Source organism: Thainema salinarum CENA647 (genome assembly GCF_057732415.1).
Window position 1 is genome coordinate 3,050,333 of sequence record NZ_JBYJZJ010000022.1, and the last position, 56,749, is coordinate 3,107,081.

At 50.9% G+C, this 56,749-nt stretch carries 59 protein-coding genes (2 of these 59 cut by a window edge); 30 read left to right on the top strand and 29 right to left on the bottom strand.

Features of this window, described 5'->3' with window-relative positions; genetic code table 11:
• The 4 genes in view from AC286M_RS20205 to AC286M_RS20220 are tightly spaced (at most 46 nt apart) and all read left to right on the top strand, a layout consistent with a single transcriptional unit that may run on beyond the window.
• A protein-coding gene (locus AC286M_RS20205) for a DUF305 domain-containing protein (protein ID WP_488206103.1) crosses the window boundary here: on the top strand, positions 1-340 show its 3' portion. 221 nt of this gene lie to the left of the window's left edge; the window shows 340 of its 561 coding nt (coding positions 222-561); the start codon falls outside the window, past its left edge; the stop codon is at positions 338-340.
• Between the two features lie 22 nt (positions 341-362).
• Complete coding sequence (locus AC286M_RS20210; RefSeq protein ID WP_488206104.1) at positions 363-1,268, top strand: TIGR02587 family membrane protein; 906 nt, start codon at positions 363-365, stop codon at positions 1,266-1,268.
• Entirely contained in the window at positions 1,265-1,705 is a 441-nt protein-coding gene (locus AC286M_RS20215) for a TIGR02588 family protein (RefSeq protein WP_488206105.1), read from the top strand. The genes AC286M_RS20210 and AC286M_RS20215 overlap by 4 nt, the downstream gene beginning before the upstream one ends.
• A gap of 46 nt (positions 1,706-1,751) precedes the next feature.
• On the top strand, positions 1,752-2,552 hold the full coding sequence (locus AC286M_RS20220) for an AI-2E family transporter (protein WP_488206106.1): 801 nt from the start codon (positions 1,752-1,754) through the stop codon (positions 2,550-2,552).
• 14 nt (positions 2,553-2,566) lie between these two features.
• Here the strand turns inward: AC286M_RS20220 and AC286M_RS20225 are convergent, their stop codons facing one another.
• Positions 2,567-4,606, bottom strand: coding sequence for a serine hydrolase domain-containing protein (locus AC286M_RS20225; protein ID WP_488206107.1), 2,040 nt, complete (start codon positions 4,604-4,606; stop codon positions 2,567-2,569).
• Between the two features lie 92 nt (positions 4,607-4,698).
• A complete protein-coding gene (locus AC286M_RS20230; RefSeq protein WP_488206108.1) occupies positions 4,699-5,640 on the bottom strand; it encodes an SDR family oxidoreductase in 942 nt (313 codons plus the stop codon).
• Positions 5,641-6,139: 499 nt separating this feature from the next.
• Here AC286M_RS20230 and AC286M_RS20235 point away from each other — a divergent pair, with 499 nt between their 5' ends.
• A complete protein-coding gene (locus tag AC286M_RS20235; RefSeq protein ID WP_488206109.1) occupies positions 6,140-6,805 on the top strand; it encodes a hypothetical protein in 666 nt (221 codons plus the stop codon).
• A 32-nt stretch (positions 6,806-6,837) separates the two neighbouring features.
• Here AC286M_RS20235 and topA read toward each other — a convergent pair whose 3' ends face one another.
• The 4 genes from topA to AC286M_RS20255 form a co-directional block, all read right to left on the bottom strand.
• Entirely contained in the window at positions 6,838-9,030 is a 2,193-nt protein-coding gene (gene topA / locus AC286M_RS20240) for a type I DNA topoisomerase (RefSeq protein ID WP_488206110.1), read from the bottom strand.
• Between the two features lie 76 nt (positions 9,031-9,106).
• Positions 9,107-9,751: a hypothetical protein gene (locus tag AC286M_RS20245; protein WP_488206111.1), complete on the bottom strand. Its 645-nt coding sequence runs from the start codon at positions 9,749-9,751 to the stop codon at positions 9,107-9,109.
• Positions 9,711-10,436, bottom strand: a complete 726-nt coding sequence (locus AC286M_RS20250) for a P-loop NTPase family protein (RefSeq protein ID WP_488206112.1) — start codon at positions 10,434-10,436, stop codon at positions 9,711-9,713. The genes AC286M_RS20245 and AC286M_RS20250 overlap by 41 nt, the downstream gene beginning before the upstream one ends.
• Positions 10,437-11,015 carry a hypothetical protein gene (locus AC286M_RS20255; protein WP_488206113.1) on the bottom strand — a complete coding sequence of 193 codons (579 nt, stop codon included), beginning with the start codon at positions 11,013-11,015 and terminating at the stop codon, positions 10,437-10,439. It abuts the gene before it with no gap.
• A gap of 580 nt (positions 11,016-11,595) precedes the next feature.
• Here AC286M_RS20255 and AC286M_RS20260 point away from each other — a divergent pair.
• From AC286M_RS20260 to AC286M_RS20275, 4 genes are all read left to right on the top strand, one after another.
• Positions 11,596-11,919, top strand: a complete 324-nt coding sequence (locus tag AC286M_RS20260) for a plasmid mobilization protein (protein WP_488206114.1) — start codon at positions 11,596-11,598, stop codon at positions 11,917-11,919.
• Positions 11,919-13,154, top strand: a complete 1,236-nt coding sequence (locus tag AC286M_RS20265; protein ID WP_488206115.1) for a relaxase/mobilization nuclease domain-containing protein — start codon at positions 11,919-11,921, stop codon at positions 13,152-13,154. The genes AC286M_RS20260 and AC286M_RS20265 overlap by 1 nt, the downstream gene beginning before the upstream one ends.
• A 184-nt stretch (positions 13,155-13,338) precedes the next feature.
• Complete coding sequence (locus AC286M_RS20270; protein ID WP_488206116.1) at positions 13,339-13,911, top strand: hypothetical protein; 573 nt, start codon at positions 13,339-13,341, stop codon at positions 13,909-13,911.
• Between the two features lie 54 nt (positions 13,912-13,965).
• Positions 13,966-14,385, top strand: coding sequence for a hypothetical protein (locus tag AC286M_RS20275; protein WP_488206117.1), 420 nt, complete (start codon positions 13,966-13,968; stop codon positions 14,383-14,385).
• Here AC286M_RS20275 and AC286M_RS20280 read toward each other — a convergent pair.
• Positions 14,382-14,942 (bottom strand): DUF421 domain-containing protein, encoded by a 561-nt coding sequence (locus tag AC286M_RS20280; protein WP_488206118.1) that lies wholly within the window; start codon positions 14,940-14,942, stop codon positions 14,382-14,384. The two genes, AC286M_RS20275 and AC286M_RS20280, sit on opposite strands and share 4 nt — an antisense overlap.
• 257 nt (positions 14,943-15,199) lie before the next feature.
• Here AC286M_RS20280 and AC286M_RS20285 point away from each other — a divergent pair, with 257 nt between their 5' ends.
• The 5 genes from AC286M_RS20285 (at position 15,200) to AC286M_RS20305 (ending at position 18,973) form a co-directional block, all read left to right on the top strand.
• On the top strand, positions 15,200-15,925 hold the full coding sequence (locus AC286M_RS20285; protein WP_488206119.1) for a cation:proton antiporter domain-containing protein: 726 nt from the start codon (positions 15,200-15,202) through the stop codon (positions 15,923-15,925).
• Positions 15,922-16,563 (top strand): cation:proton antiporter domain-containing protein, encoded by a 642-nt coding sequence (locus AC286M_RS20290; RefSeq protein ID WP_488206120.1) that lies wholly within the window; start codon positions 15,922-15,924, stop codon positions 16,561-16,563. The genes AC286M_RS20285 and AC286M_RS20290 overlap by 4 nt, the downstream gene beginning before the upstream one ends.
• Positions 16,523-17,104: a hypothetical protein gene (locus AC286M_RS20295; protein ID WP_488206121.1), complete on the top strand. Its 582-nt coding sequence runs from the start codon at positions 16,523-16,525 to the stop codon at positions 17,102-17,104. The genes AC286M_RS20290 and AC286M_RS20295 overlap by 41 nt, the downstream gene beginning before the upstream one ends.
• On the top strand, positions 17,104-17,277 hold the full coding sequence (locus AC286M_RS20300) for a hypothetical protein (RefSeq protein ID WP_488206122.1): 174 nt from the start codon (positions 17,104-17,106) through the stop codon (positions 17,275-17,277). The genes AC286M_RS20295 and AC286M_RS20300 overlap by 1 nt, the downstream gene beginning before the upstream one ends.
• A gap of 268 nt (positions 17,278-17,545) precedes the next feature.
• Positions 17,546-18,973: an MFS transporter gene (locus AC286M_RS20305; protein ID WP_488206123.1), complete on the top strand. Its 1,428-nt coding sequence runs from the start codon at positions 17,546-17,548 to the stop codon at positions 18,971-18,973.
• A gap of 333 nt (positions 18,974-19,306) precedes the next feature.
• Here the strand turns inward: AC286M_RS20305 and AC286M_RS20310 are convergent, their stop codons facing one another.
• Positions 19,307-20,092 carry a hypothetical protein gene (locus AC286M_RS20310; RefSeq protein WP_488206124.1) on the bottom strand — a complete coding sequence of 262 codons (786 nt, stop codon included), beginning with the start codon at positions 20,090-20,092 and terminating at the stop codon, positions 19,307-19,309.
• A 70-nt stretch (positions 20,093-20,162) separates the two neighbouring features.
• On the opposite strand from AC286M_RS20310, the gene AC286M_RS20315 reads away from it, so the two are divergent.
• Positions 20,163-20,549, top strand: a complete 387-nt coding sequence (locus AC286M_RS20315) for a YkvA family protein (RefSeq protein ID WP_488206125.1) — start codon at positions 20,163-20,165, stop codon at positions 20,547-20,549.
• A 111-nt stretch (positions 20,550-20,660) separates the two neighbouring features.
• Here the strand turns inward: AC286M_RS20315 and AC286M_RS20320 are convergent, their stop codons facing one another.
• Positions 20,661-21,221 (bottom strand): iron transporter, encoded by a 561-nt coding sequence (locus tag AC286M_RS20320; RefSeq protein WP_488206126.1) that lies wholly within the window; start codon positions 21,219-21,221, stop codon positions 20,661-20,663.
• A 274-nt stretch (positions 21,222-21,495) separates the two neighbouring features.
• Complete coding sequence (locus tag AC286M_RS20325) at positions 21,496-23,979, bottom strand: UPF0182 family protein (RefSeq protein ID WP_488206127.1); 2,484 nt, start codon at positions 23,977-23,979, stop codon at positions 21,496-21,498.
• 505 nt (positions 23,980-24,484) lie between these two features.
• Here AC286M_RS20325 and AC286M_RS20330 point away from each other — a divergent pair.
• Positions 24,485-25,060, top strand: coding sequence for a TMEM175 family protein (locus AC286M_RS20330; protein WP_488206128.1), 576 nt, complete (start codon positions 24,485-24,487; stop codon positions 25,058-25,060).
• Positions 25,061-25,068: 8 nt separating this feature from the next.
• Here the strand turns inward: AC286M_RS20330 and lepB are convergent, their stop codons facing one another.
• Positions 25,069-25,611 (bottom strand): signal peptidase I, encoded by a 543-nt coding sequence (gene lepB, locus AC286M_RS20335; protein WP_488206129.1) that lies wholly within the window; start codon positions 25,609-25,611, stop codon positions 25,069-25,071.
• 239 nt (positions 25,612-25,850) lie between these two features.
• On the opposite strand from lepB, the gene AC286M_RS20340 reads away from it, so the two are divergent.
• On the top strand, positions 25,851-26,360 hold the full coding sequence (locus AC286M_RS20340) for a hypothetical protein (protein ID WP_488206130.1): 510 nt from the start codon (positions 25,851-25,853) through the stop codon (positions 26,358-26,360).
• A gap of 289 nt (positions 26,361-26,649) precedes the next feature.
• On the opposite strand, the gene AC286M_RS20345 is transcribed toward AC286M_RS20340, so the two are convergent.
• Entirely contained in the window at positions 26,650-26,871 is a 222-nt protein-coding gene (locus AC286M_RS20345) for a hypothetical protein (protein ID WP_488206131.1), read from the bottom strand.
• A 265-nt stretch (positions 26,872-27,136) separates the two neighbouring features.
• Between AC286M_RS20345 and AC286M_RS20350 the strand changes: the two genes are divergently transcribed.
• Positions 27,137-28,438, top strand: coding sequence for an HhoA/HhoB/HtrA family serine endopeptidase (locus tag AC286M_RS20350; protein ID WP_488206132.1), 1,302 nt, complete (start codon positions 27,137-27,139; stop codon positions 28,436-28,438).
• 11 nt (positions 28,439-28,449) lie between these two features.
• A complete protein-coding gene (locus tag AC286M_RS20355; protein WP_488206133.1) occupies positions 28,450-28,704 on the top strand; it encodes a hypothetical protein in 255 nt (84 codons plus the stop codon).
• A gap of 93 nt (positions 28,705-28,797) precedes the next feature.
• Here the strand turns inward: AC286M_RS20355 and AC286M_RS20360 are convergent, their stop codons facing one another.
• From AC286M_RS20360 to AC286M_RS20405, 10 genes are all read right to left on the bottom strand, one after another.
• Positions 28,798-29,139, bottom strand: a complete 342-nt coding sequence (locus AC286M_RS20360; RefSeq protein ID WP_488206134.1) for a hypothetical protein — start codon at positions 29,137-29,139, stop codon at positions 28,798-28,800.
• Between the two features lie 83 nt (positions 29,140-29,222).
• Positions 29,223-32,204 (bottom strand): cation-translocating P-type ATPase, encoded by a 2,982-nt coding sequence (locus tag AC286M_RS20365; protein ID WP_488206135.1) that lies wholly within the window; start codon positions 32,202-32,204, stop codon positions 29,223-29,225.
• A gap of 117 nt (positions 32,205-32,321) precedes the next feature.
• On the bottom strand, positions 32,322-32,573 hold the full coding sequence (locus AC286M_RS20370; protein ID WP_488206136.1) for a hypothetical protein: 252 nt from the start codon (positions 32,571-32,573) through the stop codon (positions 32,322-32,324).
• A gap of 111 nt (positions 32,574-32,684) precedes the next feature.
• Positions 32,685-33,005, bottom strand: coding sequence for a hypothetical protein (locus AC286M_RS20375; protein ID WP_488206137.1), 321 nt, complete (start codon positions 33,003-33,005; stop codon positions 32,685-32,687).
• A gap of 261 nt (positions 33,006-33,266) precedes the next feature.
• Positions 33,267-33,746, bottom strand: a complete 480-nt coding sequence (locus tag AC286M_RS20380) for a hypothetical protein (protein WP_488206138.1) — start codon at positions 33,744-33,746, stop codon at positions 33,267-33,269.
• Between the two features lie 124 nt (positions 33,747-33,870).
• A complete protein-coding gene (locus AC286M_RS20385) occupies positions 33,871-34,635 on the bottom strand; it encodes a DUF5602 domain-containing protein (RefSeq protein ID WP_488206139.1) in 765 nt (254 codons plus the stop codon).
• A gap of 117 nt (positions 34,636-34,752) precedes the next feature.
• Positions 34,753-36,849 (bottom strand): hypothetical protein, encoded by a 2,097-nt coding sequence (locus AC286M_RS20390; protein WP_488206140.1) that lies wholly within the window; start codon positions 36,847-36,849, stop codon positions 34,753-34,755.
• 148 nt (positions 36,850-36,997) lie between these two features.
• Complete coding sequence (locus tag AC286M_RS20395) at positions 36,998-38,404, bottom strand: vanadium-dependent haloperoxidase (protein WP_488206141.1); 1,407 nt, start codon at positions 38,402-38,404, stop codon at positions 36,998-37,000.
• Positions 38,405-38,652: 248 nt separating this feature from the next.
• Positions 38,653-40,587: an APC family permease gene (locus tag AC286M_RS20400; protein WP_488206142.1), complete on the bottom strand. Its 1,935-nt coding sequence runs from the start codon at positions 40,585-40,587 to the stop codon at positions 38,653-38,655.
• Between the two features lie 140 nt (positions 40,588-40,727).
• Positions 40,728-41,114 carry a DUF5335 family protein gene (locus AC286M_RS20405; protein WP_488206143.1) on the bottom strand — a complete coding sequence of 129 codons (387 nt, stop codon included), beginning with the start codon at positions 41,112-41,114 and terminating at the stop codon, positions 40,728-40,730.
• A gap of 214 nt (positions 41,115-41,328) precedes the next feature.
• Between AC286M_RS20405 and AC286M_RS20410 the strand changes: the two genes are divergently transcribed.
• Both AC286M_RS20410 and AC286M_RS20415 read left to right on the top strand, forming a co-directional pair.
• Complete coding sequence (locus AC286M_RS20410) at positions 41,329-41,538, top strand: DUF2949 domain-containing protein (protein ID WP_488206144.1); 210 nt, start codon at positions 41,329-41,331, stop codon at positions 41,536-41,538.
• On the top strand, positions 41,519-42,340 hold the full coding sequence (locus AC286M_RS20415; protein ID WP_488206145.1) for an alpha/beta fold hydrolase: 822 nt from the start codon (positions 41,519-41,521) through the stop codon (positions 42,338-42,340). The genes AC286M_RS20410 and AC286M_RS20415 overlap by 20 nt, the downstream gene beginning before the upstream one ends.
• Positions 42,341-42,370: 30 nt before the next feature.
• Here the strand turns inward: AC286M_RS20415 and AC286M_RS20420 are convergent, their stop codons facing one another.
• A complete protein-coding gene (locus AC286M_RS20420) occupies positions 42,371-42,493 on the bottom strand; it encodes a hypothetical protein (RefSeq protein WP_488206146.1) in 123 nt (40 codons plus the stop codon).
• A 170-nt stretch (positions 42,494-42,663) separates the two neighbouring features.
• On the opposite strand from AC286M_RS20420, the gene tnpC reads away from it, so the two are divergent.
• The gene (gene tnpC / locus AC286M_RS20425; protein WP_488206147.1) at positions 42,664-44,031 is read left to right on the top strand and encodes an IS66 family transposase; all 1,368 of its coding nucleotides are present in this window, start codon (positions 42,664-42,666) and stop codon (positions 44,029-44,031) included.
• A 34-nt stretch (positions 44,032-44,065) separates the two neighbouring features.
• Here the strand turns inward: tnpC and AC286M_RS20430 are convergent, their stop codons facing one another.
• Together AC286M_RS20430 and AC286M_RS20435 are read right to left on the bottom strand one after the other, a co-directional pair.
• Positions 44,066-45,154, bottom strand: a complete 1,089-nt coding sequence (locus AC286M_RS20430; protein ID WP_488206148.1) for a sensor histidine kinase — start codon at positions 45,152-45,154, stop codon at positions 44,066-44,068.
• Positions 45,145-45,864 (bottom strand): response regulator, encoded by a 720-nt coding sequence (locus tag AC286M_RS20435; RefSeq protein ID WP_488206149.1) that lies wholly within the window; start codon positions 45,862-45,864, stop codon positions 45,145-45,147. The genes AC286M_RS20430 and AC286M_RS20435 overlap by 10 nt, the downstream gene beginning before the upstream one ends.
• Before the next feature lie 150 nt (positions 45,865-46,014).
• On the opposite strand from AC286M_RS20435, the gene AC286M_RS20440 reads away from it, so the two are divergent.
• On the top strand, positions 46,015-46,185 hold the full coding sequence (locus AC286M_RS20440) for a hypothetical protein (protein WP_488206150.1): 171 nt from the start codon (positions 46,015-46,017) through the stop codon (positions 46,183-46,185).
• Between the two features lie 26 nt (positions 46,186-46,211).
• On the opposite strand, the gene AC286M_RS20445 is transcribed toward AC286M_RS20440, so the two are convergent.
• Both AC286M_RS20445 and AC286M_RS20450 read right to left on the bottom strand, forming a co-directional pair.
• On the bottom strand, positions 46,212-46,388 hold the full coding sequence (locus tag AC286M_RS20445) for a hypothetical protein (RefSeq protein WP_488206151.1): 177 nt from the start codon (positions 46,386-46,388) through the stop codon (positions 46,212-46,214).
• 395 nt (positions 46,389-46,783) lie between these two features.
• Positions 46,784-47,188, bottom strand: a complete 405-nt coding sequence (locus tag AC286M_RS20450) for a hypothetical protein (protein ID WP_488206152.1) — start codon at positions 47,186-47,188, stop codon at positions 46,784-46,786.
• Positions 47,189-47,420: 232 nt separating this feature from the next.
• Between AC286M_RS20450 and AC286M_RS20455 the strand changes: the two genes are divergently transcribed.
• From AC286M_RS20455 to AC286M_RS20485, 7 genes are all read left to right on the top strand, one after another.
• Positions 47,421-48,098 (top strand): hypothetical protein, encoded by a 678-nt coding sequence (locus AC286M_RS20455; protein ID WP_488206153.1) that lies wholly within the window; start codon positions 47,421-47,423, stop codon positions 48,096-48,098.
• 215 nt (positions 48,099-48,313) lie between these two features.
• Positions 48,314-48,601 carry a PepSY domain-containing protein gene (locus AC286M_RS20460; protein WP_488206154.1) on the top strand — a complete coding sequence of 96 codons (288 nt, stop codon included), beginning with the start codon at positions 48,314-48,316 and terminating at the stop codon, positions 48,599-48,601.
• A 134-nt stretch (positions 48,602-48,735) separates the two neighbouring features.
• A complete protein-coding gene (locus tag AC286M_RS20465; RefSeq protein ID WP_488206155.1) occupies positions 48,736-49,821 on the top strand; it encodes an AI-2E family transporter in 1,086 nt (361 codons plus the stop codon).
• A 4-nt stretch (positions 49,822-49,825) separates the two neighbouring features.
• Positions 49,826-50,359: a DUF1003 domain-containing protein gene (locus AC286M_RS20470; RefSeq protein ID WP_488206156.1), complete on the top strand. Its 534-nt coding sequence runs from the start codon at positions 49,826-49,828 to the stop codon at positions 50,357-50,359.
• A 135-nt stretch (positions 50,360-50,494) separates the two neighbouring features.
• Complete coding sequence (locus AC286M_RS20475) at positions 50,495-51,400, top strand: alpha/beta hydrolase (RefSeq protein ID WP_488206157.1); 906 nt, start codon at positions 50,495-50,497, stop codon at positions 51,398-51,400.
• A 25-nt stretch (positions 51,401-51,425) separates the two neighbouring features.
• Entirely contained in the window at positions 51,426-52,100 is a 675-nt protein-coding gene (locus AC286M_RS20480; RefSeq protein ID WP_488206158.1) for a DUF6629 family protein, read from the top strand.
• Positions 52,101-52,201: 101 nt separating this feature from the next.
• Positions 52,202-54,838 (top strand): phosphatidylglycerol lysyltransferase domain-containing protein, encoded by a 2,637-nt coding sequence (locus tag AC286M_RS20485; RefSeq protein ID WP_488206159.1) that lies wholly within the window; start codon positions 52,202-52,204, stop codon positions 54,836-54,838.
• Here the strand turns inward: AC286M_RS20485 and AC286M_RS20490 are convergent.
• Both AC286M_RS20490 and AC286M_RS20495 read right to left on the bottom strand, forming a co-directional pair.
• On the bottom strand, positions 54,835-56,478 hold the full coding sequence (locus AC286M_RS20490) for a bifunctional DNA primase/polymerase (protein WP_488206160.1): 1,644 nt from the start codon (positions 56,476-56,478) through the stop codon (positions 54,835-54,837). The genes AC286M_RS20485 and AC286M_RS20490 overlap by 4 nt on opposite strands.
• A 15-nt stretch (positions 56,479-56,493) precedes the next feature.
• A protein-coding gene (locus AC286M_RS20495; RefSeq protein WP_488206161.1) for a strawberry notch C-terminal domain-containing protein crosses the window boundary here: on the bottom strand, positions 56,494-56,749 show its 3' end. 6,269 nt of this gene lie beyond the right edge of the window; only the last 256 of its 6,525 coding nucleotides appear in the window; the start codon falls outside the window, past its right edge; the stop codon is at positions 56,494-56,496.

Consider the following 56,749-nt stretch of genomic DNA (forward strand, 5'->3'; position numbering starts at 1 on the left):
CAAAATCGCAGTGCTCGGTTCAGCGATCGCCCTCAGCTTGATTCTGCTCTCCGTCAATAGAGCTCAGGCGGTGGTTGGAGATGTCACCTTTATGAAGTCGATGATTCCCCACCACTCCATCGCCATTAACAGTTCGCGGAAGGCCAGCATTAGCGACCCGCGCGTTCGCGAGCTGGCCGATGAAATTATTGAGGCGCAGGTCCGGGAAATCGCGATTATGCAGGCGCTCCTGAATGATATTGCGGAGAACGGAGAACGGGGAACGGCGGAGGATCTTCCCCCTCGTTCGACCGAAATCACCCCCGCAATGGAGCGTGAGATTAGAGAAGCAGTGCAGTAAATAGGCGTTTTGGTTTGAGGCCATGAGTAAGCCTCATCAGGTTCATCACCCGTGGGCCGATGAATTTGAGGATATTATCCGGGGGGTATCGGGAGGATTTCTGTTTGGCACTCCCCTACTCTACACCATGGAAGTTTGGTGGGTTGGCACCTACATTGCCATGGCGCGGGTGCTCCTGGCCATGGTTTTAACCTTTGCCCTGGTGTTCATGCTTAATCAAACCGCCGGTTTTCGCAAAACCAGCGTGGTTCACTGGCATGAGGCGGCTATGGATGCGGTGGAAGCGATGGCTATTGGGATTCTTTGCGTCGGGGTAATTCTATGGTTACTTCAGATCGTGACTCTGGAAACGCCGCTGAACGAAATGCTGGGCAAGCTGATCTATGAAAGTATGCCGTTTGCCCTGGGGGTTGCCCTGGGGAATCAATTTCTTAGCGAACAAAAAGGACGAGAAGAAAAGGCAACGAAGGACAATAATTCGCCCCAGAAAGATTCCCGTCAGAAAGGGTCACAAAAAAACAGCAATGAACTTCATGAGACCCTTTCCGATGTGGGCGGAACTCTGATCGGAGCCGCCATTATTGCTTTGAATATCGCCCCCACTATGGAAATACCAAGGCTGGCAGCTAATGTAAACATGCCGGGCATCCTCGGTACCCTGCTGCTGTCTTTGCTGATCTCTTACGCCATTGTGTTTATGGCAGGTTTTGCCAATCAACAAAAACGACAGCAGCAGAAAGGGATTTTTCAGCAGCCGTTGAGCGAAACCATGTTTGCTTATCTAGTTTCCCTGGCGGCGGCGTTAGCCATGCTGGTGTTCTTTGATCAGCTGGGGAACCTGGACCCCTGGCCAGTGTGGCTCAGCCATACGATTATTTTGGGCTTACCCGCTGCCATTGGCGGGGCGGCGGGGCGGTTAGCCGTATGAACCAGCAGCAGCAGAAACCCTCGGCTCAAGCCCCAGCTTCAGGTCAGGAAGAAAAACAACGCGATCGCAATTTGGCCCAGTGGGTGTCATTTGCGATCGCATCCCTGATTGTTAGCATTATTGCCGGACTGGTGATGTATCGCTGGGCAACAGGAAGCACCCAACCTCCTGTGATTGTGATTGAGCAATCCGGCCAGATGCGGCAAGAAAACGGGCAGTTTTACATTCCCTTTGAGGTTTCAAATACGGGTGGAAAAACCGCCGCCGCCGTTCGGGTGATCGCTGAGCTGGAGGAGCAGGGGATGCTCGAACAAACCCGAGAAGTGGAGATTGATTTTCTGGCGGGAGGGGATACGGAAAGGGGAGCGTTTGTCTTTACCGAAGATCCTCGGGAGGGGGACCTGGTTCTGCAGGTGGGCAGCTATAAAATGCCTTAGGAGTTGAGTTTCCTCTAAACCCCACTAGAAATAGACGGTCGTCATAATGATCAAGAGCTTAACCCCTGAAGCTTCAGATCGGTTACTCAGATGGCTATCACGATTGCAAAATTTTCTCCCTGATGAATTCTCTCAAATTCAAAACTTGAATGATTTAATCATAGGGATAGAAAACTTTTTGATAGATAGAATTGGCAATATCTATCGTGTATTTTCCAATATTTCCTCCGCTGTTTTATCTGCTTTGTTTGCCCTGGCATTGATTGTTATGATTTTAATCAACCCTGCCCCTTATCGTCGAGGATTTATCTGCCTTTTCCCCACCTTTTATCGTCAACGGGTAAATGAGATTCTGACCCAGTGTGAAACGGAGCTTGTGGGGTGGGTTACGGGCACATTAATCGATATGGCTGCCGTTGCAGTCGTCAGTTTTATCGGCCTGTGGGCTCTGGGAGTTCCCCTGGCGTTAGTCAACGCGCTGTTAGCGGGTCTGTTCGAGTTTATCCCCAATATTGGTCCCTTTCTGAGTGTGTTTCCACCCGCTGCCGTTGCCCTAGTCGATGCCCCCTGGAAAGCGATTGCTGTTATTATTTTATATTTCTTAATTCAGCAGTTGGAAGCCTATCTCCTGCTTCCCTTTGTTATGAAAAATAGAGCTTCCCTTCTGCCAGCCGTAACTTTATCTGCTGTAGTCATCTTTGGCACTTTTTTCGGGTTCTTAGGGGTATTTTTGGCTGTGCCGCTGATTATTATATCAAAAATTTGGATCAGGGAAATTGTTGTAAAGGATATTATGAATGATTGGAATCAGCAGGCTCACCCCAAAATTGAACGTCAAGCTGAATAATCAGCGATAGGAGCCTAAAACTGAAATCCCAGTACGCGCCAATAAACCAACACTGCCGCAAACGTTACTGCCGCCAGGGTCAGCAGCGTGTAATGCCAGCGACGGGCCGTTGACCAATCCCCCCTGATCCAGACCAAAAGAGTAACCACAACCATAATCAGGGTTAACAGGGTTGAGATAATGGGTAGCCCCAAAAAGCCGATGCCAAACCAGGGCATGCCATAGGCCAACCGCCAGACCCCATATAACCAGAGGGTCAGGGGAAAGCCGATCAAAAAGACCAGATTCAGCAGGCTGGCCCAGCCCGCGACCTTCCAGACTTGAGGGGTCTGCAGGGGAATGGCGAAGGGCTTACCCCGCATCTTCCGCAGGGCCGGGTGCAGGGGCCAGACCCACAGGCCGCTGAGAAACAGCAGGAACGTTACAGCCATAATCCCAGCGTGGAGCCAGATGTTTTCGTACCAGGCAATCCTGGCGTAGGTGGCCATTTTCGGAAAAATGGGGTTGTAGGCGTAGAGAATGTTGCCATCCTCATCGGCTTCGAAGGCTGTTAGAGTGGCTTCTTCGCTGCCCTGACCGGGTTGCACAAATAGCAGCGGCTCCAGCGGTTCCAGGGGTCTAGCAGAGCGATCGCGTCGAAAGAACAGGGATGGCTGAATTTCCAGACCGGTATCGGTGCGGCGAATGTGAATTTCCTGGTACGGGCCGGAGAGTTTGGCAACGGTGTGGCGGGGATATTCCAGATCGCGGTAAGTGCCGGTAAATCTACCTAAATCTAATTCCGCCGGATCGACCGTTGAGGGCACCGATTCTGCCTCAGGTCGTTCTGACCTGGGGGGAAAGTAGCGGTCGAAAAATTGCCGCAGCAGCTTGCCGTGAATGCCGCTATAGCTATTGGAGACGATAAAAATGCCAATGTTCTGCTTGGGCATCAGGGTCAGCGAGCTGGAGTAGCCCCGCAGGCTGCCCAAATGGCCGATGGTCTGAAACCCATTGATGCGCCGTTCGCGGAATCCGTAGCCCGTGCCCGGTAATTTGGGGTGGGGGCGAAACTGAATGCGGTGCATGGTTGCGATCGCATCCGGCGGCAAAATCGAGGCCCCTTCATACTGCCCCTCCTGCAGCTGAGCAATCATGAAATGGGCCATATCCATAGCGGTACTGCTCAGGGCAGCAGCCGGGCCGATGTTCAGAAACAAATAGGGCACCGGCTGAAAGTGATCCCCCTGGTTTTGGTAGCCGGTGGCCAAGTCTTCCTGGTAGGGCGGCGGTTGGGCAAAGCTGCTGCGGTTCATCTCCAGGGGGGCCAGAATATGGTCGTGAATGTAGTCGATAAAGGGTTCGCCCGAAATGCGCTGCACCAGATACCCCAGCAGCGCAATCGAGTGGCTGGAATAGCTGAACAACTCCCCCGGTGGATAGACAATGGGCGGCAGGTGGTCAGCCAGGTAGTCTTCTAGAGGCTGGAGTTTGGCTTCGGTGTCTGCCGCCAGGCCAATGCGGCGCTTGGTGGACCCGTCTGTATGGGTGAGCAGCTGGGCAAAGGTGACGGGTTCGAGGAAGGGGTTTTCCAGCTCTACAGCACTGCCCAGGTAAGGGGCAATGGGTTCCTTAAGATTAATCAGCCCCTCCTCCTGGAGCTGCATGATGGCGGTGATGGTGAATAGCTTCGAAATAGAAGCCACTCGAAACAGGGTTGTTTCAGCATCCACCGGAATTTTTCGGTCGATGTCAGCGTAGCCGTAGCCCCTGGCGAAGAAAATCTCTCCGTCTTTCACGACGGTGACGGCAGCGCCTGGAACATCCCCAGCCTTTGATGCTTCTGCAAAGACGTTATCCACCAGGGCTTCCAGATCTTGGGGATCGTCCAGGCCGGGGGCCACCGGAGACGGCTTTACCTGCGATGGCCCCAAAATCAGAGCGGGTTCCCCTTCTATCGCTAGGGGTACCGGCCCTGTTGTTTTTGCTATACCCGGCAATGTAAGCGTCAGAGACAGCAGCAAACCCAGGAGACCACAGCCAACTCGTTTTAATGCGGTCTTTAAAGGGTGCACAAGCGATTCTCCAGTCTCCTTCAGTACCTCTTTGACTATCAAAAAGTGGGGCAAGGAAAAATCTCTCGGCAGAAACAGGCGGAGGAGAGATTTTAGGGGTTGCCGCTACCTCCCGATGCCCCCAGCACCTGTCCGGTGGCGTAGCTCGATTCCTGGGAGGCCAGCAACACGTAAAGCGGGGCAATTTCTACCGGTTGACCAGGACGACCAATGGGGGCACTGCTGCCATAGTGTTCTATCTTATCCTGCGGCTGACCGCCGCTAACCTGGAGGGGCGTCCAGTAGGGGCCGGGTGCGATCGCATTAACCCGAATTCCCTTGTCCGCCACCTGCTTCGCCAGGGACTTGGTAAAGGCCACAATGGAAGCCTTGGTTTGAGAATAGTCGAGTAGGTTGGCGCTGGGATCGTAGGCCTGCACAGAAGTGGTATTAATGATGCTGGCACCGGGTTGCAGGTGAGGCAGGGCGGCTTTGGTAATCCAAAACATGGCGTAAACGTTGGTTTTGAAGGTGGCATCAAACTGCTCGGTGGTCAGATCTTGAATCGCATCCACCGACTGTTGCCGACCGGCATTATTGACCAGAATGTCGAGTCCTCCAAGCTGCTCCACCGCCTGCTCCACCAGCTGATGGCAGAAGGCTTCATCCCGAATATCGCCGGGGATAGCGGCGGCATTGCGGCCAGCGGATTGGATCAGTTCGATTACCTCACGGGCATCGGGGTCTTCCACAGGGAGATAATTGATGGCGACATCGGCTCCTTCCCGAGCAAAGGCGATTGCCGCTGCCCGACCAATGCCCGAATCGCCCCCTGTAATCAAGGCTTTTCGTCCCAATAGCCGTCCGGTGCCCTGGTAACTGGTTTCTCCATGGTCAGGGCGAGGGTCCATTTTGCTGGCCAGACCGGGAGGATCTTGGGGCTGTCGCGGAAACGGGGGATTGGGATACTGATTAACTGGATTACAGGGGGCAGCCTGATTGGGAATTTTCGAATTGAGGTTGGCTGGATTGGGAAGAGCCTGGGTAGGTGCCATAGGGGTTACCTGGAAAGTAGAGCGAGTCGGCAGGAAAGCAGCTTTATGCTGAGAGCCTGACCTTAAAAAACTTGCCCCTATCCTAAAAAGCCCGATCGGATACGACGTCTTTCCAATGAAGTATTCTCAATAGCCAGGATTTAAAGCAAATAATAAAAGCAATAGTCCGGACAATTTTCTGAATAAGCGCTGAAACCATTGATTTTTCGTTCACCTGATGGCTACAAAAGAAGGCTAAAATCCGCATTCTCTCGTTAAACCTCAAAAACTGTCCGGAGTGTTGTAAAAGGAGTTTTGCTTTACAGTCTTATCCTACTTTCGTTGATAAAGAATCATGATTTTGAAGTTTGATTTTAAGGTTTTTTGTCAGAAAGGAAAGATTCTGAGCAGATAATAGAGGCTGGTTTTATTGTGAAGCTAATTCGAACAGAACTTTTTAACATGGCTAAAGTAAAGCTTCTATGCAATCCGATTTAGAAGTTCTATATCTTCATGGGGATTGGAACAGTTGGGGGGATGTCTGGACTCGGCCAAGGATAAATTCATCGCCGAATTAGAAGAAAACATTTATAAAGATTTACCGATTCTCACAGTGCAAGAAACCTACCCTATGAAAGCTCAGACCCGTTTGTTTGATACAAAAGGTGGCAGCAGTCAACATGTTCCAAACCAGCTTTTGGTGCAGGTCCCTTTCCAGCCACAGATACAAACCAAAGGGAGAACGGCATCCAGGGGCTATGGCGATAGCACGACCTTTCTGTCTGTGGGGTTGTTCGTCTTTACGCTGGTGTTGTGTTCGATTCAATATTGGCGGGGGCGCAAAAAGAGCAAGCATCCTGAAGATGCTCATTCGTTCAGCCACTGTGCCCCCTGCTCAAAATGTCGATTCTTCAGCAGAAATCCGTATCTTGAATTCTGGCCTGTTGTATCCCATTCCTGCAAAGCGAGAAAACCCCTAACCAGTCTGCATAATCTGATCATCTATGCATTCCGAGCCCTACGGACAGGGCATGGTCATTACGGTACTGGAAGTACCGTAATGACCAGTTCAGAAAATCCATTCGCGATTGCTGTCAAAGCCTACAGCCACCCATACATGAACATAGTCATCTACACCAACGCAATTCCGAAAGGACTTCGAACAGATCACCGAAACCCTGTCTGAAAGCTAACTGTGCTGGATGTTGTTATTATCAGCTAAGTTTGAGGTTCCGGCAATTTCAAGATCCCGAACTTGGGTGACCAGAACTCCCCTCGGCTCTGGAAGTAGGCCACTTCCTTACACTTACTGCGCCGGTTGTCGAGAATCGAGCAGCGCAGCATCACTTTGTCCTGACCCTCTTTGGTGTAGCCATAGCGTTCCAGCAGTGCCCCACAGACCGGGCAGGGGTGATCTACAAACATCTCCGGGTTCAGAGCCTGCCCCTGAGCATGGGGCAGTTCATAGCGTTTGGCCTTGCTATTCCAAAACATCACCGTACTGCAACCCGCGCCTGAGCACTTGAGGAAGTGCTTGGCCTTCATTTTCTTAGAACGAGAAGGAACCTTGGTCATCGCCATGCCGCAGGTCGGGCATTGAGTTTGAGTCACTTGCCCCTTCGCGGGTTTTGTTTGAGAGCCAGGATTGTGCGCAGACGCCTTAGCCTGAGCGATCGCAATCGGCGACTGCTCAGCAAAGGTGGGCAGGGTCAGGAGTTGAGACTTGGCCTTAGAAATGGCAGGGGCAAAATAGTCCCGATTCCAGCCAATCAGGTACGATTGCCAGTCCTGCTCACCCGTTGCGATCGCATCCAGCGCCGTCTCCATCTGAGCCGTAAACTCGGGCTGGATCAAGTCCGGCAGCAGCTTTTCTAGCGCTCCATCCAGTTCTAGTCCTAGGATCGTCGGCTTCAGCTTGCCCTGCTCTAGCTCGACATACTCTCGCTGCCGCAGGGTTTTGATCGTCGGCGCATAGGTACTAGGCCGACCAATTCCCTTTTGCTCCATCAGCTTCACCAGCTTCGGTTCGCTGTAGCGCGGTGGCGGCTGAGTTTGCTTCTGATCGGCTTGGGCTTGGTCGAGCGTCAGGGCTTGCCCTTGAGTCAGAGCCGGCAACACCGAATCCGCGCTGATGTTATTCCAGTAGCGCGTGTATCCGGCAAACTCCAGCACCTGACCACGAGCTTCCCAGTAGGCTTCGCCGGACTGAGTGACGATCCGAGTTTTGCGTAACCGCGCCGGAGCACACTGGGAGGCTACCGCTCGATTCCAAATCAACTCGTAGAGCCGAGCCTCATCCGAAGATAACTCGCGCTGTAGCTGCTGAGGGAGATGGGCCACGTCCGTCGGACGAATCGCTTCGTGAGCTTCTTGAGAACCCTTTACCGCTCGATGCCGAGTGGTTTTGCGAGGCACATTGGTCGGGTCATGCTGCTGAAGATACTGACGCACTGACTCACAGAACGGCGCAGAGAGCACCACCGAATCGGTTCGCATGTAGGTGATGTGACCCTTTTCGTAGAGGGACTGAGCCACCTTCATCGTCTGCTCCGGGCTGAAGTGAAGCTTGGAGCCTGCCGATTGCTGCAACGTCGAGGTGACAAAGGGGGGCGGCGGTGACTGGCTGGTCTGCTTGCTTTCGATGTGCAGAACCTGATGGGGATGCGATTGTGCGATCGCAACTAGCTCATCGGCCCGTTCTTGAGTGGTGACCCGCTCCGATTCGGTGTCCGTGCTCTTATCCTCAGAATCCTTAGTCGATTTCCGCTGTGGCTTGGGGCTACTGCGATAAAAAGCTTTGAACCCCTCCCGGTACGTCACCCAAACGCTCCAATAATCCTGAGGGACAAACGCCTGAATCTCCCGCTCCCGCACACAGAGCAAATGGAGCGTTGCACTCTGCACCCGGCCCATCGACTTCGCCCCATTCTTCAAAGGCCAAACGACATGCCGACTGCCCGTGTAGCCCACCAGCTTATCGAGGCAATCGCGAGCCCGTCCGGCAGCCACGAGGTCTTGATTAAGGGTGCGGGGCTGTGCGATCGCATCTCTCACAGCTTGGGGCGTAATCTCGCTGTAGACCACCCGCTGTGGGTGCTTGAGCCGCAGCGCTTGTTGGAGGTGCCAACCAATGGTTTCGCCTTCCCGATCCGGGTCAGTGGCAATGTAGACGCAATCCGCCGTTTTAACTGCTTGCCGCAGGTCGGAGAGGACTTTCTGAGAGCGGGCATCGCGAGGCTGATAGCGACAGGTGATCGACGCGGCTCCCAAATCAAAGCCCAGAGCATCCTCGCCATCATTAGCTAACTCGCGCACATGTCCCATACTGGCCTTGATAATCCAGCCTGAGCCTAAAATCTGGCCCAGCTTTTTCAGCTTGCCCGGACTTTCAATCAGTAGCAGGTTTGGCATGGTTTCCTCAGTGTGCTCCTTGGATGATAGTACATCTGAATCTTTTGAGTAATGAAGTCGTTTCTCAAAGCGAAACCTATCCCTTTGAATCAATCCCCATGAGGTGTTCAATCCGCTGTAGCTTGATTTGCGACCAGGTCACCCGCTGCTTGATGAACTCTATCTCGCGGTATTGCCAGAGGCTAAGTCCCAGCAGGCTCACGGTCACGATACCGATAATAGTCGCCCTAAAGTTCCGCTTCAGGATGCTCTTTACTGGGTTTAGGCTTATCGACGGGAGCTTGGAATCCCCAGTCGATAAGCTCTTCAGCGTTATCCCCAAGGCTTGGGTAGTCTGCTGAATCCGCATCGTAGCCTGCTTGATCTGAATCAGCTCCGTCCCAATCGGGGTGTCGGGTGCCCATCTGCTCAAGGACGAGAGCGCTGTCTCGATTTGCTGCTGCAAGCCCAGCAGTTGCCCGTCGAATCCGTTCAAGTAGTAGATGAGCTTGCTGTAGTGCTGGGCTGAGCGCTGCTGCTCTTCCACCTGCTGGCTCAGTAGTTCCAGTAGTTGTAGATTTGTTTGAGTCCATTGCTCTACCTTTTCCTCTAAACGAGCATTGCCTCGGGCCACCAGTACAAGCGGATCGGATGGATCGATCCCCATCTGGGCGGCCAAGTTCATTAGGGCATCACTGGCCTCATCGAGTTTTGATTGGGGTAGGGCTGGAGATTGTGACATCGGTGATTCGTCCTGTGGATTCAAAGGCGGTGTACGCTTCTTTCAAAAAGCGCTTGACTTTAGTGCGGCTCATAGAAGGCAAATCAGCAGCGGCTCTGGCTTGAGCAAAGGTCCAGTTCTTTTTCTGTACCAGATTGGATTCCTGCCAAGGTAATCGGGGAAAATCAATGGTTTGTACCTTGTGGCGCTTCATGAGTTTGTTGAGATCAGTGAGAGATGTGAGTTCGCTCCAGTCATCACTAACGCCCCAATTTTTGACCAGGATGTGAGGAAAGTGCTCTCCGTGGCGCTCTAGAGCAATTTGAAACAGATTGAGCGATTCAAAGGTGCCGCTGGTGATAAACCAACGCACAAAACTCACACCTTCTTCGGCAGCATCAAACAGAGCCGCATCTAGCCAGGTATTTAAGGGTTGTCCAACCTGAGACGGCAGAGAAATAATGAGCGGTTTCTTGACAGCTAGGTCGCGCAATTGATCGGCTTGTGTTTGCCGTTCATCATCGCTGAAGATAGCGAACTGGAACGTCAAGTCACCATAGCGGTTGGCAACATCGGGGTTATAGCGATCGGCTTCGACGGGAATGAAATCAATGTTGTGGTCGAGGAAGTATTGGATGAGGGTGCTGCAGACAAAGCTTTTGCCCACACCACCCTTATCACCATCGATGAGATGAATACAGGCCATTTATTGTCTCCTTAAGTTGAATGACGACTGGATCTCAGATTGCGGTTTACGTCGAGGTTTTCCGGAAGTTTTCTGAGCATCGACCGAAGACGTATTATTGGAGTTTGCTGCGAGATCTAATGAACTTTTCTCAGAAGCTTTATTGACTGCTGAGGCTTCTTTAGCAGGTTCTTCTTGAATTTGATTTCTAGAATTTTCAAGAGTTACTAAAGGCTCTATCTCTGAGGTTGACTGCGGTCCTTCACGCTGATTTACGTTGGCTTTGGAAGTCTGCTTGTGCTGCTTTCGAGGCTTTGAATTCGATTGGTTGACTTTCTCATTTTTAGATGATTTTTCCATCAGCTCGAAATAGTATTGCCGAACGCTTGCAGCACTAATTTCAAGTTCTCCACCAGTAGCTTCTTGCAGCATGAGTGCAATCTTCTCCCAGCTCACCTTGTAGCGTCTAGCTTTGCTGATGGGCTTTAGCGATTTTTTGACAATTTCTTTCAAGGTGAAGTCTTCCTGCCAGCTCGCATCGACTGAACTCAGACGCTCATGGAAATCTTCGAGGGATTGCTTGTTGAACTTAAGAGCCACTGTACTAATCCATGCAGTGATTTTATCTTGCAGGATAGCTCTGATAATTTTGTAACTGTTATCAGCAAACTTTGTGACAATGTTGAGATAATTTGGGAAAGAGTAGTGACAAAATCTTCAGGATGCTTACACTGAAATTTGTAGAGTCTATTTGAAACAGTTGAGAGCCCTAGAGGATTTATTTGGTTGTTTTCTCATTGAAATAAATTCAAGTTCTTCTTTAAGAATCATCTTTTTCTCCCAGACTCATTACTCGACTTTCCTCATACTCCTTATTCGACAATCGCCTCAAATTAGACTGCTTCCTTAACGGTTTCCCTCCCGTGAACTTTCTCTGGAATTACTGATGATATTGACTTTGTCACTTTCTCTTAAGTGATGCCTAAATACTTCTCTAAGTAGTTCACGGATTCACTCTCAGAGTTGTCACTGGAGTGGCTCTAAACGTAGTTCTAAAAATTATCACTGGAATAGCCCGAAGAGTAGTTCATGGAGTTGTCGCTGGAGGAGACCCGGACGTTATCGGTGAGAGGAGGGCTGAGAGGACAGCAAGCCGTGGCCATTTCCTGGAGATTTAGCAATGCCAAAAACCACAAACCGCACTGAAACCATTGAAGTGCAATGCACTCTCGAACAAAAAGCTCAGATTCGCCAGTATGCGGCTGGAGCGGGAACCAGTATGAGCACCTATTTACTCGACTGTGGCCTGAGGCGACGACGGCAAGTAGAAGGCCCCTTGATTAACCTGCTGCTGTATAAGCGCCTGGGAGAACTGTCGGAAACTCTCGAAAGCCAGCCTCAAAGCTGCGAACTGCAAGCCATCCTCGATTTGATTTGGGAAGTACGCCGAGAGATTGCCCTCAGACGCATCGGTGAAGCCGCTGAGAAGGGGGTTCTACTGTGATGAATATCAATTTCTCTAAAGGCTCAGATCCCTACGGGTTGGTCAAATATGTCCTCTCACCCGCCAAACAAGAGTCAGAACAAGCCTCGCCCATACTAGCCACTAACATGGTGGGACTGAATGCTGAAGAGCTGGCAGAGGAATTTCGCTTTGCCCATGATTACAACCCGCGTGTGCGGAAGACAATGACTCACTACTCCGTTAGCCTGTTGCCGGGGGAGGATAAGAACCATAAGGAAATCGCGGCCATATCGAAGGCGGTTTTGGCCAAGACAGGGCATCAGGACTGCCAGTATTTGGTGGTGGAGCACCATGATCGCAAAGACCATCATCAAGTGCAGCACTGGCATATCGTGACCAGTTCGGTAAATATGAACGGGAAATGGGTCGATGATACCTTTATCAAGCTGCGGCTTCAGCACATTGAACGGGAATTGACGGAGACCTTTGGATTACAGCCCAAGCCAGAACGTGGCAAGAAAGATCGCTTCAATCTGACAACAGGTGAATATCGGCTCAAGGAACGCATCGGCAAAGAGTTGACCAAGGAGAAAGTGTGGCGATCGCTCCAGCAACACACCGCCGATCAACCTTCAATGCTGATGCTGGTCACGCGACTGAAGGCAGAGAACATATCAGTGCAGTTTTATACTCATCAGGAGCAAATCGACGGGATTAGCTATGGCCTGGACGGTATTGCGTTTCCGGGGTACAAGCTAGGGGCAGCCTATTCCTTTAAGGGATTGCAGCGACACTTGGGAGTTGACCATGTTCCGGAGCAGGATGAGCTATTGCGACGGGTGAATCTGCTGACAGCTCAGCAGTGTCGGCAACTGGTGCAGCAGTCCAAGGATCGCGATTCAGCTTTGATACCTCAAACGGAGGACAATTCCACAGTTGAGGTGAAACTGGCTCAGGATATTTTGGCGATCGCTCTCCAGGTCTTTACTATCCATCATCAGGTGGGGAGAACACAGGAAACTGCCACTGGAATTTGGCGACTATCAGGTAAGCGTTATGTCTCTGAGTATGACGCTGCCAATCATGAGTTTTCGTTGACCTCGTTAGAAAACGGAGGCTTAAGGATTCGGGGGAAGGTTGAGGAGGAATCTCTGGGGATAATCGAAGTGCGGAATATCCGCGAGAAGGACTGGGAGGCATTCCAAGAGGTGCGGCGGATTCTAGCTGCGATTGCAGTCTCCCAAACCACGCAGTCCCTAATGCAGGAACTGTAAAGCATCGGTTGCACTGAGGTGGAGTAGAATCAAATCGACAGATGCGCGACCTGATATAGCCATTGATATTCCATCCCTGTCTGCACCACCAGGTTATCGAACCCAGGCCGAGGACACTGGGGTCGAGACGGATGTATTGTGCTTCTATTTGCTGCGGTAGAAAACAGTTCCTGAGCGGTTACAGATGGGTGGCCAACTTACCCGCAGTGCCCGCCAATTCTCGTTGAGTTGCTTCCACCAACGCTTTGCTAATCTCAATGCACAGCAGTTCGCGCGTAAGATTGCCGAGGCTTGGCTCCAGGAGCATTGTCCGCCTGACTATATCCCAGGAGGTTCGGAGGTGACTTGGATTCAAGATTCGATTCAGTTGGCGCTTGATCTCCACCCAATCTTTGTGGCTGAGAACATTCCGTACTACGTTACGGGGGGAGTCGCCGCGATCGCATATGGGGAATCCCGCACGACTCAAGACCTGGCTATGGTTGTGTTTGTCTCCAGAGATGTCATTCCTGGTTTGGCACAGGCTTTGCAGCAGGCTGGCTTCTATGTGCCTGGTGTTGAAGATGTGATGACGGGGCGAATGCGAACGCTACAAGTAACGCAGATTACCACCATTTCTCGGGCTGATCTGATGATTGCCGGTGACGATGAGTACGAGCAACTCAAGTTGGCACGGCGACAGTCTTACGCTCTTTCCCAAGAAGCGTCCATTGATTTGGCTTCTCCTGAGGATTTGGTGGTGAATAAGCTGCGTTGAGGCCAGCAGAGTCAATCGCAGAAGCAGTGGCGCGATGTTTTGGGGGTTTTGAAAGTGCAGCAAGAGAGCCTGGACTATGAGTACATGCACCACTGGGCAGCGAAGTTTGATCTTTCTAGACAACTGGAGCAGGCGACTCTGGAGGCGGGGGTAAGAGCGATCGCAGATCAGCAATGGGCGGTTGCTAGTTATCCGACTCTCACCCGTGCCTTTGCTTTTGCTCAAAACCGCGATCGCACCACTCATCCTGATCCAAATGTAGAAGTAGCAGACGGCAATCGCTATGTTCTGACGCAGGATCGCTCCACCAACACCTTTACCGTTGTCGCCAAAATGGATGACCGCGAAATTGCTCGATACGATTTGCAAGGCAATGTTTTAGCTGCCAGTCCATCTCTACAAGACCGACGCCAGTGGCAGGACATTGCCCAACGGCTTCCGTCTGGCTCTGGCACTCAACCATCTTCGGATTAGAGTTGAGCTGGCGCAATTAAGCGCTCAATTCGCTCTAACCGTTCTAGCAGCTCAGCTTCAATCGGAGTGGGTAAGTCGGTGGCGCGCTCGATGGTGATACTACCGCTGGTTTCCAAAATGGCAGCCCTAATTTCATCCAGATTTTCGAACCCTTGGCGGCGCAGCACCGTTCGCAACTCACGTTCGGTAATCAGTTCCTTTTGCAGGTTGGCTGGAATCATTCGTCCATTGCGTAATAGCACTGTGGGGCTGCCTTCGATGAGTTGCTGTGCGCGGGGATGACGATAAACTAACCGCACAACTAGATAGTTCACAATCAGCAGCGTCGAGGCTCCGATAAAACCGCCTAAAACGGAGTTGTCGTTGCCAATGATGGCGTTTTGCACAGCGTTGGAAAGCATGAGCAAGACGACCAGATCAAATCCTGTCAGCTGCCCCAGCTCTCGCTTCCCGCCTAAACGCAGGGCAATCAGTAAAAAGCCATAGACCAGAATGGGCCGAACAATTTTTTCCAGAATTGAGATATCCGGTATCCACAGATCGCTCAGCATGTTCATAGAAGGGTAGCTCTCAAAATTATTACCTGAATACCACTATTTACATGAGAATCGCTGAAGTCTTTCCTTTTGAGAATAGGCTGTGTAATCCGCTGAGAATCCTTTTTGCTTTTCTCCAATTTATATGCACCAAAACCCGAAAAGGCTGTGTTGACGATGCAACGCATCGTCAACACAGCCTTTTCGGGTTCTAGATGTGCAAGGTGCAAGATGTGAGCCCAACCAATTTGTGATGCAGTACCTTATTAACATTATTAATGAACTGCAATGATTCAATGGATAGTCTACATAGCCCGCTCTTGACTGCCCAGATCGAAATTTTGATCTTACTCTTGGTGGCTTGCTTGGGAGCAGTTACCTCAAAGCGGCTCAACTTTCCGTATACGGTGGGGTTAGTGATTATTGGGCTGGGCTTGGGTCTACTCACGCAAATTGGGCTACCGCTACCGCTTGAAACCCTAAACGCCCTAACGCTTTCACCTAATCTGATTCTTTATATCTTTGTGCCGCCGTTGATTTTTGAGTCAGCGTTGAATCTAGATAATCGAGTCTTGCTGAAAACGTTGACTCCGGCTCTAATTTTGGCAGGGCCAGGGTTGCTCATTTCTGCGCTGATAGTTGGCGGTTTGCTGGCTTGGCTGACGCCGCTATCTTTGGGCGGAGCACTGCTATTTGGTGCGCTGATTTCGGCGACTGATCCGGTTGCCGTCATTGCTCTATTCAAAGACTTTGGTGTGCCCAAGCGGCTGACGATGCTGGTAGAAGGCGAGAGTATGCTGAACGACGCTACCGCTATTGTGATGTTCGATTTGGTATTGGCGGCAGTGGCGGCGCGTGAGTTTGGCGTTGATACCGTAGAGCAGGCGTCTGTCAATGTCTTTGTGGTGTTAGGTGGAGGATTGATTGTTGGCGCTGAGATCGCAACTATCATGGGCTACTCCATTGCTCAAGCTCTCCACAATCCGCTGATTCAACCACGGTGACGATTATCGTCGCTTATACTGCGTTCATTGCGGCGGATCACTTTTTCCACGTTTCGGGTGTAATCGCTGTGATGATGGCGGGTTTGATTGTGGGTCGCTATGTTGATCACCGTCTCAATCCTGAGGTACGTCGCTATCTGCACGAGTTTTGGGAGTATGCGGCCTTTATTGCCAATAGTCTGATTTTTCTCCTGGTTGGCATGACAATGGCTGGATTTATCTTTCGGCTACAGGCCAATACTGTTAGTCTTTGGCAGTCTGTTACTTGGGCTATTGTCATCGCCGTGCTGGCACGAGCGGTGGTGGTATTTGGTCTGACACCTGTTTCGAATTGGCTGCAGCAGAAAACAGAACCAATTGGCTGGCGCTACCAAGTGGTTGCCTTTTGGGGAGGGCTACGAGGTGCCGTAGCCTTAGCCCTGGCCTTAAGTTTACCGAGTGCGTTTCCCAATCGAGAGTTAATTATTGCTATGACGCTGGGCGTTGCGTTGTTTACGATTTTGGTCAGTGGCACCACGACGGGCAAAGTCATTCAACGGTTCAAACTGGATGAACCGCCCGTTTTAGAGTCTCTGGGCAAAACACAAGCGACCGGTTTTGCGGTATCTAGACAAGCTCGATGCCGTCGGCTTATTTGATGAAACGGTCATCTCTCAGCTACGGCAGGATTACCATCAAGCTTTAGTTAAGGCTGAGGATCAGGTGGCGGCAATTTGGGCTGAACTGAGAGCCAATCCGGGGTTAGGGCGGCAGGTATTTTGGCTCCAGGGTTTAGAAATTGAGCAGCAGGCGTATCGGGATCTCTATGATCAAGGGCTGCTATCTGAGGCAGTACTCCGCAAGCTCAACCTGCTGGTTGAAACCAAGCGGGATGATGTGTTGGCGAACAAAATTTTGTCCAAGATGCCGCCTATGTGGGCCACAGAAACCTCTTTAGAACGGTTTGCTGTCAAGTATTTTCAGCAATTTGCAGCGGGTCATAATTGGTGCCAGCGGCGGCGGCAACACCGATTACGAGTTCGCTATGAGTATCATGCGGCAACTGCTTATGTCTGTCGTAAGGTAGCGCAACGGATTCATCATCTTGAGTCAGAACAAGCTGTAGAATCCATCATTGCTGAGGGCTGCATTCAGTTCTATCACAGAAGAGTGAGCGGGCGTTCCGGCAGCTTTCGGTGATGGGAACCAATCGCCACGAACTTGCGATCGCACTCCAGACCCAAGTCGCCAATCACGCTGCCCATATCAGCGAAGAGGAAGTGTTTGAGAAGCTTGTTTCTGAAGGAATTATTCCAGAAAGTGCTCTGAGTGAAATTCGCACCCTCGTTGAAATGGAAAGTCGCCAAATTTAAACCGTCTTCAATCAGCAGCAGTGCTGCCTGCTTGCAAGATCAAGAGGATAAACAACAGCGCGACAGATAGGGTAAATCCTTCTAATGCAATGGTTTCAATGAGCCATTGAAGAAACTTGATCATAGTGTCCTCTGCATTTCTGCCAACATCAACCCTTTATCAGAGGTCAGAGCTTCAATATCGGGGTTGAATAGTTTTACTCTAGACAAAGCTTGTGCTATTGATGTGGCTCAATTGTGACTACTTTTAATACGATGAGGTGACTAGGTGAAGCGATCGCAATCCCCCGATGCCAAAAACACTCAGTCACAGACAAAATGGTGGGTAATGCTCGGCGTTGGGTTAGGCGTTTTGATGTTTACGCTAGACACCAGCATTGTCAATGTGGCCTTACCTACACTGGTTGGTGCCTTTGATACCCAGTTCAGTACTGTGCAGTGGGTCGTGCTGAGTTATTTACTGGTGATTAACGCACTGGTACTGGGAGCTGCCCGTTGGGGCGATATGATCGGTAAAAAGCCGCTCTACCTGGGCGGCTTAATCGTGTTTACAATCAGTTCTGCCCTCTGTGGCCTATCGCCATCGGTCGGTTGGCTGATTGCCTTTCGGGCCATGCAGGGAGCCGGAGCCGTAATGATTTCAGCTTTGGGGGCAGCCCTGATTACAGAAGTGTTTCCCCAATCTGAGCGGGGACGAGCCTTAGGAATTATCGGCGCTGTTGTGTCCCTAGGAATTGCTCTGGGGCCAACGGTGGGAGGATTGCTGCTGGACTGGTCGGGTTGGCGAATGATCTTCTGGGTAAACTTGCCCGTGGGTATATTTGCCAGCTTAGTCGTTGCCCGTGCCCTCCCCTCTGTCAGTGAACCGCCTGCCCGTCAGCGCTTCGATTGGTGGGGAGCGCTCATCCTAACTGCAGTGCTGGTAACCTTTTCCCTCGGGATGACTGAAGGGCAGAACCTGGGTTTTGACCAAGCATGGCCTTGGGGACTACTGATCACAGCGCTACTGGGTCTGATCTGGTTCCTCTGGCTAGAATCCCGTTTAGCTAATCCCCTTCTGGATTTGACCCTGTTTCGCAATGGGCGCTTCAGTCTCAGCCTGCTGACGGGAGTGCTCGTGTTCATCGTAATTGCAGGTCTCATCTTCATCCTGCCGTTCTATCTGGAACTAGTACTGGGTTATCGGCCTCGCCATGTGGGGCTATTGCTAGCGGTTTCGCCTGTGCTAGGAGGCATCATTGCACCTTTAGCTGGCTACCTATCGGATCGCCTAGGTTCTCGCCTGATCAGCCTGATGGGATTAGGATTCATGACGGTTGGTTGTTTACTCGTCAGCACGTTTGGGGCTGAACTAACGGATTTAGGCTACATTCTGCGGGTAGCGCCCTTTGGGATTGGATTGGGTCTGTTTCAGTCACCGAACAATAGCGCCATTCTTGGAGAAGCACCTCCCAATCGCTTGGGCATTGCCTCTGGGCTATTATCCCTTTCTCGAACCCTGGGTCAAACCACTGGCCTATCGCTGATGGCTACCGTGTTTGCCCTGGTGACGCTGGCCTATGCCACCAATGCTACGGAAGTAACCCAAGCTTCGGCCTCAGCAATCGTAATGGGTGTGCAATGGACATTTCGGCTTGCAGCGATGGTGCTAATTGCTGCTGCCGTTGTTCTAGCTAAGGTTTGGCGGATGGAGTAATACCGTTTCTCATTGATAAAGCTACAGATTTGAGGTTATGAGCATCGGGGCAGGGGAGCTTCATCTGTAGTTGCAACTTAGAGAATGGGCAGAACACCATTTCTGATAATGGCGTTCTGCTCACTACTTCTGTTTATTACGTTCTGTTCATAGAGAGGATGTCGATTACTATCTGCGAAAGCTACTGGGCTAGAGCGAGCCAGGTTGTTTATGTCTATACAATTTTCGCTTTAGGCTTTGACAGAAGTGTAAGATTTAAACTTTTGAGGTACAAGCTACTTTTTGGAATTCACGCTCTGCGTGGCTGCAAAAATGTTTATACTGCCAACCACTCTATACTGCTAACAGCAATATTGCATAACCAGTTGCGCCCAAGGCAAACGCTCCGAATCGACTCTTTCGTTCTTCCGGTAGCTCCTCTTTCAGCACGTTTAAAATTACCCCTCCAGCTAAGAAGGCAAACAGAACGGCGATGGCTGCTTGGTGAATTTCTGTAACTGTGCCAATTGCCCAGCCCACCATAATGGCGGCGGCTAAAATCCAGCGTCCAATATGGTCGTAGTTTTTTTTATGATCCTGCCGTAGGCCGTAGTCATTAACGATAAAATGTAGCCCCATTGCGATCGCAAATGTGAGCAGACTAGTAAATCCTGGCTGTTCTCGATGCAGCAGCAGATAACCAATCAAGGCGTTGTATATCGCAAAAGATGCTATGTGAATCCAGAACACATGACGTTCAGCTACATCTCCAGCCCCAGCAGCCTGGTTTTGTTGGCGAGACTGCTTCGTCAGTCGTTCTAAACCATAAAACAAAGCAACTCCCACCAGTGCAATTAAATACACATGGTTTTCTAAGAAAAAAAGCTGGGCACTTAAGGATGCTTGAATCGATTCTTGCTGTTCATTCAGTTCTGGCAAAATATGAACAAATACATAGGCTACTGATACACCGCTGCCAAAGGAGAGCCAGCGACTGCGGGGAATGACTTGCAAAAACCGCAAATTCTTGGCCATCATATGAATGATGGCTAGCCCTGCCGAAACCAGTCCCGACCAAAGCACAACGCCATGACCTCCCACAGTGGAAGCATCTGCACCGACAACATCTAAAGCTATCATGGCTTCACCTTAATTTTCTGATCCAGAGACAAGTGCATTCTTATCAAGTGCATTCTTAATGGAGCACTCCATGTTGCATCGCCTAAAGCAATGGGCTAGGCAGCTCAAAACCGAACTTTATGCCTTATATTTGGCCTACCGCGATCCTCGTGTACCTTGGTATGCTCGCCTGATTGCGGCTCTTGTTGTGGCCTATGCGTTCAGTCCCATAGACCTGATTCCCGATCCAATTCCGGTGCTGGGATATCTAGATGACCTAATCTTGGTTCCGCTTGGTATTGCTCTGTGCCTCAAACTGATTCCACCAGCGGTGATGGCCGATTGTCGGGCACGAGCTACTGCAAATCCCCCGCGCAGCAGGCCCCAAAATTGGCTAGCCGCCTGGATAGTTGTACTCATTTGGCTAGCTGGAGCAGTTTGGGTACTGCGGCTGATGGCTAATATCAAGTCTGGTTGAAAGCCCGGGATTTGCTTTTTGTAAAACGTTTGCCGAGCAAACGTTTTACAAAAATAGATTGGGTCTCATACACGGACTTGATATTAGATGTATTTATTTACATATAGCTGCTTAATCTTGGCCCGTTTTGATGCTGACGTTGGCAAACTCCACCTCAACGGGTTCAGCAAACCGCTTCCCGTTCTTTTTGTCGTGGCGCATAAAGGTCGGTGGCTCAATCTTCACTTTCAGGCGATAGGTACCATCGCTCGGCACCTGCCAATTTCGGCCATAGTGGTAGAGCCAAGGATGCCAGAGGAACGGCTGCTGGTGCGTGCCAATTTCGCTGCCTGACTCGTCAAATAGAGTGGCATAAACCGTTAAGCCCGGAATGAAACGACCATCCGCTCCATCCCGTACAGCCACCTCTACATGAACGTTTTTCGGTTCAGGGTTTTGCCAAACCAGCTCCCCCTCCTGAAACTCATACATCCCCTCAGCTTCTTCAACAGCGTAAGCGACGAGATATTCCCCCGCTGCTGTTTCACCGCCATCATGGGCAACTTTCTGCACCATATGGTCAAGAGCCTTTTGCAGTGCTTGCCCTTGCTGTTTAGCCAGCTCGAGCTGTTGAGAGTTGGCCTCATCGCTGCTTTTCATGGGAGGCTTATGAGCCGAAGTTGAGTTCGTCATAGTCGAGTCCCTCCAAAGAAACTTATACGGAGCCCAGTCAAAAACCGGAGATTTAGGGTTGGTAGGGACACGGCATGCTGTGTTCCTACCAACCTTGAAATCGGGTTTTCATACACGGACTAGACATTACCAGCAGCCTAGCTAGGATACTCAGGATGCGAATCTTTCAGGGGAAAGATCTATGGGTGTTGATAATTAAGTTCGAACCTAGACAGCGACTTATCAAACTCTCTAAGCTCCCCAGCAATCTGGCTAGAGTCAGCAATTAAGCTGGTCAATCTGCACCAACATCCGCTGATAGTTCCGGCTCACTCGCGTTAGGTTCAAATAGAGCCACCAGCGCCTCATCTAGCGTTGATTCCATCACCACCTGATCGCGGTAGGCGACAATCACGCGGGTGAGTTCCGGTAGCTTACTATCCTCGGCTTCTAGATACAGCGGCTGTACGTAGAGGAGGGATTGCTCAACTGGGATAATTAGCAAGCTGCCTCGGTTAACGCGGGAATCCTGCTGGTTCCAGAGAGAAATCTGTTCCGAAATGAGCGGATTCTGGCTGATGCGGGCTTCGACCTGCTGAGAGCCAAACACTAAGCTTTCTCGCAAGAACTGGTAGACCAGCAGCTTGCCATATTCCTCACCGTCACAGCGAGCTGCCATCCAGGCAATCAAGTTCTGCTTGTTCACAGGCGTAAACGCTGACAGCAGAACAAATTCAGCGTTGCGGCTAGGGTCAGCCGTCGCATCAATCGAAGACAGCTCCAGAATTAAATAGTGGGGCGGCATCGGCTGGGAACGAGGAGATGGCAGCGGTAGGATGGATGGATCGAAGGACCAGTTACTGCCAACGCTTTCACCCTCAGCCCCCGGACTATCCACTTGGCGAATCTGATCGGGAATTTGCCAGAGGTCTTCTTTGTTGTAGAACACCTGGGCATCGCTCATGTGGTACGTCGCGTACTGCTGCGTCTGGATTTGGAACAGATCGGTGGGGTAGCGAATGTGCGATCGCAGTTCCGTTGGCATCTCTGCGATGGGCTGAAACAAACTGGGGTAAATCCGCTGGTAGGTTTTGATGATCGGATCGGTATCATCGGCTAGATAGAAGCCTACGCTGCCGTTGTAGGCATCTAGCACCACTTTGACCGTATTGCGAATATAGTTCAAATCTCCGGCTGGAGTCGGTTCACTATAAGGATAGTAGCGGCTGGTGGTATAGGCATCAATCATCCAGTACAAGCCACCGTCAGCGATCACCAGGTACGGGTCGCTGTCATAGCGTAAGAAGGGAGCAATGGTTTTAACCCGCTCACTAATCTGGCGGCGAAACAAGAAGCGGCTGTCGGGCGTGAACTCCTGACTCAGCAAAATCTGCCAGTCGCCAAAGTGCCAGGCATAAAATAACCGCTGCCAGAAGGCTCCAATCGGCAGTCCACCTGAGCCTTGGTAAGTGGCGTAGATATTGGCCTCTTCCTCTGGATAATCAAGCTCTTGGGCGTTTGTATTGACGAAGACATCAATGTCCGTCAGTTCACCAAAGTAAATGGCGGGATTATCGATTGGAAAAGCTGCTGCCGCTGCTGCACTGGTGGCACGGGGCGGAATATCTTGAATAAAGAAATCCGGTAGCCCCACTTGGGTTACGACATTGACCGGACTCAGCGCTAGGCCATAGCCGTGGGTATAAAAGAAATGGTCATTCACCCAGGTGCGGGCTCGCTCAGGGATGAGTCCATAGTCTAGCTCACGGGCTGAATGCATCACCTGGCGTAGGTTTCCGTCGATGGTGTAGCGATCGACATCAACGCTAGGCAATTGGTAATAGGGTCGAATTTCCTGAAGCTGTCGGTAAGCAGCTAGCAGCGGCGTGTTATCCCACAGCCGGATATTTTTCAGCGTGGCCGTATTGCGAGTCAGGCTTTCTGCTGTCAGGTTATCTTCTACCTGGAAGGGCTGCACGTCTACTTCGGTTAGGTTATATCCTGACCGAGTGAAGGCAATATTGTGTTCAATGTATGTGCGATCGCGTTCTAGCTCATTGGGGACGACAATAATGCGCTGCACTAAATCGGGGTAAAGCGCACCAACGCACAGCGCAATCAAACCATAGCTGCCCAGCACCACTACAAACGCCATCAGCTGCCGGGAATACCAGAGCCACTTGGAAAACCCCGATGCTCGTGAGATCACGAGGTAGCCTAACCCTGGAGTCAAAAAGTCCAGACAGCAAAGTGAGATCGCAGCCAGAATTGCCACACCCGTCAGCAGCATGTCAATGGGCATTTGGGTATGTACATCTGTGAAGTTGGCTCCGGTAAACGAGCCGCGATCAGAGTACATCAAGGTATAGCGGTTGAGCCAGTGCCCTAGTGCCTGAAACAGCAGCAGCAATCCACCGAGTCCCAGCAGATGCCGCTGGGCGGTTTGAACCAGCAGTGATTTCTGCTCAAGCGGCAGCCGCCGAAATCGCAAACCATAGCAGAGGGTCACGAAGCCCAAAGTTGATAGCCCAATCCAGAAACCCCACTGCTGGAGCCGCAGTAACAGGGGCAAACTGAAGAGATAAAAGCTGATATCGTGCTGCAAAATGGGATCAGCCTGACCGACAGATCGCTGCAGCAGAGCGACCAGAAATATAAACCAATGGGTCATCGCCACAGCAGCGACAGAACCGCTTGCGATCGCAATCAGTGCTCCCCGCCAGACGTGTTTGGAACGTGGCCAAGCAAAATACAGATTTAGTTCGAACCAAAGCCACATGCCTAAAAATATGACTAATCCTAGTCCCCAAGGCGCTAGTCGATTCAGTTGCCATACCTAGCTATAGCCCAAGTGAGCAAACCAACTGGCATCGATCCACAAGCCAACCCCAATCTGAAGTAATACTCCAACTAGAAAAATTCCTAATAGTACAAACACCCCCTATAGAGGCTGTTTGTTTACCGGGGGAATAAGCATCAGATGTCATAGGATTGGCAGTCGAGACTATTTAGATTTTTGATGGCGTTTTAATAGCTTGCTGTGGAAGGCCACGTATGAGAACTCAATTCATTTCTTGTAAAACGCCTACTCCACATGCATTCAGGCTTTGTATGGGTAGACCTTACGACAAACATGTGACAAACCGATGAAGAACCTCTGTCATTTCTTGATGACTCCTGTGTAATCAGACTGTTACATTGTCGTCATCCGGTTGTCATAGGACGGGCATACAGTTTTGGGCAATGCTGCTCGGCAGAGCTTTTGTTGCGATCTCGGAGTTTTTATGAAGCATGACAAAACGGGGTTAGACCGAATTATCTTTTTCAGTGATGCTGTGTTTGCGATCGCGATTACATTGCTGTCCCTCGATTTGCGGCTACCTGCTAATGCTGGGCATTATCGAATTTCCGAGGAACTGATTCACTTGCTGCCCGACTACCAAAGCTACGTGACGAGCTTTTTGGTCATTGGCCTGTACTGGATCAGCCATCATCACTACTTCCGCTTTATCCGCCGCTACGACTATACCTTTGTCATCCTCAATATTGGATTACTGATGTGTATCGCGTTTCTTCCTTTTGCTACCTCAGTTCTAGATACCTACGGTGGTCATCGCGGTGCAGTGGCGTTCTATGCGTTCTGTATGACTCTCACAGGTTTAATGAAAACGCTGCTGTGGTGCTATGCCGCCAAGGATTTCCGCTTGGTTCACCGTCGGATGTCAAAACAGCGAATCCGGCGATTAACCCGCCGTGCCTTGATTCCTCCCATTGTTTTTTCGTCCTCGATTGCGATCGCAACTGTTAATCCCACCCTGGCCAAAATAAGCTGGAGTGCGATCGCGTTAGTTCTCATTTGATTTCCAACCTAATCGAGTTCACCCAACCGGTTCAGCGGCCAGAATCGAAAAACAGCCCGACCAATGAGATGATCTTGGGGTACAAAACCCCAGTAGTGAGAGTCAAAGCTATTGTTGCGGTTGTCTCCCAGCACCAAGTATGAATTTGAGGGCACAGTGACAGGGCCGTATCGATAATCAGGCTTCGCCGCAATGTAGTTCTCTTGTAGCGGTTTACCATTGATGTAAACCTGGCCATTCTTGACTTCTACCTGATCACTCGGTAGGCCAATAACACGTTTGATAAATGCATCCTTTTGATGGAGCGAGTCTGGCGGTTGGAAGACAGCAATATCTCCTCGATGGGGCGAACCAAACTCGTAACTCAGTTTTTCAACCATCAAACGATCATTAATTTCGAGTGTGGGTTCCATTGAACCCGAAGGGATGTAGCGAGCTTCCGCGACAAATGTTCGGAGACCGAATGCTAGCAGTACACTTAGACCCACCGTTTCTACAACTTCTCGTAGAGCGCGTTTTGAAGGGGATGAGCTGGAGCGAGTTTGTGCCATATGATGTAAACCTCAGCCAAAACTAGATTGAATTCGGATCAGCATCTCTACCCTAATGACTGTCTGTGTCAAATAGATGACAAACAAATAAAAGTTATACACAGAGAAGGTTCACATTATGTGACGCTCCATATTTAGCACTTCATCCTTAGCTAAATCCTCATATGATTGACATCAAATTGACATGATATATTTCTATGCTTTTAAGCATCGTTCAGTTCGTCTAAGAAAGATTTAAGATGAAATTTAAACTCTTGACGGCAGGTGCCGTAGGTTTGCTATTTTTACTGGTTGGATGTAACAGGCTATCAGATCTTCAAACTCACAAGAATACATCTTCAAAAGAAACAACCGATCAGGAAATGGCTCAGGCGGTTTCTGCTCAATCTAATATTCCTACAATTAATGTTCATTTAATAAACAATCAAGTGATGCTTGATTTAGATAAGGTAAAGGCAGGTGAGGTAAAGTTCAGCATTCACAATCGTGCGGACAATCCCTTAAATATCGTCTTATTAAAGACCAACTTATCAGCTAATCAAATTCCCATCAAAGACGGTCAAATTGATTTGACGAGTAACGAAGTTAAGCAAATTGGAGAGCTTGAGACGCGACCATTTTCTGAAACCAGTGATAAAGTAATGACCCGCGTTTTAGATTCAGGTAACTATATCTTGATAGCCTATACTTCAGGCAAGATTGATAGAGCTGTGAGTCATCAGCTTACGGTTCAGGTTCCTAAGATCTAAATATTAGATTTAACATTTAGATCTAATATTTGCTGTTCCGTTTCCTCTACCTGCTTATGACCAGAATTCAACCCTGGTTTTTTATTATTGGTCGCAAGCACAATATCTACATTATTAAACATGTCTATACGAACTTGATTTAGTTTTCACAACAAACTTGGTCGGCAAGTCTGTTGTGAAAACTAATCATCAGTTCTTGATGTTAAAGATAAAACTTGAATATGACACAAATCGCCAGAAATCAGGGTTTCTGGCGAAAATAGTATTGTCTTTTGTTGTATGGCTCGTCCTAGAGACCGAGCTTAGTCTTCATCACCTCAACATAGTTAGCCTGAGCCGCATCAGTTGTTTCTACCTGAGCAGACGTGAAGCGTTCAGTAAGATTGAGCTGGCCAGCTTTTTCAACAGCATCAGCCTCATCGGCAGCTATGACGGGAGTTGCCCAGATAGCTAAACCTGATACGAGTACAGCCGCCATGATTTGTGGACCGGAAGCAGAATGACGATTCATTGAAGTAGTCCTCCTTCAAGAGAATAGCCAAGACTATAAGAAGGTGATGTGTTAATACGATGTTGAAGCTGTGTCAATTTAGTGGCTTAATAGCGAAAAAGAGGCGATCGCAAACAAAGAACAAGAAACTCGACATTCTTTTGCCATCAGATTGCCATAGGAATTCTCTAAAGTGAAATCGTGATTCATGTAGAACACTGCATCTCGATACAGCAGTGTAACAACGTTGAACGTACTATCCATTCGTTTCATTAGGGAAGTTTTAATGATGAGCACTCATACTCATTCGCTGTCTGATGGCAACTCTGAGGTTTCATCAGATGGCGTGTTTAGAGTAAACCAACTTTCTTCACGGCGCAGACCTAAGCTATCTCAAAAATTAGGAACATCGTTGGCGCTGATACTGCTGGGAGCGGGCATTGCGACTGGGCTTAGCGATGGCTTTCATGCGTTTACGGATAAACCCATCGCTTCTACTCAAACTCCCAGCAGCGTTTCAACACCTGTTCTAGGCTTGGGGCGGTCGTCCGGTGTAGCGACTGGCTCCAACTTTATTGAAGATATTGTGCAGCAGGTGGGGCCAGCGGTTGTTCGGATCGACTCGTCTCGCACAGTCGATACCCAAGTTCCTGAGATATTTCAAGATCCGTTCTTTCGTCAGTTCTTTGGCAATCAAATTCCCGATATACCGTCTCAGCAAATTCAAAGAGGTGTGGGGTCTGGATTCATTATTAGTCGTAATGGTCGGATGATTACTAATGCCCATGTCGTTGATGGAGCTGATACCGTCAAAGTGACCTTGAAAGATGGCCGCAGCTTCGATGGCCAAGTGCTGGGTGAGGATACGGTAACCGATGTGGCGGTAATCCAAGTAGATGCTCAAGATTTGCCGACTGTGAATCTGGGTGATTCCGATCAGCTGCGGCCTGGAGAATGGGCGATCGCAATTGGCAATCCTCTTGGCCTGGATAACACAGTAACAGCAGGCATCATCAGCGCGACAGGCCGTTCCAGCGGTCAAGTAGGTGTTCCCGATAAGCGGGTCGATTTCATTCAGACTGATGCAGCCATTAATCCAGGTAACTCCGGTGGCCCATTACTCAATGAGCAGGGACAGGTGATTGGCATGAACACTGCCATTATTCAAGGGGCGCAGAGCATTGGCTTTGCTATTCCCATTAATAAAGTGCAGCAAATAGCTGATCAGTTAGCCAGCCAAGGCAGAGTTGAACATGCCTATCTGGGGATTCAGATGGTGACTTTGACACCAGAGGTAAAACAAAATTTAAATGGCGATCCCAACAGTGGTCTCAGTGTCGATGAGGAGCAGGGCGTGCTAATTGCTCGGATAATGCCTGATTCTCCTGCCGCGAAAGCGGGACTGCGAGCCGGTGATGTGATCCATCAGATTGATAACCAGACGGTGACGCAGGCGGATGAAGTGCAGCAGATCGTAGAAAGCACTCGCCCTAATCATCGGCTTAATATTCAGCTCAACCGCAATGGTCAGAGTCGCACTATTTCGGTCAGGGCAGAGGCGTTGCCAACTCAAAACAGTGCGGGATAGGGGTGAGGCCAATGGCAATACATGTTAATGATTTTGGCCCACTGTGGGGAATTTTGCAGCAGTATGCGGATCTACAGGGTTTTGTCCCTGCTCAAAACAGCCAGTGGCAAAACTATCAATGGCCCAGATCCTTACACAAACAATTTGCCCATCCCGCAACTGGAGCCGCCTGTTGGCAAATCTTCTGTCAGCAGGCGGAAGCTTCAGCGAAGCGAGCATTTCAAGCATTATCTAGTTTGGAGGACAGATATTTAGTCAAGAACTGATGTCGAATTCGGTATAAAACTCCAAAACTATTTTGTGAAAGGTTAGCTGTACATATCTTTCACAAAATAGTTTTTACATGTGAACTTGTACAGTTAAGAATTTTCCAGAAGCAGCCGTAACAGCAAGATGAGCACAGCTACGCCAAACGTTATACCACAAACCGGGAAAATCCGGTCGGCAAACCACTTGGGCAAAAACAAATCGGCTACAGAGCCTCGCTCAGCCCCCAAGCGTTCTGCCAGGAGAGTCAGCGGACAAGTCCAGCCTGAAATGATCAAGACGATGCTCTCGATCAAAACCAAACTAACGGCGACCCAAGTCCATACCGTAATTTGGCCAGAAATACCGCTAAAGAGCGAGTAGAGGACGCAGCCGCTCAAAATCCAGAAGATGACCGTGTGAACGAATTTGATTTGGCGAAAGGTAATTTTCATCGTTGCCTCTTGGTACTCAATGTTTCCAATAAGCCGCTCAGGGTGGTTTCATTGTCGCCAAGGAAAACTTCAAGGTCACAATCTTATGTATTTGGTAGGGGGTAATGGTTATTCGCCCTTACTCCAGTAAATTGCCGAGCGATCCGTTTTCGCAGTTCTTCTGCTCCCAATACAATGGGTGGGCAGAACAGCAGCATGACCCATTGTGCCGGATTGAGGGGAGCGGTAGAAAAAATCGTTCGCAGTGGCGGAATTTCGATAATCGCGATAATTAGCATCCATTCAATGGCGATGCCCAGCCAGATCATCGGATTGGAGAACCAGCCCAGTTTCCAGATTGAGGTTTTTTCAGAGCGGCAGGCAAAGACGTTGCCATCCTGACAGGCAACGATTGCAGCCAGGGTCAGCGTCGTGGCTTGGGCATAGATGGCAATCACTGGAGCAACGGCAGAATGGCTGAGTAGAGTTGGAGTTACAGCCTGAATATCCTGTAAACCATAGCCGTGAGTCCGCCAAACCCAGAAAAAGGCGGCCATGCCCACTATCGCTTCCAATAGCCCCAGCCAACAGTAAGCTCGCAGCAATAACGCCCGATCCATTAAGGGATGGGTATGAGAGCGGGGTGGCTGGCTCATGATGCCTTGTTCAGCGGCTTCGGCTCCTAGCGCCAGGGCAGGCACCATGTCGGTACCGAGATCAATGGCAAGAATCTGCATGATCACTAGAGCGGGCGGAATCTTGAGCGCCACCATTAGCAGGAAGGGCACCAGCTCTGCGACGTTGGAAGCCAGGATGTAGGTAATAAACTTGCGGATGTTCTGGTACACCGTGCGCCCCTGTTCAATGGCGCTGACGATGGTGGCAAAGTTGTCGTCCGTGAGAACAATGTCGGCAGACTCGCGCGCAACATCGGTGCCGTTTAGCCCCATGGCCACCCCAATGTGAGCTGAGCGGAGGGCTGGGGCATCGTTCACGCCATCGCCTGTGACGGCCACAATGGCCCCGACTGCCTTGTAAGCCTGCACCAGCCGCAGTTTATGCTCGGGCGACATGCGGGCAAATACCAGCTTGGAGCGATATTTCAGCATTTGCTGGAGCTGGGCATCGGAGAGATGGCCTAAGCTTTCTCCGGTGACGACTCGCACCTGTTCATGGGGATTCAACGGGTCATCGAGCAGGCCAATTTGCTGGGCGATCGCTTCCGCTGTCAGGCCATAATCGCCTGTCACCATCGTGACGCGAATGCCCGCTTGGTGACACTGTGCGATCGCAGCTTTGACTTCTGGGCGGGGTGGGTCATACATAGCGACCAAACCCAGGAACGTTAACTCCTGCTCTAGATCCTGCGCTTTCATATCCTGGAGTGGGTCGCCGCCCGGACGTAGCGCCAAGCCCAACACCCGGAAGCCCTGACGGGCTAGATCGTCATTGGCAGCAACCACTTGTTCCCAATCAGTATGGTTGAGGTCGCGGATTGTGCCGTCCCGCAGGATGTGACGACAGTGACGCACCACCTCCAAGGGTGCGCCCTTAGTAAAGGCAACTTGGGCTACATTTTGCGGAAACGTTTGCGGCCAGAGGTCATCGTGCCAGTCCAGCACTACCGTCATCATGCGGCGGCGAGAGTCAAAGGGAATTTCTCGGCGGCGAGGATAGCGTTGCTGTAGCTCTTCAACGTTGAGTTTAGCTTTGGCGGCAGCGACAATCAGCGCCGCTTCAGTCGGATCGCCCATTTCCTGCCAGCGACTGGGAGCCGTCAGGTGAATCAAGCGGGCATTGGAGCAGAGGGCGGCCCCTGTCAGCAGGAGCTGAGTTTTCCAGGCCAGGGGCGAATCCGGTGGCAGATGAACTTGGCCAACTGTTGGGTCGTAGCCTGCCCCCGTGACGCGAATATGGCCTGTGGGTAGACCCGTTTCGGGCATAACCGGAGCATCCAGTAGTGATTCTGAGAGCGGCGGCAGCCAGAGGTAGCGCACCGTCATTTCATTTTTCGTCAGCGTGCCCGTTTTGTCCGTACAGATCACATTCACCGCACTCAAAGTTTCAACCGCTGAAAGCCTTCGCACCAGGGCATTGTGCCGCACCATTCGCTTCACGCCAATCGCCAGCGACAGCGTAACGGTGGGCAACAGCCCTTCCGGCACCAGCGCCACAATGATGCCAATGGCGAAAATAAAGCTCTCTCTAATCTCCATGCCCACCAGCAGCGACGTGAGGGCAAAAATCAGCACTCCCATGCTCAGTGCGATCGCAGTGATGACCCGCACAATATGGCTGACCTGTACTTCCAGCGTACTCGGTTCACGCTTCACTTCAGTGGTGAGATGCGCCACCTGACCAAACTCGGTGTGTGTGCCTGTAGCATAGACAACGGCAGTGCCGCGTCCCGACGCGACGGTTGCTCCTGCCAAGACCAGATTGCTGATTTCTGCCGGATTGGTCTTTTCGTGCTGGGGCTGTTCGCCCCGTCGTTCTAGGGGTTTGCCGCCGCGCACCGCAAGAGACTCGCGCTGACGGACAGGGTAGGGATTGCGGGCCACGGGCAGCGATTCTCCTGTGAGCACCGACACATCGAGATAGAGACTCTCAGCCGCCACCAGGCGGGCATCCGCAGAAATGCGATCGCCTTCTTCGAGCTGCATCACATCTCCCCGCACCAGCTCCCGCGCCGGAATTTGAATCAGGGTGCCATTACGATGAACCTGTACCTGACTGGGCAGCACATCTTTCAGGGCCGCTAATGCCTGCTCTGCCCGAAATTCTTGCCAAAAGCTGAAGATGGCATTAATCCAGATCACGGCCCAAATTGCCCAGCCCAGTGCCGCCGTATGGGAAATAAACGCCAAAATTCCCGCTATCCATAGCAGCAGGGCCATAAAGTGAGTCAGCTGGTCGGTGAAGCGTAGCCAGAGAGGACGCCGGGGCGGTTCTGGCAGTTCGTTCGCGCCAAATTTTTGGAAGCGTTCCTGGGCTTCAAACCCCTTGAGTCCTTGAGGCGTCGTGCTCAGGGCGGGATACACCGCCTCAATAGGTAAAGTCCAGATGGGATGGTGGGTGGATGTCATCGCTCAGCCCCCTAGAAGTGTGGGAAGCGTAATCGCGTCAGGGGTTCGGTGTCTTGCCAACAAGCCGGAAATGCTGGGCCAAACAGCCGTCCTTACACTTACAAATCATCGGTCTTTTTAAGGCAGGTGTTGCTGAGGCTTAATATTTGTTGTCGGGCGATTCACCTCCGGTGAGGCTATAGCCCGATCGGGCTTGGTTTGGCTAGCGCCAACGCCTAACACCTTATCGAGCTGCTCCAATATCTCTTCCCCCCAATCAGCCTGGTAAGCGAGCCGACCATCGGGCAGCAGACGAAAATGCTCCCCTGCCCCTGGAGAACAGCTTTCACTGCTGCGGTGATCGAAGTGATCGACGTTGAATTTAAACATGCCATCAGCGCCACCATACAGGGAAATTTCCCCGTAGCAAGGGGCGCGATAGTGCCGCAGCGATCGCCCACCTCACAGTCGGGCAAAATCGCCACCGATAGCGTGTAGCGATCATCGCCATGGTCGGCAGTGAAAGTGCCTGTCCATTTGCCCGAGATCGCCTCCGTTGTCAACGGGGCTGGCGGCGATACTGGCGAGTTTTTCTGATTCTGCCAGAAGGGACAGAATGTCGAAGAGAATGACGGTGCCCATGCTGTGGGTAACGATATGGAGGCGATCGCCTTCCTGAGCCTGTTCCAAAGGCCCCAGGGCGGTTTCCTTGATGCGGTACACCACTTGTGAACCCACATGGCGGCTTAGGTAGAGGGCTGCATCGCCAACAAACTCCAGAATTTCTTGAGTCCAAAACTCACGAAGAGCAATTTTTTCCACTGCGGTGAGGCCGCCAAACCCTGCGTCAATTGCTGCAAGGGGTGAACATTGAGATCGCCCCAAAACAAGAAGATGGGTTTGAACGTGTGACTGGAATCGCCGAGCGATCACTGAATGCCTTACAATAATCCCAAACTGGTTCGCTCAAAGGCTTGCAAATCAGGGTTTTTAACGCCATGGACGAAGAGAATGTAGTCGGCTGTCATTGCAAAACTCCTGGGTTGGATGGGGAGATAGGGGATGTCGGATTGGCCTGAACCCTCAGGCTGGAGTCAATTCGACGGGGGTAAAGAATTGCTCAATGCGCCGGGGTTGGGTGGCGAAAGCGAGATATTTTTGGGCGAGTTCTGGGGTTAACAGTTCGAGCATCAGCCGATTTTCGAGCCAAAACTCAATCACTTTGAAGGCGCTGCGGTCACACAGCACGGTCCGCCAGCCTTCCTGCGCTCCAATCGCGGCGATTTGGGACTGACTCAGGGGAACGGATAGGGCAATATGGGTGGCGACAAAATCCGCACGGGAGGTTCCTGTGACAAATCGCTGTGCCCCGTCGTCAAAGCCGGGCACCATCTGCGTGCCTAGAGGATAGACCTCAATCCCCGTGCCGTACTCATCCAATGGCGCGACCAGATAGCTACCGGGATGGGGAGAAAACTCAAAGACGCGGCCTTGCAAAATTTGGGCTAAAACGCGAGCGACTCGCAGCGGATTGCTCGCTGATATCGAGAGATGGTGAATCATCGCAATGCCTCCTTAGAAAAGCATCTAGTTCAGACTCAGACTGAGCATAAAGTTTGAATTCTGAGTTTTGAGTGAGGGACCCCAGCAAAATTTCCAAACTAGGCACCTGAGGCGGATGCCTGCCTCAATCTCGGGGTTGTAAATCAACCAACGCAATGCGGTAATCGTGGGCCGAGGGCTGGTAGGTGATGCGGTAGGCACCGGGATAAAGACCCGGCTTGGGATAGTGCTGGGGTTGGGCGGTGACGGCACTAAAGTCTTCATGGGTATCGAAAAAAGCTTGGCTGACCATCGGTTCCAGAAAATCCATCTGGCCGTCGTAAAAGCCATAGATGAAGGTGTGAGCAAAGCCGTGGGGTGTCCCCTGTAATTCGGGAGCGTTGGGATCGATCCAGTGGGAGCCTTGGGTCGGTTCGGCGCTGTCGGGAGCCATCACGTAACCCGCCGGAATCGCATCAGCATCGGGGGTGACGTAGCTGCGATCGCTCGGCCCCGTTGCGGTAATCTGTTGCCGCTCGGCCTGGGAAATGGTGTAGAAATGGAAGTCCAGGTGCGGCACGGTGTAAATGTCGTCGGGCGGATGCCCTTGCGGATTCCAATTCAAGCCAATTTCGGTAAACGGCGTTTTGGCGATCGCCCGTTGCGGCAACGGCAGATTGACCTCCGTCGCCGCTGCCGGGAGATGTTCCAGAGCTGCTTCCGGCACAACCACGCCGATTTCGGTGGGGCGATTGCCCTGCCCCATCACCACGTAGGCGTGAACATTGCCATCACCCAGGGGTAGATTTTCTCCCGTGAGAGTTGTCGTCGCTTGCGCTTTGCCAAACCAAAACAAGAACGACAGCAATAAACCAAAAACAGTCCATACCAAAGAGTTTCGCAGTTTCATGCGTTACCTCCACGAAACGAAAACGCTGGGAATTGTCCAGCGAACAGTGATTGAAGATCAATGACAAACACTGTCAGTCCGACCCATTCATCGCCGGACTGACAGCGCTCAAGCGGTTTATTCCATCGGTGGGGCTAACACGAAGGCGCGGACGGCGCTGCGATCGTATTCGCTCAATCGTCGCCAACCATCGATCGCGGTTGCTGCCACATAGACATTTTCCGAGAACCCAGCAATGGGACAATTTGCCGATAGCAAATCATTCACCCCTTCGGTCACAGAGAAACTGCCCCCGCCCACGGGTTGCCCCGTGACTGTAGGTGGCGTCAGAGTTGTGGCTCCCCGCACCAGGGTGAAGTTGTAGGTAGCAAAGCCGTGGGGATGGGAGGCGGTGTAGGTCAGATTAACGGAGCCGGGGCTGGCGGTAGTGTACTCCAAAACGCCACAGTCGTTCGCGGGCACCCCGTTGAGGGTAAGGGGGGCGATCGCTGCCGTGCAGGGATTGTTGTCTACATGCAGAGTCATAATCATGCTGTTGCCGCTTACCAGTCCCAGGGTGGCCGCATCGTCGGTGGTGATGGTGTCATCAATGGCAGGCACATCGGGCACCCGGAACTTAATTCCTAGGCTATTCAGGTCAACAAAATTGCCCGATTCATCAAATAAATCGACCTTGAGTTGATATAGCCCTTCCTGCCCTGGAGGCACAATGTCAGCGGTGAGGAATTTCACGCTCGTCGTATCTTCCACCGCATCGGGAATGCTCCACTGACCCACTGGCGGTAGGGCCGGGGGAATCTCAAATAGGTTAGCGACGCCGTTGATCACTTTGGGACCGAGGGAATAAACCTCCAACACCAGATCGTCGCCCACCTCATGGGTATAGTGGCGATGCACTTCTCCCGTTAACGGTTGAAACGCTCCGCTGGTGCCCTGCCGGTAAGACACCTGGTAGTATTTCACCCCCAGCTCTTGGCGTAGGCTATTGTCAAACTCCAGCCGGGGTCGCAGCAACCCACCCCAGGGCGCACCACTGGCGGTCAAGCCAATATTCGTCGCGTTGGTGGTGGCTTGGAGCGATTCGCTCGCCCCGCGAATCTGGCTCAGGGGGGTATTGCCAATCGCTAAAAACAGCACCCAGTTTTTCGGCGCAATGATGGGTGGGCAGGGGGCACAGGTAATGGCAAAGGGGTTAGTGGTATAGAGGGTGACCTCGGTGCCGGAAACGTAGTTCCAGTAGGTGTAGCAGGCAATGGGTGTCGGAGCATAAATCGTCAGCGGGGCCAGAAACGGGGACACCCGCTGCTTCGCTTTGAAGTACAGATCGGGCGTGTCGGGATTGTTGCAGCCTCGGAAGAAAAAGCTGTGGAACTGGCCGCAGTTATCAGTGGTGGCGGTGCCGACTAAGCGAGAGGTCACATATCGCGGAAAGAAGCGGCAGAGCAGCGGGCGCACTAGTTCAATGTGGTCGAGCAATCCTTGACGGAACTGGAAATTGTCGGCAGTGCGGGCGAGAAATTGCAGGTTGCCGAGGTTGCTGTTCAGGTCGGGCAGGGCATCGGGGACGGCAGCGGATCGCATGGTCAACGCGGTTGATTCCCTTAAGTTGGCCACCGGGGGTAGCACTGGCAACGGGGTAATTTCGGGTAGGCTGATGGGGCCAATTGGGTCAGGGGGAAAGGGCAGCGGATAGAGGATAATATCCCGCAGGCGATCGAGGATGCTGTCGGGTAGCTTGGGGATTACGATGATGAGTGGATCGACTTCGTAGATTTCGATCGCCGCGTTGCAGACCGGCAAATCAATACTCACGCCATCGCGCTCAACTCGCTTCAGCAGCGTCCCGTTGACAAAGGTGATGCCCAGCAGCCAGCAACGCCAGCGTTCGGGAATGATGCTGAGGTTGACGGTGGGCTGGCGATCGCTTGGCTCAATTCGCAGCAATCGTTCCTCGGCTCCCCGCCGCTGTAGCTCAGTAATTTGTATCTGCTGCTCAGATAATTCTGGCCCCACCAACAGACGGATGGCGTTTGGTTCTTTAGAAAGAGGCAGCCGCAGATGAGCGATACCTTTTTCATCTAAAGCTTGATGGGCTAACAGTGCTCCGCCGCCAGAAAAAGCATAGGCCAGCGCTTTGGGCAAACGTTCCGCTTCTTGAACTTTAACCAGATTAGCCTTAACGGCAAGAATTAAAGCAGTATCTTGGGTTTGCATAAAATTCGTCTAAAAAATAAAAAATCGCGAACCCTGAAGTGTGATGGATTCGCCTCGGGTAGAAGAAACCGTTCCCTCCCGATAAGCCGTGAAGGGAACGGGCGTGAGGAGCAACCTTTACAGCATTAGCCACCTGTCAGAACTATGACTAATGGTGCGTTCGCCCGTGGATATAGCCCTGTGCTAGTTCCCAGGCTTGCACGGCTAATTTCCGACCGCGCCTGCGACCATCAATATCGCCATCTTCAAAGTGGATACCTCCATAGCGACGGGAGATGCCTGCTTCATCAGCCGCGTCAGAGAATGTTTCCCAATGGAGCGTGAGGTCTTGAGCCGGAACTAGACCGGGTTCAACCCGTGAGGTGCCTGCTGGTTGGGTGTAAGAAGCCCCAAACTGATCACTACCTGTAAACCGTCTGAGGATTTCCGCTCCCGCCGCACTGAAGGTGCTGTGACCGGAGAAGTATTCTGCAAACGGTGGTGTGACGACTGTACTGGCTTGATAAGGCTGCCAATCTTCTCCATTAATAGACTGTGTTCCCAAACCTGGCCCAGCCCAAGCCTCGACCTTCCGGCCTTTGAATAGATAGTGAATTGCTGTGACCGGACGCACGTAATCAAAGTTGCGCTTGGCTCCCCAACAGACAATGCTGGCATCCAAAATGGCATTGGTGAGAGCAAAGAATAGCTTCACGTCGGCATCAAGGTCGTGATGATCTCGGGCAGACACATATTGGGCAAAGAGACACCAATGCCCTGGTGGTAGTTCCGATGAAGGCCCATCGGCCCAGTATTCGGCAATGACTTTTTCGCGGTCGGTGAGCTTAGCGCTGTAATCCAGAATCTCCCGTGCCTGCCGCTCGTAACCTTTAGCCGGATAGCGTTTGACACTGTCTTCATCCGGCTGGAACTGATTGGGAGATTTCAAGGCAAAGGGGGTCACTAAACCCCAATGGGGCGCAATAAACTTTTGCTCAACAAACCCGCCATGCCCATCAGCAACCCGCAGTGGTTGCCAGCGATTGGGGTCATTAATCTGATCGGGCGTGTTAACCGGCTGATACCCGGTATAGTCGGAGTAAGCCCCGTTGTGCAAATCGCCCAATTGGTTAGAACCATCCCCGTGTCGATAGCTGAGCAATGCTAGCGCAGCGAGATTACCAATTCCCTCAGGCGTTGTGATGTTTATTGAGTCATCAATGGGAGTGTACCCGAGCTGTGCCATCAAATCTGCAAATAGCTGAGGAACAGATGGAAATAGATCTAGCAGAGCATAATAGGCCGCATAGCTAATAGCCTGGGTTTTATTCTCAATAGTCTGTTCAGCGACTGGACGGCGTAGGAGTCCATCGAGTCGAGTCCCCATCGCAACAGAATCATAAGCGGCCCAAGCATCATAGATGGCTGTATGTAAAATTGCCAGCATCCGCGCCACCATGGGTGGGCCAGGATGAGTTTGGCGAATCGCTTCTAGTGCAACTTGGTTCCACTGCACGATAGCAGTAGCGGCTGATTGAGGCGAGTTAACGGGTGTTTTTTGAAGCGTACTAGTCATACAAGAGTCTCCTTGTATAGATGAGACGTAATTTGTAATTTCCGGTAGATGAATGAAATGATCTAATGGCCTCAAATGCGATGACAGATAGGGTTACGTAGCGATATTTCCTGAACTCGGAGGAGAGTTGTCATCTGTGTTGGGGTGCAGCCAATCTAAACAGAAGATGTGTCATTCCAATCGCAATGTTGTGATGAGTTGGTGCCAGCCTGATGAAGTAATCGGGGTTTTGACTCAGAAAAACTAAGCTAGCCACTAACATGAATTCTCGGCCGCTGAAGCGGATCAGGTTCAGCTTTGCGCAGCACTTCGCGGGTTACCAGCGGCACGTCTCCTTCTCCGAAAAGAATGAAGCGCAGCAGATACTGGACTGGATTGCCTTCTGTCCAACCGAAGTAGGCATGGGGTAGCCACCCAGTTTGATCACGTAAATAGAGGAGAAGGGCGGCGATCGCATTCGGCACTGCCGAACTTTGCACACGCAAAATTCGATATCCGTCTACCTCAACACCCTTTACCTGAATCAGATCAAGGAAGACCGAGGCATCAAACACCTGAACCTCCAAAAACAAAACGGGCTGAGCGGTCGGTAAGCGGTTATCTTCACGGACTTGTTGTTCTTTCCGCCGATACTCCATTGGCGTGCCAGCAGCGGGTCGGTGAGCAATGAGTCGAATGGGCTGGTCTGCAAAGGAGTCGATCAACTGACGAGCGGTTTCATCAAGTTCTACGCCAATGACCCGCAGTTCTGTGGAGCGGAACACCCGCGAAATCAAGGACGTGACAACAATGGCTGTGATAAAGAAGACGGCAATCCGAATGCCATCCGGTCGTTCAACAATATTGGCAATGGTGGTGTAGAAGAAGACCAGGGCAATCAGGCTAAAAGCAATCGCACTTCGTTTAGCACTCTGTTGGTAGGCCGATAGCGTAACCGCCACCGCTGCCGAACTCATGAGTACCAGCACCCCAGTGGCATAGGCACCGCCTTGAGCTTCTACGTTGGCATTGAAAATGAGCGTGACCGTAAATGCGATCGCAGTATAAACCAGCACCAGGGGTCGCACCGCTCCCGCCCATTCGGGTGCCATACCGTAGCGCGGCAAATAGCGGGGTACCAGGTTTAATAACCCAGCCATCGCTGAGGCCCCAGCAAACCAGAGGATGGCGATGGTGCTCAGGTCATACACCGTACCAAAGCCACTGCCCAGATACTGATGAGCCAGATAAGCGAGCGCTCGACCGTTCGCCTGTCCACCTGTTTGAAAAGCCGCCGCCGGAATCAGTATGGTCGTAATCACACTACTAGCGAGCAGAAAAAAGCTCATGATGACTGCCGCCGTTGTTAACAGTCGATGAGTAGGGTGAATTCGACCGATCGGCTGCTGCTCAGTCTCAGTATCGCTGTGATCGCCTTTCACCAACGGCATGACCGCTACTCCGGTTTCGAAACCAGACAGTCCTAGAGCAAGTTTTGGAAACAGCAGCACTGAAATCCCAATCATGAGCCAGGGACTACTATGGGATGAGACCAGTGCTGTTTGCCAATTGCCAATCAATTCAGGCTGCTGAAGAAGTTGGTAGCTACCCACCCCCATTACAACCAGATTTAACGTGAGGTATGTGGCGACCAGTGCCACGGCTAAACCAATGGCTTCTTGAAAACCCTTGAGGAAAACGGCTCCGAGTAATGCAATCAAAATCAGCGTGAGGGGAACGCTCTGACCGCGCAAAACGCTTGAGAAGAGCGGATTCTCAACCAAATGAGCCGTGGCATCTGCGGCTGATAGGGTAATGGTGATGATGAAATCTGTGGCGGCAAAGCCCAGCAAAACTAATACAAAAAGCTTACCCTGCCACCAAGGTAAGAGCCTTTCCAGAAGAGCAATTGAGCCTTCTCCGTGAGGACTCAAAGCGGCAATACGACGATAGATGGGTAACGCTCCAAAGACCGTCACAAGAACTAAAATTAGCGTGGCCAATGGAGAGAGTGCGCCTGCGGCCACAGCCGCAATTCCAGGCTGATAGCCAAGCGTTGAAAAGTAGTCTACTCCCGTCAGACACATAACCTGCCACCAGGGATGTTGGAAGCGGTGCGCGTCGGCTTCAGTACGATTTTCGTTGAGCAGCCAGTCAGCCAGATAGCGGCGATACTTTTTCGGTGAAATCAGCGGGCCAACCATAGGGGATGCAGAGAAAGCGAATTGAAGAGATAATTCGGGAGATAAATCTCCTGGTTGCAATCGCTTTCAATTCTCCCGCAAAACGCCTCAAACTACCTTAAGCCTTTTCTTCAAGCGTAGAAGGACAAGTTAATCGCTGTTTAGCTGGTCAGACCGCTAGGATTTACGCAAATGATGGTTTTGGCCTGATCATCATCTGTCACCGTGCAGGTTTGAATATGGCCATCCTGATCCGTCAGGATTTCCAATTTTTGCGGATACACAATGACATGGGCATAGGTTGCGGTCGGAGTCATCAGCGCCCGACTCACGGTTACAACCAAGTCGTTGCCATGATTAGGCGGTTCATACTGAATCGAGAATAGCGGCCTGTGACTGAGAACTTCAAAATCGCCAACCTGATTATCCAGAATTTTGAGCGTGATGCAGCGGCCTCGATAATCAACCGTAAACTGCTCAAAGAAGGCGTGCCAGTCTTCTTGACGAACGACAAACTGATAGAGGTTGGGAGTCAAGACTATATCCATTGATGTGTACCAATGACTACCCGTTAGACTAGCTTTCGATTGTGTCATTTCTGTTGCAATTGATTGACAAAAATTGATGATCTTGAGGGCTTTCTTGAGGAAATCTGAAGATGTGCGATCGCAATATCAGCGACATAGAAATGTCATAGGCAATGATTATGCTTGACGGCCACAAGTCCCCTCGATGGGATTATCTAATAAGGGTAGTCAGGTCATGAATAAACGTTACCTTGAACAGCTTATTGCCTTTGTCCAATCCGAATTCGGTGTGTCTGGTGCAGAAATCGACACTACGCTGCGGCACGATGAATCAGCCAGCTATTTTCCGATGGTGCTCTGGCAGTATGGGTTTATTACTATTCAACAGTTAGAGCAACTTTTTGATTGGTTAGATGGAGCCTACCTTGGATCAACTAACGGGTGAGCGGCTACAGCTACGACCAGGCGTTCAACTTCAGGTTTGCCATCAGCCTGGAACAACTCCCGCGATCGCATTTCTCCACGGTGGGTTAGGCAATCGGTTTAATCTGCGATCGCAGTACGAGTTCGCTGTTGATCAAGGCTGGGCAGCGATCACCTACGACTTGGCCGGACATGGTCAGTCCAGCTCCTATTCCCGCTATTCGATTGGCCGCCACTGCCGTGACCTGACCCGTCTCCTACGCCATTTTCATATTGAGCGTCCCATTCTGTTTGCCCACAGCTATGGCGTGCCGATTGCATTGGAATGGTGTCAGCGACATTCGGTTACCGGATTAGTTTTGGTTGCAGGCGGCACCCACGACCTTGATCCGTGGTGGGAAATTCCGCTGATGCAAAGCCTCGCTTGGGGCGGTCGCCATCTGTTTCGAGTGAATTGGGTACAGCGATTAGTTGCAAGCATGTCGAGCAATCACACTCACCCCACGATGCAGCAGTTCACGACTGAAAGCCCTATTCCGGCTCATGCCGCCCCTTATGATGCGCTGCGAATTTTTTGGGGCTATAACTTTTTTACGCGTCGCTCGGGTACCTGGCACCTCGACTATCCGGCTCTTATCATTAGCGGCGGTCAAGACCCGATGTTTACCTTCGATATGGGGCAAACCTTGGTCAAACATTTCCCCCAAGGGCAACATTTACATTTAGAACATGCAGGTCATCTCATCATGGCTGAATATCCTGAAGCTATCAATCAAGCCATCCTAAAATTTAGACGAAACTGCACAGCAGGGGCATCAAGTTAACGTGTCTAACGTCTTTATCATCGATCCACGTCACTTTACATCTTCTTTGTGATGAGCATCGGGAGGATTGTCAGGAAACAACCAAGTTAAGATACCCATGCCCGACAATAGCAAGAGGAAAATCAGCAGCGCTCCAACCGGAATTGACAACATAGTAATTAAGCCTCAGAGAATCTGGTTATTCTCACTTTAGGGAGCGGAGATGGCTAAGCTGTGACTAGGTTGTGTCAGTCTGGAATGTATCCGATTTTGAATCTTGGATTGTAATTGCTCAACTGGGTTGACCGAAGCACGGCTTTAGCAGAAGATGATAAGCTTTTGCCATGACAGAACTGCCGCCACTTGATGGACTGAGGCCTGCCGAAAAGGATGCCCTGATAGAAGGGCTGTGGCAGGAACTGCAACGATTGCGGGCAGAAGTCGAACAACTGAAGCGAAAGCGGATGAAGAAAACGTCGCGCAATTCGAGTTTGCCTCCCTCCAAGGGCTTCAAACCCAATCAGAGCCGCTGTGAGCCAACGGCTAGTCCATCGGACGAAACGGGAAGCCACCGTGACGGTGGGAGAGAATTAAGTCAACACCCCGATCAAGTTGTGGTTGCCCAAGCCAAGAGCTGTCCCCACTGTGGAGCCGACGTTGACCGTTCGGCGCAGTGCTTGAGCGGGATTTATGAGCGAATTGAGTTGCCTCAGCTCACCCCTGACATCACGCGGGTTGAACGCTATGGCGGGGTCTGTCCCTGTTGCCAGCAGACCTATGAGGCTCCCGTTCCAGTCGGGTTGGAACCCGGTTCTCCCTTTGGCACGAGTGTCGCAAGTCTAGTCACCTATCTGCGCTACCGCCATGCCATCAGCTATGAGCGGTTGAGCCAGTTGATGAGCGACCTCTGGGGTCTGAGCCTATCGGAAGGAGCCATTGCCAATCTACTGAAACGAGTGCAGGCTCAACTTCAATCCCCGGTGGCCCAGATTGTGGAGCGCTTACGTCGTGCTCGTCTAGTCGGTAGTGATGAGACGGGGGCACGGGTGAATGGGGTAAACCAGTGGGAGTGGGTGTTTCAAAACGAGCAGGTCTGTTTGCATGTGATTCGTCCGAGCCGAGGAAAAGCTGTCATTGACGAGGTGATGGACGGCCATCGCCCTCAGGTGTGGGTCTCTGATTTGTTCAGTACTCAAAAGGCTCATCCGGCCCACGAGTGGCAAGTGTGTCTGGCCCATCAACTGCGCGATTGTCAGTATGCCATCGATGCCGGTGATGACTTATTTGCTCCTCGGATGAAACAGCTGTTCCTCAAAGTCATTGCTCTGCAACGGCGACGACACACCCTGGCGGTTTCAACCGTCGAGCAGTATGGCGCTCGATTTCGCGGTTCACTGCGGGAGATTTTGAATCTGCAACCTCAATCGCTTGAGGGGCAGCGGTTGCTCAAACGCTATCGAAAGATTCGCTCTCATCTGTTGCTGTTTTTGAGCGATGAAACCATTCCGCCGACCAATAATGCTAGTGAGCAGGCGTTGCGCTGGAGTGTGGTCTTTCGCAAGGTGACCAACGGGTTTCGCTCCGACTGGGGAGCCGAGTTGTTCGCTCAGGTGCGATCACTCATCAATACTGCACAGCGTCAGGGCATCTCTGCCTTTGATGCCATTTCTCGTGCCCTTACCTCTCAGCAGTCCGATTGGCTACTGGGTTGAGCAATTACCTTGGATTTTACAGAACCATAACGGCTCAAGCTTTGGGGAGCGAAAAGCGAAAGGTGCTACCTTTACCGACTTCACTGTCAACTTCGATCTGACCACCCTGCAATTCCACTAAGCGTTTGGTGATCGCGAGGCCGATGCCGGTTCCAACAGCAGACTGATTCTGAATTTGGCCGGATCGCCAGAATCGCTCAAATACATGGGGGAGTTCGTTGGGTGGAATGCCAACACCAGTATCCTTGACGGCAATCCAAATTTGGTTACCGCGTTCCCATGCCGTTAACCGAATGTATCCCTGATGCGTATGCTTGATGGCGTTGCCGAGTAGATTGACCAAGATCTGCTCGATGCGATCGCGATCAGCCAACACTCGCGAAATGTCCTCATCACACTGCCAGCCCAGTTCCGGCCCATCTTCAGCAATCTGGCTTTCAAAGCGTAACAGCAGTTTGTCAAATAATGGGGGAAGTGCGATCGCCTGCAAGTACAAGGGTAATTGCCCCGCTTCAGCTCTAGAAAGTTCCTGCAAATCATTGACCAACCGTTCCAAACGTCTGGTTTCGCGCACTAAAAGCTCTGTGGTATCAGGGCTTAGGGCCTTGGTATCGGATAGAGATTGCTCCAAATAGCCCCGCACAATTGTCAGTGGAGTTCTTAGTTCATGGGTCAGATCGCTAATTAACTCTCGCCGCCGTTCTTCCACATCTTGTAGGCTCAACGCCATACTGTTGAAACTACTGCTAAGCTGTGCTAACTCGGGAATCTCGCTGCGGGGTAATTGCTCTGACCAGTTGCCTGCTGCAAACTGATGTGCAATCCGTTCCATTTCGGTTAGGGGTCGAGTAATCCGTCTGGCTGTCCAATAGCTGAGTGCGACTGCTGTCAGGCCGCCCATCACCAGTGCCCAAGCCGTGCTGCCACTCCAAGCGGTGCCGAATCCGAGCAGTAACTCCTCCCGGATTTCATGGACAGCATAGCCAATACTGGCCATCTGATCTAAATGGCGAGAGAACAGATGTAGTGAAGCTGCCCGACTAATCAAAATGAAGCTTACGAGGCCGACTAACATGACTACCAAATGAGAGAAAAAGAGTCGTCCTTGCAGCCCTACTCGCATGACGCGTCGTCCTCAAATTTATAGCCCATCCCCACTACGGTTTTAATAAACTGTGGATGGCTCGAATCGACTTCAATTTTCTTTCGCAGTCGAGCAACATGGGTATCAACCACCCGCTCTTCGCCAAAGAAGTCATCCCCCCACAGCTTTTCGACCAGATGGGAGCGGCTCCACGCGCGTCCCGGATGGCTCAAGAACGTCGCGAGTAAATCAAACTCGATTGTCGTTAATTCCAACTCTTCAGCATCACCATCAAGCTGACGGGTGGCGATGTGGCGATCGAGGTCAATGGAAAAGTGAGGTGTGCGATAAATGTGGCTCTGATCATCCTGGCGCAAACTTCGCCGGAGCAAGGCTCGAACTCTTGCCACCAGTTCAATCGGGCTAAAGGGTTTGACCAAATAATCATCAGCTCCGGTCGAGAGACCAATCACGCGGTCTAACTCCTCTCCCTTGGCGGTCAGCATCAAAATATAGGGATCATGAGTGCCAGCGAACTTACGAATGCGGGTACAGACTTCTAACCCATCAATGCCGGGCAGCATCCAGTCTAGGATAATCAAACTCGGCTGGTGGGTTTGAAACTGCCGGACAGCATCTAGGCCATCTCGGCTCTGTAGACAGGTAAAGCCTTCTTTCTCTAAAAGCTGCTGAATAAAGCGAGCAATTTCGGCTTCGTCTTCCACAATTAAGATTGTCGGTTGCATCATTCCACCCAAGACCTTTTGACACATAACTGGCGCAACTTTGCCATATCCAAAATTTAGAGTGGATGCGATCGCAAAATTGCCATTTCATTCCATCCAAATTGATAACACCGAGCCTATGAGCACGGGATTAATTTCGAATCGACAACAGCGGTGGCAACAATGGTAAAACAGCTCAGCCGCGGCCCTCGCTGGAAAGTCCTGCTGTTTATTACCCTCACCAGCGTGTTACTCGTCATGCGTCTCGGCGTTTTGGCTCTCAATCGAGCGCATCCTCAATCATCAATGCGATCGGCCAATCAGGAATTGCCGCAGGAACAGTAAACCTCCGCATCAGAGCATCAGCAGGTTCAAATAAAGCCCCAGTACCTAGATATGCGATAGCCAAGGATAATGCCAGCGATGCCACCCACCATGCCGAAGAAAATAGAGGTCGGCGAAAATAAGCTACCGCCCCACAGGATAGGGAAATAGCTTCCCACGGTTGATCCCAGAAACCCACCAATGCCAATTAAAAGTCGGTTCATACTGTTTAAGCTCCATTAATCGCAATCACAGCAACGACTGTAGGTCAGAATTGTGTTGATCGAGTGTTAAAGCTGTGTCAATTCACCAGCTGAGTAAGATGCTGAGCCGACCAGATCAAAACTCAAAACTAATGGCCATTACAGTGAAAAACTGTTCTGCTTTGGCAGCAGTCTTTTGGGGCAGCAACAGTAAAACGCTTCTCATGGCAAAAAGATAGCTTACGAAGCAAAATTTTCGTAAGCTATTCTCTTTTCAATATCTGGCATCGATAGCGCTATTCTGATTGCAGCGTTAGAACAGAAGAAGCAACAGGTTCTATTCGATTTTGGGAGGTTACTACTACCTTGTAAACTCCTGGCTCCAATGTTTCCATGATCGACTCTCGATGGCCAGGTTAAATTGGCTCGTTTTGTAAGTCTGAAACTACTTCAACCCCTTTCTGTGTTCGGTCAATTTTGCCATCTTTAACCACCAGCTTTGCCGGTTCCAACTCCGTTTTGACGATAGTCATGTGTAGCGGTTCAGTAGTTTCATTATAGATAGTAAACTCTAGCTCTCCTGCATTAACCTTTGATTCAGATAGTTCAACCTTACCATCTAATAATTTGACTTCAACGTTGGAAAGCAGTTCACGATCAGCGTTCTCTGCTGATTGGGTCTCGTTTTCATTGTGTGAGACATCAGATGAGGATGCTAATGGTGTCTCAGCTTGAGGTTTTTGGGGATTTATTTCAGAGCTACAGCCTGCCAGAAAAGCAATTAAGCTGATGCCAATCAAACTCTTCTGAATGTTCTTCATATGATTCTCCTTCAGAATTTAGGTTTATGCCTGGTGAATTGGTTTAATCATAAAAACGTTTTATTTCAAGTTGATGTCAAGTTGATGTCGTTTCAATTTGAGTTTGAAAATGACAGCTCGCAAATTAAACTTGGTTCAAAAGATAACTTGGCATCAGATAGCAACAGTACTGACACATGCTTTCCCTATAACTAGGAATATTTTGATTGATATTTAAGGAGAAAGTAGCATTATGGATATTCCGATTGGAGCCCGCGTGCAATGTACTGATGGTCGCTGCGGTAAATCTAGCCACGTTTTAATTGATCTAGCTTCTAAAGCAATTACCCAGGTGGTAGTTCACGACAGTGGTTGGCTAGGAGAAACCAGCCGGATTGTACCCTTTGAGCAAGTTTTAGAGACATCGCCTGATACCATCCACTTACGCTGCAGCCGAGTTGCTGTCTTTCAAATGGATGACTTTATCAAAGTCCGTTACATACAGAACGTACTGTTTGATCCCGATCAGGTAAACTCTTACAGACCGATATCGTCCGAGAGTTTCTGGCTTGAAAATCCAGAAGCATATATGCTCTGGCCCTACATTGTTCCTGATGAGGAATCCCCCTATGTCTCAATTGAGGAAGAACAGATTCCGCCGGGTGAGGTCGCTGTTTGTTATGGTGCGGATGTGTGGGCCAATAATGGCATAGTTGGGCAGGTTGACGAATTTGTAGCTGATCCGGAGAGCGGGCACATCACCCATTTGGTTTTGAAGGAGAACCATTTCTGGGGTAGTCAAGTCATAACGATGCCGATTTCTACAGTGCATGACATAAGAGAGGATCGGGTTGATCTCAATGCTGATAAACAGGAGATTGCCGCTCTCCCTAAGATGCCTACGCGCCACTTTCATAGAGCAATCCATTAGATTACCCAATATAGCCTTACCTAATCAGGTTAGAACGAATCGCCTTTGGGAGTTCGTGCGAAGCACAGATTTTCAAAGACAATTTTCCTGATTTTAGGTGCGTAGGCACTATAGATGTAGCGGCAATAAAATTACGTAGCTTTGCCATCATCGTGACATCGGATCGACATCGATCTCTGGAACAGTGAATGATGTTCTTTCATGCTGAAACTATTATGATTACCCCTAAGACTATTCGCCAAACTCATCGTTTCTTGGCTCCAATTATGCTGCTGCCAATTGTGCTGACGGTCATAACAGGTTCGCTGTACCAACTTTTGGATATGTTTGGCGACGAGGATAACTTTGAATGGCTGTTGGATTTACACAAGGGCGACTTTGGATTGTTGAATCTTGAGAGCATTTACCCCTTTCTCAATTCCTTAGGTCTTTTGGTCTTAGTAGCTACTGGTATTGTCATGTGGCTTCAGCCCAAGCGCCGCTTCCAGAAAAGGCTAGATTAGCGGAACTGTATGAGAGGTAAATTACTGTTATCGTCAGCATTTGGAGCTGAGATGATTGCGATCTCAAGTCCCCAAAAAAGTATTATTAGCTCAACTATTAATGACCTCATAGGCTAGGTCTTCGGGCACTGATCATGAAGTGGAAATCCCGTTTACTACGTAACGGCTGGTGGGGATTAGTTCTGCCCCTGCTCGTGCTCAATGGCTGGGTGTTGTTACTGCTGTTTAACTACTTTCGCTCCATCATCACAATCATAGTAGTGGCAACCTTGCTGGCGTTTGTGCTTGAATATCCGGTTAATTGGCTCCAGCGATTCAACGTTCGCCGTCCTCAAGCCGTCTTCTCAGTGCTCTTCTTTTTCAGCCTCGTGCTGCTGATAGTGGGCATTACGCTCGTTCCGCTGGTGATTGAACAAATCAATGAAATAGTTGAGCGAATTCCCACTTGGATGGCCTCAGGAACTCAGCAACTTGATGCATTTCAATCATGGGCAGCAGTACGGCGTCTTCCTATTGATTTTGGTCATTGGATTACACAGCTAGAAGATCAGGTCGCTAGCCAACTGCAATCGGCTAGCGGCACCCTGGTTAGTACATTAGCTGGTGCCATCAGCAGTGTACTCAACATCATGTTGACGTTGGTATTGACGTTTTATCTATTGCTGTATGGGCACCAAACCTGGGATGGAATTTTCCATTATCTGCCTGTACCGATTAGTACTCGCTTACGGGACAGCCTGCATCAAAACTTTCATAACTATTTTATTGGTCAAGCTAGTGTAGCCCTGCTGATTGGCACCGCGCTGACCATTGCCTTTCTCCTGATTCGAGTGCCGTTTGGTTTAGTGTTTGGCTTGGGAGTTGGCATTTTGGCACTCTTTCCGTTTGGTGCAGCGTTGGGCATTGCCCTCGTGAGCTTTTTAGCGGCATTAAACAGTATTTGGCTAGGCATACGAGTGCTTGCGATCGCAATCTTAGTCGATCAGCTCATTGAAAACGGTATTGCACCTCAGCTGATTGGCGGCTTTACTGGCCTCAGTCCCGTATGGATTCTGATCTCGCTGTTAGTTGGAGCAAAAGTTGCCGGATTATTAGGGTTAATCGTTGCCGTACCCATTGCCGCTTCGATTCGAGACATCGTGGATTGGCAACGTAGAACCCAAAATCATCATGCGGCCATAGCAGAGGAGCAATCTGCTAATCATTTCATTCAAGGATGAGACTATGACCTCCCACAGCTTAAAGCGACCGATAAGGGCCAACATCAGCCGAGAAGAATACCAGTTACTGCAAGATTTGCGGCAGCGAAGTCCAGCCCAACAGCCGATTCGCCAGCCTCTGACAGTTGGCGATCGCATCGCTGATCAGGTCGCAGCAGTCATGGGCTCATGGCCGTTTATCATTGTCCAAAGTGTGCTTTTGGCGAGCTGGGTAACGCTGAATGTGATTGGAGTTATTCAGCACTGGGATCCCTATCCGTTCATTTTGCTGAACTTAATGCTCTCCTTTCAGGCGGCCTATGCGGCTCCCATCATCATGATGAGCCAAAACCGTCAGGCAGCGATTGATCGACAAGATGCCCAGCACGACTACGAAGTGAATCTCAAGGCAGAACTAGAGATTGAGCTACTCCATGACAAGATGAACCTGCTGCGGGAAGAAGAGATGATTACGGTGATGGAAATGCTTAAAATCCAGCAGCAACGGCTTCAGCACCTTGAAGACCTGCTCCAGCAACTACCATCTGCCAACACCTGACGCTTCCTTGACACTCAACCGTAGTGAATTTGACATCGGTCTCCTATACAGTTCAGGAGCAATGGGATAGACAAGAGCACCGTCTCCGGAAGGGAACTGCCAGTGCTCCATTCATATGTTTCGGGAGCAATACCAATGAAATTCAAATCTCTTGGCATTGGTTTAGTCGGAACCGCCTTGCTCTTCGTCGGTGGGCTTACCGTGTATGATCGCATCTCAGTTGGCGCGAGTTCCATTCCAGTCGCTGAAAGCCAAGCACTAGATGCTTTGCCGATGCAGGTGGAAAGCTTTCATAGTCAGGCGATGGACAGCGATCGCCAGTATGGCATCATCTTACCCCCTGGCTATGCTGAGCATCCTGACCAGCGCTACCCCGTCATATTTCTGCTGCATGGGGGCCACGACAACTTACGAGCCTACGCTGACCAGTACGGCATTGCCCAGGTACTCCAGCAGCTTTATACCACCCACAAATTACCGCCTGCAATTGTAGTGATGCCCGATGGCAACGACAATCGGGGTTCCAGCTATCTCTGGGATCCTCAGTATTACAACGGGCCAAACGGTAACCTGGATACCTTGATTGGTTCAGAGCTGGTGCAGCAGGTTAAAACCCATTACCGCACGCTACCGGGGCCACGGTTTTGGGCCATGGGTGGCGTGTCCTCCGGGGGCTGGGGAGCCGTCAATATCGGCCTGAAGCATTTGGATACCTTTGGTACGCTGTTTAGCCACGGTGGCTACTTTACCGATAGCAGTGGTGCCCACAATAGTCCTGAAAGCTTTATCAAACAGATGCCAACTAGCTCTCTGCACTATCTGAACATCTATATGGATGCGGGTGACAACGCCTTAGACACCGATATGCGAACGTCGAGTCAGGCATTTCACCAGACCCTAGACCATTTGGGAGTTAGCAATGTCTTTCATATTTTTCCCGGTGGCCACGGCATGTTTGGGCCTGATATTGGGTGGAACTATTTTCATAAACACTTAACAGATTCGCTGACCTATGTAGGCCAGCAATTTGAACAAGCTTAGGTTCAGTAGGACAAGGATTCACTGCATGTGTTTTTCTGCCTCGGTTAGTTTTGCCGCCAGTACCGTTTTGATTCCGGTCGGAATCTACTGCATTAAAGTAGCAATCCCCAACCCGGCCTATCTGCCCTTTGCCAGTGTCCCCCTAGCCTTCGGACTTCAGCAGGGGTTTGAAGGCATTATATGGTCAGGCATTCGCGCCAACAATTTAGTTGCCATACATTTTGGCGCTTTGGCTTTTCTCTTTTTTTCCCATTGGTTTTGGCTTATTTGGCCACCCTACATCGCACTACGGCTAGAACCCAATCAGAAGATTCAGCAAGTATGTCGTGGTTTTCTGCGGGCAGGGGCATTGACGGGAGCGTTGCTGTACCTGCCCCTGGTGATTCACCCTGATTGGTTATCGGTCGCTGTCCGGCAGGGTTCCATTGAGTATCAAGCCCGATTTATTGGGGAGGCGATACCCAGTGTATTGACTCGTCTCCTCTACGCGCTGATAATTTTGATTCCGCTATTTGTTTCATCCAGCGTAACTATCAAAACTTGGGGAATGTTGATCGCAGCGTCTGCTCTGGTGAGCTATCTGATATTCAACTATGCCTTTGTTTCAGTTTGGTGTTTTTTTGCCGCACTTTTGTCGCTCTACATATTGCGTGCGCTTTTGAAAATCAATCAGGTGTCGCCAGAGCAGGCTATGCCATAGTAACTCTAAAACAAATTTATGGTGTTCTGGGTTCCAGCTTAAACCTGGCCCTTAAACTGGCAATAACTGGAATGGTTACTCGCGACATTAGGAGAAGCAGTGTGGTAAGCAGGCGTACTCAGTTCGGTATCTGGTTAACGGCTCTACTAACTGCTTTTGTAGGACTGGTCAATCTTTGGTCAGCTGTCACACCTGGACTCCCTGAGCGAGTGGATTGGCTCAGAAGTGTTTTTCCCATTGAAATTCGCATCGGTGCTCATCTATTTGCGGCCCTGAGTGGATTTTTTCTGTTGCTGCTGGCGGCCAATCTACTGCGACGCAAACGGGTGGCTTGGTTTCTGGTGGTGGGGCTTTTAGGGATATCTATCGTTAGCCATCTGCTGAAGGGACTGGACTATGAGGAAGGATTACTCTCCCTGGTGCTGCTGGTTCAACTGCTGCAGTTACGTCCAGCATTTACTGCTCAGTCGGATCGCCCCTCTCTTATTCAAGGATTGCGGGTATGGGTAGGTGCTCTACTCTTTACTCTGGCCTATGGCACCTTGGGTTTCTGGCTGCTAGACACGCACTACGCCACTCCATTCAGTTTGCCTGAGGCAGTCAGTCAGACTCTCGCCATGTTTTTCACTGCCGACAATGGGGGTCTCCAGCCTACCACACGATTTGGTCGCTACTTTGCTGATTCGATTTACGTCGTTAGCACCGTCACCCTGCTCTACGCCGCCTGGATGCTGTTTCGCCCGGTCATCTTTCGAGGAGTCGCCAGTGAGCCAGAACGGCAGCGAGCCCAAAAGATTGTCGAAGCTCATGGTGGCTCGTCGCTGGCGCGGTTTGCCCTATTAGAGGATAAGTCCTACTACTTCAGTCCCTCTGGGCAGTCGGTGATTGCCTATGTACCCAAGGGGCGCGGTGCGGTGGCGTTAGGTGACCCAATTGGCCCTGCTAAGGATCGGCAAGAAGTTATTCTCGGCTTTCGGGACTTTTGCGATCGCAACGACTGGCATCCGGCTTTCTATCAAACCCTGCCCGATGACCTAGAGGTCTATCAGTCCTTAGGATTCCGCATCCTCAAAATTGGCGAAGAAGCCATCGTTGATCTGCACCAGTTCACCCTAGAGGGCAAAGCGGGTAAAAACCTCCGCACTGCCATGAACAAGTTCACCAAGCAGGGCTACCGGGTGCAGTACTATGCGCCCCCCATCAGCGATGACCTGCTGGCCGAACTGCGGGTGATTAGCGACGCCTGGTTAGCGCACATGGAGGGAGCGGAAAAGAAGTTTTCCCTCGGTTGGTTTGACAACGACTACCTGCGAGACTGCGAAATCGCCATCGTTGAAGATGCGCAAGGCACTGCGATCGCCTTTGCCAACCTGGTGCCGGAATATCAGCGTAACGAAGCCACTATCGACTTGATGCGCCACCTGCCTGATGTGGAACGAGGCGCGATGGATTTTCTATTCACCTCGCTGTTGCAGCACTGCAAAGAACAGAAGTATGACGGCTTCAACCTGGGTCTGGTGATCTTCTCTGGCGTCGGTGAAACACCGGAAGCGCCTCGGCTGGAGAAGGGTGTCCACTATCTCTACGATCACCTGAATCAGTTCTATAACGTGCAGGGCTTGCGGGCCTACAAAGACAAGTTTCACCCTCAGTGGGAGCCACGCTACTTTGTTTATTCCCGTTTAGCGGACTTGCCAGAGGTGGTGGTAGCGCTGGTACGGGCTGATTCCGGCGATCGTCTCCAAGACTATTTTGGCGCGCAGTTCCTCAGCACGGCATTGACTAGCGTCCTTAAGCGTTTTTCTCACGCTGTGCCGATTCTGCTCAGCATCGGTTTGTTTGCTCTATCGATTTGGGCAATCGCCAGTGAAATTCGTAAGTATCCGCCCCACGATATTCTCAACGGCATCGCAGCGATTCCCCTCTGGGCCTTGGCGCTGTCGGTCGTCCTGATGGTGATTAACTACGCCTTTCTCACCGGCTATGACGCTCTGGCCGCCCGGTTTGTGCGGCATCCATTGCCCTATGGTCAAACCGCGCTGGTGGCGGTAATTAGCTATGCCATCAGCAACAGTGTGGGCCTTGCCCTGCTCAGCGGTAGTGCCATTCGCTATCGCTTCTACGCCACTTGGGGACTCTCCCCCGGCAAAATTGGCCAGATTATTGCCTTTTGCAATCTCAGCTTTTGGATTGGCCTGTTTGCCGTGGGAGGTCTCGTCTTTGCTCTAGAACCCCTTTCCGTTCCGGGAATCCTGCATTTGCCCTTCGATACGGTGCATCCGCTAGGGGTGCTGTTTTTGATGCTCATCGTTGCGTATTTGCTGTTGAGCAGTGTCAGTCGGCGATCGCTTAGAATTAAAGGCTGGGTGCTGCCCCACCTGCCCCTGAACTTATCCCTGGCCCAGATTGCCGTCACCTCCTGTGATTGGGTCTTAGCTGCTGCGGTGCTGTATGTGCTGCTCCCTGCCCATCCCGATCTGAACTATTTCATCTTTTTCGGCAGTTACCTGCTGGCCCAAATTGCCGGGATTATCAGCAACGTTCCAGGCGGGTTAGGAGTGTTTGAGACGGTGTTGTTATTGCTGATCTCTCCGCCCATCGCCTCAGATCAATTATTGGGGGTCTTGCTGGTGTATCGGGTAATCTATTATTTCTTGCCCTTGTTGGTGGGAGTCGGGCTGCTGGGATTCTATGAACTGCGACAGCGAAAGATCAGTGGTAAACAGCTTAAAGCCTAGACCATCTCTAACTGCGGAATTTTGATAGCGGCTTGTAAGATTTGTTGGCTGAAAGAGGCAAAGCGTTCAAAGTCTGCTTTTCTCAAATGACAATACTGGATGCTGTCTGCTGTCACAGTGAGGATAAGCCCTCGTTGTTGAGTTGATATCTTTAGTCCTTCAACGAGAGAGTTTTCGAGTCGATAGGTTTGACCTTGAAAGCAGACTCCCGTAGTGTCTACTTGCCCTATCCTGTCCAAAATTTGCTCCGCTTGTTGAACGACAATATTTACCCGCTGCCAATAGTCTTGAATCTGTTGTCCCATGAGATCTCGATGCTTTGGCAGTAGAGGTTTGCCTACCGCTACTCGTTGCCCAATTGTTTTGATGGCATCAAGGGCACTTTCAGGGACTTCCATTGCTCTAGCGATTCGATACCAGTCGCGGAGTTGAATCAAGGTTGAGTTTTCTACAGGAGCGTTGGGAGAAGGCGATCGCACATACACCTGAATCTGCTCAGCAATCTCTTTTTGAATAGCCTGAGGACAGAGAGCATCAAACACTTCTCGCTCTAACCTCCGCACTCGCTTCCACAAAGCGGTTTCATCCCCTCGATAAACGCTGGCAGGTTGACAGGTTTCTGGGTTGATTGAAGCCAAGCAGCGACGCCGCTTATCTTCGTCGTAGCCAAAGGCATCGCCGACCCGATGAATTAGGGCTTCGGCGCGATCGCCCACCAGCGGAATCCTACTGGCAAAGGCCCAGTTTTCGCTGCCATAGAGTTCTCTAGCCGCGACTACCAAAGACATCGACTCATCCTGGTAAGGGTCTTGTCCGTTGAGAATTCCCTGTACTTTAGCTGTCACGAGATCTGCCAAACAAATCGTGCCTCGGCCTGACGAGGTTGGCAAAGGCATCAGGACTGGCTTGGGCTGGTAGTTGTTGGGTCGCTGTTCAGCCTGCCGAGCGGATGAGCGGATGAGCCCGATCTCTTCAAGACTCTCGACTTCAATAGGTTCAGTTCGGCGAATTGAAATATAGGCATTACTGCTGGGGCCAATAGTGGGAGCTAGAACCGTAAAGCGTCCAGTGCCCAACACTTCGCCAGCATGAGCACCACCGGGTTCGAGGGCGAAATTGGTGAAGGTCGGTGGTGTTTGGAGCTTGATGGCAAATCGCCAACCGCCACTGTGAGTGCGTTCGGTAAAGGTTTGCTGGAGGGAGGGATGTTGGTTTAACCAGTGGATGATAGCGCGATCGCAAGCTTGGGATGACTCAAAGCATTTGGCATCAAAATCAATCCAAGCAATCCGCTGATGGCCGCCTAAAGAACCCACTCCGTTAAGGGGGTTAGCAAACCACTGGCGCAGATCCCGCTCGCTGGGCAGAGTCTTCTGGTAACGGTGGTGATAGACCAGATGGGGAATGCCCCGGCTATCGAGGTAAGAAGGATTCTTGCCGGTAAAAAGTGGTTTCGGTCGTAGCTTGCCGTCTTGCCACTGACAATCAACGTGGGAAAAGATGCCCCGCTCAGGTTTAGCCGCAACCATGCGGGGATACTGATAGGGACTTTGAGCAGGGGCAACGGGCAGGGCAGGCAGTTGATGGGCCATTAACCACTGAACTGTGGCCCAAACCTCAGGATTTTGGGAAGGAGGCATAGAAGTACCTGGATTCTAAGGCTCTAGGCCGACTGGCTGAAGTTGCGGTGTTTGCACACTGAAGGCACGGCTTTGAATCAGCTCAGCGAATTTCTGAAACCGCTGAGCATCAATATGGGTGACTTTGGAGAGAATCACCTGATCGTTGTGGAGATGGAGAATCTCGCCTCGATTGGCGGCTGAGATCGCCAGATGCTTCTCGCTCTCCTGAATGCTGTAGGTCTTACCGCTGAAACGCTGGCCACCGACATCCTGGGTACCTACGGTATTG

Excerpts from the sequence above, each read along its gene's own strand:
- AC286M_RS20210 (WP_488206104.1), top strand. The coding sequence starts at position 363 with ATGAGTAAGCCTCATCAGGTTCATCACCCGTGGGCCGATGAATTTGAG.
- AC286M_RS20215 (WP_488206105.1), top strand. The coding sequence starts at position 1,265 with ATGAACCAGCAGCAGCAGAAACCCTCGGCTCAAGCCCCAGCTTCAGGT.
- AC286M_RS20220 (WP_488206106.1), top strand. The coding sequence starts at position 1,752 with ATGATCAAGAGCTTAACCCCTGAAGCTTCAGATCGGTTACTCAGATGG.
- AC286M_RS20230 (WP_488206108.1), bottom strand. The coding sequence starts at position 5,640 with ATGGCACCTACCCAGGCTCTTCCCAATCCAGCCAACCTCAATTCGAAA.
- topA (WP_488206110.1), bottom strand. The coding sequence starts at position 9,030 with ATGCCAAACCTGCTACTGATTGAAAGTCCGGGCAAGCTGAAAAAGCTG.
- AC286M_RS20245 (WP_488206111.1), bottom strand. The coding sequence starts at position 9,751 with ATGTCACAATCTCCAGCCCTACCCCAATCAAAACTCGATGAGGCCAGT.
- AC286M_RS20250 (WP_488206112.1), bottom strand. The coding sequence starts at position 10,436 with ATGGCCTGTATTCATCTCATCGATGGTGATAAGGGTGGTGTGGGCAAA.
- AC286M_RS20260 (WP_488206114.1), top strand. The coding sequence starts at position 11,596 with ATGCCAAAAACCACAAACCGCACTGAAACCATTGAAGTGCAATGCACT.
- AC286M_RS20265 (WP_488206115.1), top strand. The coding sequence starts at position 11,919 with ATGAATATCAATTTCTCTAAAGGCTCAGATCCCTACGGGTTGGTCAAA.
- AC286M_RS20270 (WP_488206116.1), top strand. The coding sequence starts at position 13,339 with ATGGGTGGCCAACTTACCCGCAGTGCCCGCCAATTCTCGTTGAGTTGC.
- AC286M_RS20280 (WP_488206118.1), bottom strand. The coding sequence starts at position 14,942 with ATGAACATGCTGAGCGATCTGTGGATACCGGATATCTCAATTCTGGAA.
- AC286M_RS20285 (WP_488206119.1), top strand. The coding sequence starts at position 15,200 with ATGAACTGCAATGATTCAATGGATAGTCTACATAGCCCGCTCTTGACT.
- AC286M_RS20300 (WP_488206122.1), top strand. The coding sequence starts at position 17,104 with ATGGGAACCAATCGCCACGAACTTGCGATCGCACTCCAGACCCAAGTC.
- AC286M_RS20310 (WP_488206124.1), bottom strand. The coding sequence starts at position 20,092 with ATGATAGCTTTAGATGTTGTCGGTGCAGATGCTTCCACTGTGGGAGGT.
- AC286M_RS20315 (WP_488206125.1), top strand. The coding sequence starts at position 20,163 with ATGTTGCATCGCCTAAAGCAATGGGCTAGGCAGCTCAAAACCGAACTT.
- AC286M_RS20320 (WP_488206126.1), bottom strand. The coding sequence starts at position 21,221 with ATGACGAACTCAACTTCGGCTCATAAGCCTCCCATGAAAAGCAGCGAT.
- AC286M_RS20325 (WP_488206127.1), bottom strand. The coding sequence starts at position 23,979 with ATGTGGCTTTGGTTCGAACTAAATCTGTATTTTGCTTGGCCACGTTCC.
- AC286M_RS20330 (WP_488206128.1), top strand. The coding sequence starts at position 24,485 with ATGAAGCATGACAAAACGGGGTTAGACCGAATTATCTTTTTCAGTGAT.
- lepB (WP_488206129.1), bottom strand. The coding sequence starts at position 25,611 with ATGGCACAAACTCGCTCCAGCTCATCCCCTTCAAAACGCGCTCTACGA.
- AC286M_RS20340 (WP_488206130.1), top strand. The coding sequence starts at position 25,851 with ATGAAATTTAAACTCTTGACGGCAGGTGCCGTAGGTTTGCTATTTTTA.
- AC286M_RS20345 (WP_488206131.1), bottom strand. The coding sequence starts at position 26,871 with ATGAATCGTCATTCTGCTTCCGGTCCACAAATCATGGCGGCTGTACTC.
- AC286M_RS20350 (WP_488206132.1), top strand. The coding sequence starts at position 27,137 with ATGATGAGCACTCATACTCATTCGCTGTCTGATGGCAACTCTGAGGTT.
- AC286M_RS20355 (WP_488206133.1), top strand. The coding sequence starts at position 28,450 with ATGGCAATACATGTTAATGATTTTGGCCCACTGTGGGGAATTTTGCAG.
- AC286M_RS20360 (WP_488206134.1), bottom strand. The coding sequence starts at position 29,139 with ATGAAAATTACCTTTCGCCAAATCAAATTCGTTCACACGGTCATCTTC.
- AC286M_RS20365 (WP_488206135.1), bottom strand. The coding sequence starts at position 32,204 with ATGACATCCACCCACCATCCCATCTGGACTTTACCTATTGAGGCGGTG.
- AC286M_RS20370 (WP_488206136.1), bottom strand. The coding sequence starts at position 32,573 with ATGTTTAAATTCAACGTCGATCACTTCGATCACCGCAGCAGTGAAAGC.
- AC286M_RS20380 (WP_488206138.1), bottom strand. The coding sequence starts at position 33,746 with ATGATTCACCATCTCTCGATATCAGCGAGCAATCCGCTGCGAGTCGCT.
- AC286M_RS20385 (WP_488206139.1), bottom strand. The coding sequence starts at position 34,635 with ATGAAACTGCGAAACTCTTTGGTATGGACTGTTTTTGGTTTATTGCTG.
- AC286M_RS20390 (WP_488206140.1), bottom strand. The coding sequence starts at position 36,849 with ATGCAAACCCAAGATACTGCTTTAATTCTTGCCGTTAAGGCTAATCTG.
- AC286M_RS20395 (WP_488206141.1), bottom strand. The coding sequence starts at position 38,404 with ATGACTAGTACGCTTCAAAAAACACCCGTTAACTCGCCTCAATCAGCC.
- AC286M_RS20400 (WP_488206142.1), bottom strand. The coding sequence starts at position 40,587 with ATGGTTGGCCCGCTGATTTCACCGAAAAAGTATCGCCGCTATCTGGCT.
- AC286M_RS20405 (WP_488206143.1), bottom strand. The coding sequence starts at position 41,114 with ATGGATATAGTCTTGACTCCCAACCTCTATCAGTTTGTCGTTCGTCAA.
- AC286M_RS20410 (WP_488206144.1), top strand. The coding sequence starts at position 41,329 with ATGAATAAACGTTACCTTGAACAGCTTATTGCCTTTGTCCAATCCGAA.
- AC286M_RS20420 (WP_488206146.1), bottom strand. The coding sequence starts at position 42,493 with ATGTTGTCAATTCCGGTTGGAGCGCTGCTGATTTTCCTCTTGCTATTG.
- tnpC (WP_488206147.1), top strand. The coding sequence starts at position 42,664 with ATGACAGAACTGCCGCCACTTGATGGACTGAGGCCTGCCGAAAAGGAT.
- AC286M_RS20430 (WP_488206148.1), bottom strand. The coding sequence starts at position 45,154 with ATGCGAGTAGGGCTGCAAGGACGACTCTTTTTCTCTCATTTGGTAGTC.
- AC286M_RS20435 (WP_488206149.1), bottom strand. The coding sequence starts at position 45,864 with ATGATGCAACCGACAATCTTAATTGTGGAAGACGAAGCCGAAATTGCT.
- AC286M_RS20445 (WP_488206151.1), bottom strand. The coding sequence starts at position 46,388 with ATGAACCGACTTTTAATTGGCATTGGTGGGTTTCTGGGATCAACCGTG.
- AC286M_RS20450 (WP_488206152.1), bottom strand. The coding sequence starts at position 47,188 with ATGAAGAACATTCAGAAGAGTTTGATTGGCATCAGCTTAATTGCTTTT.
- AC286M_RS20455 (WP_488206153.1), top strand. The coding sequence starts at position 47,421 with ATGGATATTCCGATTGGAGCCCGCGTGCAATGTACTGATGGTCGCTGC.
- AC286M_RS20460 (WP_488206154.1), top strand. The coding sequence starts at position 48,314 with ATGATTACCCCTAAGACTATTCGCCAAACTCATCGTTTCTTGGCTCCA.
- AC286M_RS20465 (WP_488206155.1), top strand. The coding sequence starts at position 48,736 with ATGAAGTGGAAATCCCGTTTACTACGTAACGGCTGGTGGGGATTAGTT.
- AC286M_RS20470 (WP_488206156.1), top strand. The coding sequence starts at position 49,826 with ATGACCTCCCACAGCTTAAAGCGACCGATAAGGGCCAACATCAGCCGA.
- AC286M_RS20475 (WP_488206157.1), top strand. The coding sequence starts at position 50,495 with ATGAAATTCAAATCTCTTGGCATTGGTTTAGTCGGAACCGCCTTGCTC.
- AC286M_RS20480 (WP_488206158.1), top strand. The coding sequence starts at position 51,426 with ATGTGTTTTTCTGCCTCGGTTAGTTTTGCCGCCAGTACCGTTTTGATT.
- AC286M_RS20490 (WP_488206160.1), bottom strand. The coding sequence starts at position 56,478 with ATGCCTCCTTCCCAAAATCCTGAGGTTTGGGCCACAGTTCAGTGGTTA.